39 protein-coding genes are annotated in these 42,796 nt (G+C 37.8%); 24 read left to right on the plus strand and 15 right to left on the minus strand.

Annotation, left to right across the window (positions count from 1 at the left end):
- The coding region (locus tag REI64_RS17620; RefSeq protein WP_308851469.1) for a pyridoxal-phosphate dependent enzyme at positions 1-630 on the plus strand (630 nt) is incomplete at its 5' end.
- A 41-nt stretch (positions 631-671) separates the two neighbouring features.
- Here the strand turns inward: REI64_RS17620 and REI64_RS17625 are convergent.
- The 3 genes from REI64_RS17625 to REI64_RS17635 form a co-directional block, all read right to left on the minus strand.
- On the minus strand, positions 672-2,087 hold the full coding sequence (locus REI64_RS17625) for a Gfo/Idh/MocA family oxidoreductase (RefSeq protein ID WP_308851470.1): 1,416 nt from the start codon (positions 2,085-2,087) through the stop codon (positions 672-674).
- Between the two features lie 23 nt (positions 2,088-2,110).
- A complete protein-coding gene (locus REI64_RS17630) occupies positions 2,111-3,496 on the minus strand; it encodes a DUF1080 domain-containing protein (RefSeq protein ID WP_308851471.1) in 1,386 nt (461 codons plus the stop codon).
- A 153-nt stretch (positions 3,497-3,649) separates the two neighbouring features.
- Complete coding sequence (locus REI64_RS17635; RefSeq protein WP_308851472.1) at positions 3,650-4,936, minus strand: Gfo/Idh/MocA family oxidoreductase; 1,287 nt, start codon at positions 4,934-4,936, stop codon at positions 3,650-3,652.
- Between the two features lie 427 nt (positions 4,937-5,363).
- Between REI64_RS17635 and lat the strand changes: the two genes are divergently transcribed.
- Both lat and REI64_RS17645 read left to right on the plus strand, forming a co-directional pair.
- The gene (gene lat / locus REI64_RS17640; protein WP_308851473.1) at positions 5,364-6,695 is read left to right on the plus strand and encodes an L-lysine 6-transaminase; all 1,332 of its coding nucleotides are present in this window, start codon (positions 5,364-5,366) and stop codon (positions 6,693-6,695) included.
- Between the two features lie 131 nt (positions 6,696-6,826).
- Positions 6,827-7,225 carry a hypothetical protein gene (locus tag REI64_RS17645; protein WP_308851474.1) on the plus strand — a complete coding sequence of 133 codons (399 nt, stop codon included), beginning with the start codon at positions 6,827-6,829 and terminating at the stop codon, positions 7,223-7,225.
- 38 nt (positions 7,226-7,263) lie between these two features.
- On the opposite strand, the gene REI64_RS17650 is transcribed toward REI64_RS17645, so the two are convergent.
- The 4 genes from REI64_RS17650 to REI64_RS17665 form a co-directional block, all read right to left on the minus strand.
- Positions 7,264-8,625 (minus strand): acyl-CoA dehydrogenase family protein, encoded by a 1,362-nt coding sequence (locus REI64_RS17650; protein ID WP_308851475.1) that lies wholly within the window; start codon positions 8,623-8,625, stop codon positions 7,264-7,266.
- Between the two features lie 105 nt (positions 8,626-8,730).
- Positions 8,731-9,447, minus strand: a complete 717-nt coding sequence (gene bshB1, locus REI64_RS17655) for a bacillithiol biosynthesis deacetylase BshB1 (protein WP_308851476.1) — start codon at positions 9,445-9,447, stop codon at positions 8,731-8,733.
- 79 nt (positions 9,448-9,526) lie between these two features.
- Complete coding sequence (locus REI64_RS17660; protein ID WP_308851477.1) at positions 9,527-10,033, minus strand: glutathione peroxidase; 507 nt, start codon at positions 10,031-10,033, stop codon at positions 9,527-9,529.
- A 9-nt stretch (positions 10,034-10,042) separates the two neighbouring features.
- Positions 10,043-10,660: a DUF4294 domain-containing protein gene (locus REI64_RS17665; RefSeq protein WP_308851478.1), complete on the minus strand. Its 618-nt coding sequence runs from the start codon at positions 10,658-10,660 to the stop codon at positions 10,043-10,045.
- Positions 10,661-10,771: 111 nt separating this feature from the next.
- On the opposite strand from REI64_RS17665, the gene REI64_RS17670 reads away from it, so the two are divergent.
- The 5 genes from REI64_RS17670 (at position 10,772) to REI64_RS17690 (ending at position 17,216) form a co-directional block, all read left to right on the plus strand.
- The gene (locus REI64_RS17670) at positions 10,772-12,982 is read left to right on the plus strand and encodes a bifunctional (p)ppGpp synthetase/guanosine-3',5'-bis(diphosphate) 3'-pyrophosphohydrolase (RefSeq protein ID WP_308851479.1); all 2,211 of its coding nucleotides are present in this window, start codon (positions 10,772-10,774) and stop codon (positions 12,980-12,982) included.
- A gap of 17 nt (positions 12,983-12,999) precedes the next feature.
- The gene (locus REI64_RS17675) at positions 13,000-13,833 is read left to right on the plus strand and encodes a Bro-N domain-containing protein (RefSeq protein ID WP_308851480.1); all 834 of its coding nucleotides are present in this window, start codon (positions 13,000-13,002) and stop codon (positions 13,831-13,833) included.
- Positions 13,834-13,967: 134 nt separating this feature from the next.
- Positions 13,968-14,441, plus strand: a complete 474-nt coding sequence (locus REI64_RS17680; protein ID WP_308851481.1) for a transcriptional repressor — start codon at positions 13,968-13,970, stop codon at positions 14,439-14,441.
- 36 nt (positions 14,442-14,477) lie between these two features.
- On the plus strand, positions 14,478-15,755 hold the full coding sequence (locus tag REI64_RS17685) for an adenylosuccinate synthase (RefSeq protein ID WP_308851482.1): 1,278 nt from the start codon (positions 14,478-14,480) through the stop codon (positions 15,753-15,755).
- A 204-nt stretch (positions 15,756-15,959) separates the two neighbouring features.
- Positions 15,960-17,216, plus strand: a complete 1,257-nt coding sequence (locus tag REI64_RS17690) for an anthranilate synthase component I family protein (RefSeq protein WP_308851483.1) — start codon at positions 15,960-15,962, stop codon at positions 17,214-17,216.
- Positions 17,217-17,320: 104 nt separating this feature from the next.
- Here the strand turns inward: REI64_RS17690 and REI64_RS17695 are convergent, their stop codons facing one another.
- The 4 genes from REI64_RS17695 to REI64_RS17710 all read right to left on the minus strand — a co-directional run bounded on the left by REI64_RS17695 (position 17,321) and on the right by REI64_RS17710 (position 20,146).
- Complete coding sequence (locus REI64_RS17695; protein WP_308851506.1) at positions 17,321-18,127, minus strand: M48 family metallopeptidase; 807 nt, start codon at positions 18,125-18,127, stop codon at positions 17,321-17,323.
- A 62-nt stretch (positions 18,128-18,189) separates the two neighbouring features.
- Positions 18,190-18,837 (minus strand): glycerol-3-phosphate 1-O-acyltransferase PlsY, encoded by a 648-nt coding sequence (plsY, locus tag REI64_RS17700; RefSeq protein ID WP_308851484.1) that lies wholly within the window; start codon positions 18,835-18,837, stop codon positions 18,190-18,192.
- Positions 18,838-18,883: 46 nt separating this feature from the next.
- Complete coding sequence (gene nadC / locus REI64_RS17705; RefSeq protein WP_308851507.1) at positions 18,884-19,726, minus strand: carboxylating nicotinate-nucleotide diphosphorylase; 843 nt, start codon at positions 19,724-19,726, stop codon at positions 18,884-18,886.
- 48 nt (positions 19,727-19,774) lie between these two features.
- Positions 19,775-20,146: a DUF4783 domain-containing protein gene (locus REI64_RS17710; RefSeq protein WP_308851485.1), complete on the minus strand. Its 372-nt coding sequence runs from the start codon at positions 20,144-20,146 to the stop codon at positions 19,775-19,777.
- A 163-nt stretch (positions 20,147-20,309) separates the two neighbouring features.
- Between REI64_RS17710 and gpmI the strand changes: the two genes are divergently transcribed.
- Together gpmI and REI64_RS17720 are read left to right on the plus strand one after the other, a co-directional pair.
- Positions 20,310-21,830 (plus strand): 2,3-bisphosphoglycerate-independent phosphoglycerate mutase, encoded by a 1,521-nt coding sequence (gpmI, locus tag REI64_RS17715; protein WP_308851486.1) that lies wholly within the window; start codon positions 20,310-20,312, stop codon positions 21,828-21,830.
- Entirely contained in the window at positions 21,830-22,354 is a 525-nt protein-coding gene (locus REI64_RS17720; protein ID WP_308851487.1) for a hypothetical protein, read from the plus strand. Before gpmI ends, REI64_RS17720 begins: the two co-directional genes overlap by 1 nt.
- A gap of 9 nt (positions 22,355-22,363) precedes the next feature.
- Here REI64_RS17720 and REI64_RS17725 read toward each other — a convergent pair whose 3' ends face one another.
- Positions 22,364-22,990 (minus strand): tetratricopeptide repeat protein, encoded by a 627-nt coding sequence (locus REI64_RS17725; protein ID WP_308851488.1) that lies wholly within the window; start codon positions 22,988-22,990, stop codon positions 22,364-22,366.
- Between the two features lie 379 nt (positions 22,991-23,369).
- On the opposite strand from REI64_RS17725, the gene lon reads away from it, so the two are divergent.
- From lon to REI64_RS17740, 3 genes are read left to right on the plus strand one after another with little or no spacing between them, the layout of a single operon-like run.
- Complete coding sequence (lon, locus tag REI64_RS17730) at positions 23,370-25,838, plus strand: endopeptidase La (protein ID WP_308851489.1); 2,469 nt, start codon at positions 23,370-23,372, stop codon at positions 25,836-25,838.
- Positions 25,839-26,798, plus strand: a complete 960-nt coding sequence (locus REI64_RS17735; RefSeq protein WP_308851490.1) for a lipid A deacylase LpxR family protein — start codon at positions 25,839-25,841, stop codon at positions 26,796-26,798. It begins immediately after the preceding gene.
- 3 nt (positions 26,799-26,801) lie between these two features.
- Positions 26,802-27,329, plus strand: coding sequence for a L,D-transpeptidase family protein (locus tag REI64_RS17740; protein ID WP_308851491.1), 528 nt, complete (start codon positions 26,802-26,804; stop codon positions 27,327-27,329).
- 118 nt (positions 27,330-27,447) lie between these two features.
- On the opposite strand, the gene arfB is transcribed toward REI64_RS17740, so the two are convergent.
- Positions 27,448-27,858: an alternative ribosome rescue aminoacyl-tRNA hydrolase ArfB gene (gene arfB / locus REI64_RS17745; protein ID WP_308851492.1), complete on the minus strand. Its 411-nt coding sequence runs from the start codon at positions 27,856-27,858 to the stop codon at positions 27,448-27,450.
- 58 nt (positions 27,859-27,916) lie between these two features.
- Here arfB and cmk point away from each other — a divergent pair, with 58 nt between their 5' ends.
- The 5 genes from cmk (at position 27,917) to REI64_RS17770 (ending at position 35,677) form a co-directional block, all read left to right on the plus strand.
- Positions 27,917-28,597: a (d)CMP kinase gene (gene cmk / locus REI64_RS17750; protein WP_308851493.1), complete on the plus strand. Its 681-nt coding sequence runs from the start codon at positions 27,917-27,919 to the stop codon at positions 28,595-28,597.
- Between the two features lie 12 nt (positions 28,598-28,609).
- A complete protein-coding gene (locus REI64_RS17755; RefSeq protein WP_308851494.1) occupies positions 28,610-30,085 on the plus strand; it encodes a TPM domain-containing protein in 1,476 nt (491 codons plus the stop codon).
- Positions 30,086-30,128: 43 nt separating this feature from the next.
- Positions 30,129-30,956 (plus strand): DUF1080 domain-containing protein, encoded by an 828-nt coding sequence (locus tag REI64_RS17760; RefSeq protein ID WP_308851495.1) that lies wholly within the window; start codon positions 30,129-30,131, stop codon positions 30,954-30,956.
- Positions 30,957-31,634: 678 nt separating this feature from the next.
- Positions 31,635-33,560: a 30S ribosomal protein S1 gene (gene rpsA, locus REI64_RS17765; protein WP_308851496.1), complete on the plus strand. Its 1,926-nt coding sequence runs from the start codon at positions 31,635-31,637 to the stop codon at positions 33,558-33,560.
- Between the two features lie 446 nt (positions 33,561-34,006).
- Positions 34,007-35,677 carry a beta-N-acetylhexosaminidase gene (locus tag REI64_RS17770; RefSeq protein WP_308851497.1) on the plus strand — a complete coding sequence of 557 codons (1,671 nt, stop codon included), beginning with the start codon at positions 34,007-34,009 and terminating at the stop codon, positions 35,675-35,677.
- Positions 35,678-35,794: 117 nt separating this feature from the next.
- On the opposite strand, the gene REI64_RS17775 is transcribed toward REI64_RS17770, so the two are convergent.
- Positions 35,795-36,718, minus strand: a complete 924-nt coding sequence (locus REI64_RS17775; protein WP_308851498.1) for an AraC family transcriptional regulator — start codon at positions 36,716-36,718, stop codon at positions 35,795-35,797.
- A 171-nt stretch (positions 36,719-36,889) separates the two neighbouring features.
- On the opposite strand from REI64_RS17775, the gene REI64_RS17780 reads away from it, so the two are divergent.
- The 5 genes from REI64_RS17780 (at position 36,890) to REI64_RS17800 (ending at position 41,110) form a co-directional block, all read left to right on the plus strand.
- Complete coding sequence (locus REI64_RS17780; protein WP_308851499.1) at positions 36,890-38,395, plus strand: aldehyde dehydrogenase family protein; 1,506 nt, start codon at positions 36,890-36,892, stop codon at positions 38,393-38,395.
- An 85-nt stretch (positions 38,396-38,480) separates the two neighbouring features.
- Positions 38,481-38,855: a DUF779 domain-containing protein gene (locus REI64_RS17785; RefSeq protein ID WP_308851500.1), complete on the plus strand. Its 375-nt coding sequence runs from the start codon at positions 38,481-38,483 to the stop codon at positions 38,853-38,855.
- A 180-nt stretch (positions 38,856-39,035) separates the two neighbouring features.
- Positions 39,036-40,067, plus strand: a complete 1,032-nt coding sequence (adhP, locus tag REI64_RS17790) for an alcohol dehydrogenase AdhP (RefSeq protein ID WP_308851501.1) — start codon at positions 39,036-39,038, stop codon at positions 40,065-40,067.
- 184 nt (positions 40,068-40,251) lie between these two features.
- Positions 40,252-40,464 carry a hypothetical protein gene (locus tag REI64_RS17795; protein WP_308851502.1) on the plus strand — a complete coding sequence of 71 codons (213 nt, stop codon included), beginning with the start codon at positions 40,252-40,254 and terminating at the stop codon, positions 40,462-40,464.
- Positions 40,448-41,110: a methyltransferase domain-containing protein gene (locus tag REI64_RS17800; RefSeq protein WP_308851503.1), complete on the plus strand. Its 663-nt coding sequence runs from the start codon at positions 40,448-40,450 to the stop codon at positions 41,108-41,110. The genes REI64_RS17795 and REI64_RS17800 overlap by 17 nt, the downstream gene beginning before the upstream one ends.
- On the opposite strand, the gene REI64_RS17805 is transcribed toward REI64_RS17800, so the two are convergent.
- Entirely contained in the window at positions 41,111-41,512 is a 402-nt protein-coding gene (locus REI64_RS17805) for a DCC1-like thiol-disulfide oxidoreductase family protein (protein ID WP_308851504.1), read from the minus strand. It lies immediately after the preceding gene.
- Positions 41,513-41,769: 257 nt separating this feature from the next.
- On the opposite strand from REI64_RS17805, the gene REI64_RS17810 reads away from it, so the two are divergent.
- Entirely contained in the window at positions 41,770-42,594 is an 825-nt protein-coding gene (locus tag REI64_RS17810; protein ID WP_308851505.1) for an aminotransferase class IV, read from the plus strand.
- Positions 42,595-42,796 lie beyond the last annotated feature (202 nt).

Raw genomic sequence — 42,796 nt, forward strand, 5'->3', positions numbered from 1 at the left:
ACTGCTTTTGTAAGAGGTGAAGAAGTTGAAAACCCTATGCTATCGCTTTGCAAACTATTTGGCATGCAATTGAAATTTGTAGACAGGAAAAGCTACAGAAACAAATGGGACTTGTTTGAAAAGTATTATGGAAATGATGATGATGCGTACTTTATAGATGAGGGTGGCGCAAGTGAAGAAGCTACCGTTGGCTGTGCAGAAATTATTTCAGAATTGAACGAGCATTTTGATCACATTTTTTGTGCTGCAGGCACCGGAACCACTGCTGCAGGTTTATTAATAGGCATCAATAAACTCGGCTTAAATACGCAACTTCATGTGGTTCCCGTATTAAAAGATGGTGATTTTATTAAGGATGAAATAGTACACTACGAAAAAGACCTCTCCAAATTGCAGCTACATACCGACTATCATTTCGGAGGTTATGCTAAAACCACTCCGCAACTAATTTCTTTTATTAAAGATTTCGCCTCAACAACTGGCGTGCTGATAGATCCCATCTATACTGGAAAAATGTTTTACGCAATTAATGATTTGTTCGAAAAAAAACAGCTGCCAAAAGACGCAAAAATATTAGCAGTGCATACTGGCGGCTTGTTCGGAATTTTAGGAAAAATCAACGAATTTTAAAAAGATGTCTGAAAGTATCCTTTAGACACCTTTAAAATAATCTACATTTTATAATATTGCTCCCACCCTTTTGCTGGTGGCGGACCTGCTAGTAGTGCATTCGCAAACTTATCGTTAACAATCTCTTTCTTAATCGGATCGAAATCTACTTTAGCATTAAGACGCTGTGTAATTACGCCCAAACAAAACACCTGACTTAACGGCCCAGCAACGCTAAAAGGAGATCTTGTCTTTTCTTCGCCCTTACAAGCTTTTAAAAAGTTGGCAAAATGATTGGAAGGAGATAGAGGCACTTCTGGCAGTTTATTTTTCAAATCATTTGCTTTTGCTTCTGGAATAATTTGAAGGGTACTTGCATGTGAGCCGCCCTTAAAAATTAAATCTTTGCTGTAGATAATTTTTCCAGGATTTAGCTTAGCAGGTTCTATATTGCCAGTACTTGGCGGCGGAATATTCGGATCTAAACCAGAAACACCATATCCTTCTGGGATTTTCGGCAGATTATCTAATCCATCGTACCAAGTAATATCTACAGGAGGCATACCTTTTCTTTTTGGAAAATGGAAGTTAATGGTAGAAGACATTGGAAAAAAGAACGAATTATGATCTTTCAGATATTTTGCTTCCACTTGTGTGGGCAAACCGAGTTCTAAAAATTCATGTGCTGTATCTAAAATGTGTGCACCCCAATCGCCTAGCGCACCCATACCAAAATCGAACCAGCAACGCCATTGGCCATTCACAAAATCTTTATTGTAATCGTGCCCTAGTGTTTGCATTTGCCACAATTCCCAGTCTAGTGTAGTTGGTATTACTTCTGCTGGTGGAAAACTCTTCATTTTAGGGTTCCAACTGTGCCATCTGCGTGGCATATTCATGTGTGCATCTATTTGGGTTACATCCTTAATAATCCCTGCATCTTTCCAAGCCTTAAACTGAAAGTAATTTGCTTCCGAATGCCCTTGATTACCCATTTGAGTAACCAATTTAGGGCTTTTCTTAGCTTTCTGCATCATCAGCTCCACTTCCCAAAATGTTTGGGCCATTGGTTTCTCCACATAAACATGCTTACCCAAATCTAAGGCTAGCATAGTAACAGCAAAATGGGCAAAATCTGGTGTACCTATAGAAACAGCATCTATCTGATTTCCCATTTTATCGAACATTTGCCTAAAGTCCTTAAATCGGGGAACGTTAGGAAACATTTGCAAAATCTTTTGCGTGTGCTCGGCTTCCATGTCTACATCGCAAAGCGCAACGATATTACAAAGACCCGTTTTGTATAAATCTCTAATGATTTCTCCTGCCCTGTTTCCTACACCAACACAGGCCAAATTAACCCGTTCATTTGCAGAAGCAAAAGGTATTTTTCCTAAAAGACTATTTGAAAGCATCACACCTCCACCTGCCATAACTGTTTGGCTAATGAAACTGCGACGAGAAAGGTAATGGTTCATATTTTTTGGTTTAGTGGTAATCGCTATTTCAATTTCTTAATTTTGATATTTCTGAAGGAAACGTTATCTCCATGATCTTGTAAAAGTATGTGGCCTTGAGGAGCTTCTCCAAAACTCTCCCAATCTTTATACTTGCTTTTAGCAACCAAATCGCGAAAATCTTGAGAGCCACGTTTATATTGTACCACCTTAATTCCGTTGAGATAATGAGTTACGGTGTTATCTGCAGCAACCACTATTCTGCCCCTATTCCACTCGCCAATAGGTCGGCGGGCTCTTGTTTCTTTATTTGATGTAATTAAATCGTATAACGATGCTAATGTACGGTTTCCATCACGGCCCATTTTAGCATCCGGATGTAGTTTATCATCCAGTATTTGATATTCTAATCCTATCGCCGAGCCCTGTGTTTTTTCTTTAAGCGTTACAAAATATTTGACACCGCTGTTGGCACCCGGGCTAAGCTTAAACTCAAATGATAAATCGAACACACTATACTGATCTCGGGTAATAATATCGCCACCATTGGTAGATTCGCCACCATCCGATTTTAACACAGTCATTTCTCCCTTACCTACCTTCCACCCTTTTTCGGGAAACGAATTTCCGCGAACACTTCTCCATTGGTCGGCTTTTTCATCATCGAACAGCAACGAAAAACCTGCGGCCTTTTCAGCAGAACTTAGCTGATTAGGCTTTAGATTAACCACAAAAACATCTTTAGAAAACGGTTTAGTCTTTAAGTTTTTTGTCTGGATGCGGATATTTTTGAAATAGACCTTCTTACCATCTAATTTATCTGGGATACTATGTACTTGTAAACCAATAAAGCCTCTTTTATCTAAGGTATCGATAACATAAGATACAGGCACATTATTAACCCAAGTGCGTAATTCATCGCCTATGGCTTCGATACGAATTCTGTTAAATTCATTAGGTTTATAGGCAGATTTAGCTGCCTCATTAAGATCTAAGGGATATAACCATCCACGTCTGGCTTCGTCATAAATACCACCAGTCCAAGCCCTTGCCGTAGGGTCTACTTCTACTTGCCTACCAAATACCCTCTTCTTTTCTGCATCATAATGACTTCTAGTTTGCACGCCCGAATTAGTTCCTTCTCCCTCAAGTTTAATATCTACTTCTAAGATAAAGTCTCCATATTCCTTCTGTGTCACTAAAAAGGAGTTAGGCGTACCTTTGGTCATTGTTCCAACTATTGCACCTTTTTCAATCGTGTATGGTGCGTTGCCACCTAGTTTTTTCCAGCCCTTTAAACTTTTCCCATCAAATAAGTTATGCCAACCTTTATCACTTACTGCTTTTTTTTGAGCGAATATATGCACCGGCTGGTAGGAAATAACACCAACAGCTAGTGCGGTGAAAATTTTTGAAATAGTAGTTTTCATTATATTATATTTTGGTTGTTCGGTTTGTTAGTTATTTAGTATTTGATTATTTATAAATATTTCCCGCAGATTACCATTGATATTCCACGCAGATTTACGGTGATTTCTATTTAATATTTGGTTTGTTTCTTGTTTGGATAATTGGTAATTGCTCTATATGCTTGGCAGTTTATATCCATTATTGTATTTAGCAGCTAGATATTTATTGGCTTCTGCGTCTGTAAATCTACGCTTGCTACGATCCCAGTACAGTTTTTTACCCGTACGGTAGGCTATATTTCCCATCTGAGAAAATGCGGCGATGTTTGCGCCAACTTGAATGGGAGCATTTAGCATTGAGCTATCTTTTCTAGTGATGGCTTCAACAAAATTTTCCATGTGCAGCTCTAGCCCCCTATCTTTTGGCTTTTGTAAAGCAATAGCTTCCATTCTATCTTTCTCTGGAATAACCTCCCAGCCATTTCTATTTAGCACCAACGTGCCATTATTTCCAATGAAAGCTACACCGTGGCTTCTGCCGTACAAACCAAGACCAATACCTATGGCATGCTCCCATTGTATGCTGAAATCTTCAAATTCGTATATCACATTCAAAGTGTCTGGCGTTTCGGCTGCTCCGTTCGGGTCTGCAAACTTACCTCCTGATGCCATTACTGAAATAGGATCGGAAGCTTTCATTCCCAGCAAAGCGTAGTCTAAGAGGTGTACTCCCCAGTCTGTCATTAAGCCTCCTGCATAATCCCAAAACCAACGAAACTCGAAATGGAACCTATTTGGATTAAATGGTCTTTTTTGTGCAGGGCCTAACCACATATCATAATGTACACCTTCTGGCACAGCAGTATCTGGTTTATTCTCGATTGTTTTTTTCCAATCCAGATAAGACCAAGCCTTTACCGTTCTTATCTTACCTAACTTACCAGAATGAATAAAATCCATTGCATCGCGAAAATGGCGCTGGCTACGCTGCCATTGCCCAACCTGCACAATACTCGAACTGCTTTTAACAGCTTTTACCATCACATCGCACTCTAAGATCGAATTTCCTATCGGTTTTTCAACGTACACATGCTTTCCAGTTTTCACGGCATCTACCATTTGTAAACAATGCCAATGATCTGGCGTTGCAACAATAACAGCATCTACCAAATCACCTTTTAACATTTCTTGGTAGGACACAAATGTCTTTACCTTAATTCCTTTATCAGCTAATTCAGTCTTACGCTTATTTAATATATTTTCATCTACGTCACACAACGCAGTGCAAACAACCTGTCCGTTTTTTAATATAGCATTTAGGTTTGACCAGCCCATTCCATTTACTCCAATAAGGCCCACTCTAATTTTCTTATCGCTTTGTATTGCAAAAACATGATTAAGAGGCACGAAAGTAGCTGCCGTAAATATGGATGAAGCCTTTAGAAACTCTTTTCTATTCATTATCTGGGATATATTTGTATATGCCAACTATATATTGCTTTAGAGCAAAAAATAGGCACCAGCCAAAAAGCCTTTGCAATAAAAATAGTTAAAAGAAATTAGCAACTGAAGAATGTGCCTAAACGCAAACGTTTGCGTCTTGCTTTTTTAGAAATGTAATGAATGTTTTACATCAAGGAGTTCTCAAAAATTAGATTTGGCATCAATAATTCGTTCAGGAGGAATTGGTTTTCTCCCAAAAAAAGCAGCATTTTCAAACAGATTGTCTAAAATATTTTTCCACATTTTTTAAAAGCGGTTAAAGTTTTAAGCAAAATCTAACTTTAAACTGTTTAAACCTAGTTTTTGAACTCTGAGTTCAAAAACCCTCTAAATTTGATATTTTGGCACATTTATATAAATTTGATTTCAACCAAAACTCAAATTTATGTATCAATTAAATGTTGCTGCAGACCAAGTTTCACAAGCGCTAAAAAAACATATCCTTGCCGATGGCTACGACCTTACCTACGACATGGAAAAAAGTAATGGCGCCTATATTTACGATTCGAAATACAATCGCAAACTTTTAGATTTTTTCACCTGCTTTGCTTCCGTTCCTTTAGGTTACAATCATCCAAAAATGGTAAATGACGAAGCTTTTAAACATAACCTACTGCTAGCTGCATTGGCTAATCCATCAAACTCCGATGTTTATACACAGCAATATGCAGAGTTTGTAAATACCTTCTCTCGCGTAGGTATTCCTGATTATTTACCGCATGCCTTTTTTATTGCAGGTGGTGCCTTGGCTGTAGAAAATGCACTTAAAGTTGCCATGGATTGGAAGGTTCAAAAAAACTTCGCCAAAGGCTACAAAGAAGAGAAGGGATTTAAGGTAATTCACTTCGAAAAAGCTTTTCACGGCAGAAGCGGCTATACCCTTAGTTTAACCAACACCCTACCAGATAAAACCAAATGGTTTGCCAAATTCGACTGGCCAAGGGTAAGTACACCGCAACTCAAGTTCCCTTTAAACGAAGAAAACTTAAAAGTTGCAGCACAAACAGAGGCTGCTTCTTTAGCTCAAATCAAGCAGGCTTTTGCAGATAATAAGGACGAAATTTGCGCCATCATTATCGAGCCAATTCAATCTGAAGGTGGTGATAATCATATTAGGGAAGAGTTTCTAATTCAGCTACGCCAATTGGCAGATGAAAATGAAGCAATGCTGATTTACGATGAAATTCAAACTGGTGTGGGCTTAACTGGAAAATTTTGGTGCCACCAGCATTTTAGCGAACAAGCCAGACCAGACATTTTAACATTCGGCAAGAAAATGCAGATATGCGGTATTTTGGTAGGCAACAAGGTTAACGAAGTAGATGGTAATGTATTTAAAGTTCCTTCCCGTATTAACTCTACCTGGGGCGGCAATTTGGTAGACATGGTGCGTTCTACACAAATTTTAAGTATCATAGAAGAAGACCAACTTTGCGAAAACGCAGCAAATGTAGGCGAATACCTGAAAAACCAATTGCACGAACTAGCCAACAAATATGATAAAATGAGTAATGTGCGTGGTAGAGGCCTACTTTGTTCTTTCGATTTTCCTAACAAGGAAATGAGAAACAAGTTCGTAGAAAAAGGGATGGAAAACAACGTGATGTTTTTAGGTTGCGGTAACCAAACCATTCGCTTTAGGCCAGCACTTTGCATTGAGAAAAAACATATCGACGAAGGAATTGAAATAATGTACAAAATATTACCTACACTGTAATAAGCTTCGCAGAAATAACATTTTAAAACCATTAAGAAGTTAAGGTTAGTTAAAGCTTAACTTCTTAATGGTTTTCTATTTCTTGACTTCTCTGCTACAAACTGAAAATCAATTTGCATTAACTTCGAAACATGAAAAAAGCTGGACTGGCACTATTGGCTATCGCACTTATTGGCTGGATGCTAAAAGACACTTTCACGCAATCTGGAATTGAGGATTTGAAGGGCGGTTTTACCGAAGTTGCCAATTATAGAAACGAAAACAATACCGGTCCGGTACAGCGCATTTATGCCGTAACCGTTAAAGATACCACTGCCGCACAGCTCAAAGAATATGGAGATTTAATGCCTCACACCAAGTATGGCAACACCAAAGTTTACTACTTTTTTGAAGGCAAAGCCGCTCCTACACAATTAGTACCAGGCGATGTAAATTTTGACACCCAATTCAATGCCCACTGTTTTGCACTTTACGAAAAGAGCGCTATGGGCAATGTAGGCTTACTGAAATGGCCATTTAAATATGATTAGACTTACGAAGTTTTTGAAACTTCGTAAGTATTCAATTCTTAAACGAAGGCAGAATGACCGGTAATTGCTCGCCCAACAATTAAAGTATTGATTTCCTTGGTGCCTTCGTAAGAATAAATTGCCTCGGCGTCAGCCACAAAACGAGCCACATCATATTCTAACAAAATGCCGTTACCCCCCATTACTTCTCTTGCTCTACTCACTACATCGCGGGTACGCATAGAACAAAAAACTTTGGCCAACGAAGCATGTTCATCGGTCAATAAATTTTGGTCTTGCAATTGCGACAACCTGAAACATAAGGTTTGCATAGCGGTAAGATTAGACAACATCTCAACCAAATGATTTTGGATGAGTTGAAACGAAGAAATAGGTCTACCGAACTGCTTACGCTTTTGCGTGTAGGCCAAAGCGGCTTCGTAAGCCCCTCTAGCACAACCAACTGCCTGCCAAGCTACTCCTGCTCTGGTCATCTGCAAAACCTTTGCAGTATCTTTAAACGAATTGGCATTTTGCAATCTGTCTGCTTCGTCTAATTCGCAATTATTGAGTGTAATTAAACCATTTTGCACAATGCGTAAAGCCATTTTATCCTGCATTTTCTCTACCGAAATGCCTGGTGTTCCTTTTCTAACGATAAAACCTTTTACTTGGTTATCATCTAAATCTCTGGCCCAAATAATGGTAATATCAGAAAAAGTGGCATTGCCAATCCACTTTTTTTGCCCGTTAATAATCCACTTATTTCCCTTGCGCTTAACCGTAGTCGTTAATCCACCAGCGGCACCTGAACCAACTTCTGGTTCTGTTAAGCCAAACGCACCAATAGTTTTAAATTGCTGCATAGACGGCAACCATTCTTGCTTTTGCTCTTCGGAACCGCACAAGTAAATACTGCCCATGGCTAAACCGCTTTGTACGCCAAAAAAAGTAGACATCGATGTATCGATACGTGCCAACTCCATCGCTAAAATGCCTTCCATTAAGTTAGATTTACCTGCGCAACCGTAGCCTTTGTAAACCAAGCCACACACGTTCAGCTCAGCAATTTTAGGAATTATTTCATGCGGAAATTCGGCTCGTAGCCAGTAATCGTTAACAATTGGTTTAACTTCTTTTTCTAAGAAAGCTCGTACTTTGAGCTGTAGCGCTCGGTCTTCTTCGTTTAAAGCTTCTTCTCCAAGCTGATAAAAATCTCCTTCAATGGGTGGCAGTTCCTTTTTACGAGAACTTCCGCCCATCATTTTCATCATACCTTGTAATTGCTTTTCGTCGAGACTAGAAATTGTCTCTACCATTTTAGGTAGATCAACTTTTTTAGAAAGTGCATCTAGTTTTTCAAAATCTACACTTTTAAATAATTGATAAGCGTTTTTTAAAGAGGAAAATAGATTAGCCATAGATGGGATATGTTTAATGTAAAAGTTTGAAGTCTCACTATTGTAAAACCTCGTTACCTTTGTTTAAACAAGAAATACCCTAAATTGTTGGCTTTTGGATGATTTCTACCTCAAATCGAACAAACTTTCTACCCCTAAAAGCTTTCTTGAGGTAAAGCCTTCGCCATATTCTGCCCCAATGTTTTTACCCATTTCCCTTGCTCTGGCAACAACCGATTGCAAAAAGGCAGGCGTTGAAATATAGGTTTGCGGTTCGTTTTCATCTGAACTATCGAACTGTGTTTTGAAAGCTCTAATAGCTGCGATTTTCTGCTCCATTTGCTCCGAAATATCAACAATAATATCTGGTTTGATGTACGTGTCTTGGATATATTGTAAAGTTAGACGTGGTCGCCAAGGTTCTTGCTTTACACCGTCAAGCTCGGTTTCAATCCTCCTTAATCCAGAAAGGAAAATAGAATCATTAGCCAAATCAGAAGCTCTACCATGATCAGGGTGTCGGTCATACAAGGCATTAGTTAGAACAATTTCGGGTTGATACTTACGAATCATCTTAATTACTTCCAATTGATGCGCTTCATCATTTTTGAAAAATCCGTCTCTTATGCCAATATTTTCTCTAGCGTGAACGCCCATAATTGCAGAAGCATTTTTAGACTCCTCGGCACGAGTTTCAATTGTGCCACGAGTGCCAAGTTCACCTCTAGTAAAATCTATAATCCCAACTTTCTTACCTAGCGCAATATGTTTGATAATCGTACCCGAGCATCCCAATTCTGCATCATCTGGATGAACGGCTAAAACCAATAAATCTAATTTCATTTATACTTCATTTTACCACAAAGACACCAAGAGCACAGAGTTTGCTTTTTGTGTTCTTGGTGTCTTTGTGGTTTCTATATTAGACATTTTCTTGTAAAAGACGTTGTATTTTTTTCTTCACCTTAGATGAAGTTGGCTTAGTAAACGGAAAGAAATACTCCACTACTTCACCTTTTTTATTAACGAGGTATTTATGGAAATTCCAACGAGGTGTAGAAGTTAAATTTCCGTTTTGTTTCTTATCTGCTAAGAATTTAAATAACGGATGAGCTTCTTTTCCTCTAATCATCACTTTATCGAAAATTGGAAAAGCAACACCGTAATTCACTTCACAAAATTCATTAATTGCTTTTCCATCCAAAGGTTCTTGTTTACCAAAATCGTTTGAAGGAAAACCCAAAATTTCGAAACCTTGCTCAGCAAACTCTTCTCTAATTTGTTGTAATTCTTTTAACTGAGGTGTAAATCCACAACCAGAAGCTGTGTTCACAATCAACAATACTTTGCCCTTGTAGTCGGCCAAGTTTTTTTCTGTTCCATTGATAAGGCGAGCCTTAAATGGATACACTGTTGGAGTTACATTCATATTTCAACCTTACTGATAGTAGCCAGAACCTCTAATGATCGATTCGATATCTCTATCTTCCTGAACACTGTAGGTACTCTTTAAGTTATGACCAACCACCCTAGCGACCAATTGGTAAGAAAATGCAGCAAATTTACCTTTCGTTTCCTTCACAATATCGTAGGTTGTCCGTCCAACTTCCCTATCAATTAATTTAGTTAGTATCTGTCCTTGTGTAATGGTCAACTCCTTGATTTCAGTGTTGAACATTTTTTTAATTTCGTTGTCGCAAGCCTTTACCAAGCGTTTTTGTTCTTTTTTATCAGAAACTAGTGCTAATTCACGTTCCAATTGCTCGTATCTGCGTTTAGCATAAAGGGCATAAGGCATAACTTTAAGCACATTGTATCTCAACCTGTTATAGGCTGCTTGCTCTTGTGGCGACTTCCAAATTCGCTGTCCGTAAATAACTACCTCCCTTAAACCAATCCATGGAATCATGAAACCACCATCTACCGTAGCAGCTACACGAATGGTATCATTTTTGCCTAATTTTGGCCAAATAGCAGTTGATGTGCTGTCTTGCGCTTGGGCACAAAAACCAGCAATCATGACAATTGAAAGAGCAAAAAGACGATAAAATTTCATAAATTTATGCCTATTCAAAGTTAGCGCTATTTTTATATATTCGTTTTAACTACAAACCTAATATAATACTTTATAGTTTAATATCACTATAATTTTACCTAGAAAATACAAATGAAGAATACTTTGGTTATAGATCTGGAAGTCGAGAAAAAGGAAATACTTAAACGGTATCGTGCTTTGCTACGTGCCTGTAAATCAACATTACAAAGGGGAGATAAAAAAGAAATACGCAAGGCTTTTGACATGGCTCTGGAGAGCCATAAAGATATGCGCCGTAAGTCGGGCGAACCTTACATTTACCATCCTATCGCTGTAGCTCAAATTGCTGCCGAAGAAATTGGTTTAGGTACCACATCAATTGTATGTGCCTTATTACATGATGTTGTTGAGGATACCGACATTACTTTGGAAGATATTGAACGTGAGTTTGGTAAAAAAACTGCTAAAATTATTGATGGCTTAACCAAAATATCGGGAGTTTTTGACACCAATAGTTCTTTACAGGCAGAGAATTTTAGGAAAATGCTCCTTACGCTAGCAGATGATGTAAGGGTAATTTTGATAAAGCTGGCAGATAGGCTGCACAATATGCGTACGATGGATTTTATGCCTCGTCACAAACAGCTGAAAATAGCATCGGAAACTATTTACTTGTATGCTCCTTTAGCGCACAGGTTGGGTTTATACGCAATAAAATCTGAGCTGGAAGACTTATCTATGAAGTACTTAGAGCCAGACACTTACAAGTACATTGCCACACAACTTAACGAGAAAAAAGCGGAGAGAAATGCCTTTATCAAAGCTTTTGTTGAGCCAATTAATGATATTTTAGCAGAGCAGGGATTAGTAGCAAATGTTTACGGTCGCCCAAAATCTATCCATTCAATATGGAACAAGATGAAGAAAAAGAACATCCCTTTTGAGGAGGTGTACGATCTTTTTGCCATAAGAATTATCCTAGACAGCAGCCCAGAAAGTGAAAAAGCGGATTGCTGGAAGGCCTACTCTATAGTTACCGACTTGTACCGTCCAAACCCAGATCGTTTGCGTGACTGGGTTTCATCGCCAAAAGGAAATGGCTACGAATCATTACACACTACCGTGATGGGGCCAAAAGGTCAGTGGGTAGAAGTGCAGATACGTACCCAGCGTATGAACGAGATTGCAGAAAAAGGTTTCGCAGCACACTGGAAGTATAAAGAAAGCAGTAACGATAACGGTCTTGACCAATGGATACAGAAAGTTCGTGAAATGCTAAGTAATCCAGAATCTAATGCACTAGATTTCTTGGATGATTTTAAAATGAACCTTTTCTCTGATGAGATTTTCATTTTTACTCCGAAAGGAGCTTTGTTGCAATTGCCTTTAGGTGCTACAGCTCTAGATTTTGCTTTCGAAATTCATACAGATATCGGTGCAAAATGTATTGGTGCAAAGGTTAACCATAAATTGGTACCGCTTTCGTACAAGCTACAAAATGGCGATCAAGTAGAAATCATCACCTCAAGCAAGCAAACCCCTAAGGAAGATTGGTTGAATATTGTGATGACGGCAAAAGCCAAGTCGAAAATCAAATCATCATTAAAAGAAGAAAAACGGAAAATTGCAGAAGAAGGAAAGGAAATTTTAGAGCGCAAGTTAAAGTCGCTTAAAATTACTTACAACACTGACAACCTAAACAAGCTTAGTTATTTCTTTAAACTACAGTCTACGCAAGATTTGTTCATTTCTGTTGCTACAGGAAAAATAGAACTAAAAGATTTAAAAGAATACATTGCTAGTGAAAAAGAAATAGAGAATCGTGGCAATGAAAGAGCTACAGACAACGAACGTATTGATGCATTACTTAAAAAAGTTAAAGGACCAGAATCGGATGTTTTACTAATTGGCGAAGATTTACAAAAGATAGACTATACGCTAGCGGCTTGCTGCAATCCAATTCCAGGAGATGATGTTTTTGGCTTTGTAACGGTAAATGAAGGCATTAAAATACATCGTACTAATTGCCCTAATGCAGCACAGCTGATGGCCAACTATGGTTATCGTGTAGTGAAAGCAAAATGGAACAAGCAACAAGAATTAAGTTTCTTAACCGGGCTAAGAATTGTTGGAATTGATGACGTAGGTTTAATTAACAGCTTAACCAAAGTTATTTCTAACGACTTTAAAGTAAATATCCGTTCCATTACTATTGATACCGATGATGGTATTTTTGATGGCTCTATAAAAGTATTTGTTAATGATAAGGAGCATCTGGATAATTTGATAAAAAACTTATTGGCGGTGAAAGGCATTACCGGGGTAACGAGGTTTGATGCTTAAATATCAATTCCTTATCTATGAAAAAAGAAAATTCTATTCAATTATTTGAAGACAAAAAAGTTAGAACGCTTTGGAGCGAAGAAGAGGAAAAATGGTATGTTTCTATTATAGATGTTATAGAAGTACTAACTGGAACAGATCGTCCAAGAAAATATTGGAATGATTTAAAAACGAAGCTGAAAAAAGAAGGAAGTGAACTGTCCGAAAAAATCGGACAGTTGAAAATGTATGCTCCTGATGGAAAAATGCGCATTACTGACGTTGCTGATACTGAGCATATTTTTAGGCTCATCCAATCTATACCATCGCCGAAAGCTGAACCATTTAAATTGTGGCTGGCACAAGTGGGTTCTGAACGTTTGGATGAATTGCAAGATCCTGAAATTTCTATTGACAGAGCCCTTGAGCAATATCTTAAGTTGGGATATTCTGAGAATTGGATTAATCAACAGTTAAAAAGTATTGAAATCCGTAAGGAATTAACAGACGAGTGGAAAAAAAGAGGATTAAAGGAAGGCTTACAATTTGCGACACTTACAGATATCATTACCAATGCATGGGCGGGTAAAACAACAAAGGAATATAAGGCACTAAAAGGTTTGAAGAAAGAAAACCTTAGAGACAACATGACCAATACCGAGTTAATTTTAAATATGCTTGCAGAGGCTTCCACGAAGGACATTTCTCAAGCCACAAATCCTGAGACATTTGAGGAAAGTAAAAAAGTAGCTCAACAAGGTGGTGATGTTGCCAAAGTAGCACGGTTAGAATTGGAGTCTAAAACTGGCAAAAAAGTTGTGAGCAGTTTAAATGCTAAATCTAATTTGAAAGAACTCCCTTCAAAGAAATAAAAGTAACTGCTTCTCTATTGTTTTTCTTACCATAGTCAAAACAATTCAACAATAAGGCATTTTATCAACATAAATCCGTGTAATCTTTCAATCTGTGAAATCAAATAGTTACCTTTGGAATGGAGTTTAAAACTATGTCTGAACAGAACACAAGTGAGTTGGTTAGAAAGATATTCGAAGCCTATCTCGAAAACAAAAACTTAAGAAAAACCCCTGAGCGTTTTGCTATTTTAGAAGAAATCTACTCAAGAGATGATCACTTTGACGTAGAAACCCTTTACATACACATGAAAAATCAAAAATATCGTGTAAGTAGGGCTACCGTTTATAATACGCTAGAGCTTCTAGTTTCTTGTGACTTGGTAACAAAACACCAATTCGGCAAGAACATGGCACAGTTCGAAAAATCATACGGCTATCACCAACACGACCACGTTATTTGTATAGATTGTGGTAAGGTGGTAGAGTTTTGCGATCCTCGTATTGGTCAAATCCAAAATATGGTGGGCGATTTACTAAAATTCGACATCAAACATCACTCTTTAAACCTTTATGGAGTATGTTTCGATTGTAGCGCCGCAGCAACCATTAAAAACAAAGCACACTAATTATTTACAAAACCAATATTCTCTTAATTTAAAATAATGACGCAAGTAGATGTACTACTAGGCCTACAATGGGGCGATGAAGGTAAAGGAAAAATCGTTGACGTTCTTAGTCCACAATATGATTTAATAGCTCGTTTTCAAGGCGGCCCCAATGCTGGGCACACCCTAGAGTTCGATGGCAAAAAATTTGTACTTAATACTATTCCATCAGGCATTTTCAACGAAAAAACCATGAACCTTATAGGAAATGGTGTTGTAATTGACCCGATTATTTTAAAAAGAGAATTAGATAATTTAAGAGCTGCTGGCCACGATCCTGTTGGAAAAGGAAAATTAGTTTTGGCACGTAAAGCGCACTTAATTTTACCTACTCACCAATTATTAGATGCTGCTAACGAGCAAAAAATGGGTGCTGGTAAAATTGGTTCTACGTTAAAAGGTATTGGCCCAACGTATATGGACAAAACTGGCAGAAACGGTATTCGTGTTGGTGATACAACCTTGCCAGACTTTAAAGAAAGATACGAAAAGCTAGTACAAAAACATAAAGAAATCCTTTCTCATTACGAGTTTGAGTACGATTTAACTGAAAAAGAAGCTGCATTTTTTGAAGCTATCGAATTTATCAAATCTATTCCTCATGTAGATAGCGAGCATTTTGTAAATGGCTACCTAAAAGAAGGTAAAAAGGTTTTGGCAGAAGGTGCTCAAGGCGCATTGTTAGATGTTGATTTTGGTTCTTATCCATTTGTTACTTCATCAAATACTACTACTGCTGGTGCTTGTACTGGTTTAGGTATAGCTCCTAATAAAGTGGGCGATGTTTACGGAATTTTCAAAGCATACTGCACACGTGTTGGTGGTGGTCCATTCCCTACTGAATTATTCGACGAAACTGGCGAAACTTTACGCGCTGTAGGTCACGAGTTTGGTGCAACTACAGGTAGGGCTCGCCGTTGCGGATGGATTGACCTTCCAGCATTAAAATATGCCATCATGTTAAACGGTGTTACCGAATTGATCATGATGAAAGCTGACGTATTAGATGGTTTTGATACTATTTACGCTTGTACTCACTACGAGCACGACGGTCAAACGATCGATTATATGCCTTATGACATCATCACAGTAGAACCGAAACCAGTTTTAAAAGCAATTGAAGGTTGGAAAACTGATTTAACTGGTATCACTTCTACTGATCAAATCCCTGCGCAGTTAAATGCTTATATCGAATTCTTGGAGAAAGAACTAGAAGTGCCAATCAAATTTTTATCGGTTGGCCCAGACAGAACACAAACTTTAACTTTGAAATAAAATTTATTGCAGATTGCGATCGTCATTGCGAGGTACGAAGCAATCCTACAACAGTTTTAACTTTGTCAACTTTCTAGCACACTGTATAGAAAGTTGACAAAGTTTTATTCCCATCACATTAAGATTGCTTGCCCACGAGAATAGCCGGGAAAGCTGTATCTTGCCACACAGTAACCCCTTTGTGGGCAATGACAATTTTGTTAGATGACTCCGCACCAAATCAGCAGTTTTAAACAAAAAGTACTTCAATATGCTTCAAACTTCGAGGTTTGTTGTTATCTAGATTCTCACAATTACGAAGACAAATATGGCAAGCACGATTGCTTAATTGCTTTCGGAAAAGACAAAGAACTCACTGCTTCTACCGGAACAGCCTTTGAATCGCTAAAATCATTTGTTGATGAAAACAAAGAGTGGATGTTTGGACTATTTACTTACGATTTAAAAGGAGAAATAGAAAACATCCCTAATTCAAAAATTGATAAATTAAACTTTCCAGATCTCTATTTTTTTGTTCCTTGCAGTTTAATCGCTATCAAAGGCGATGAAGTTCAGGTTTTAAAAGGTGATAAAGACATCCTTAAAAAGATTGAAGACGTAAATTTAGCACCTCATACAGCTGCTTTAAAAGTAAATATTAATCAGAAGTTTACTCGTGAAGAATACATATCTAGTATAGAAAGGATTAAGCAGCATATTAAACGAGGCGATATTTATGAAATGAATTTTTGTCAAGAGTTTTTTTCAGAAAATGCCCACATCGATCCTTTATCCGTTTATCATAACTTAACCAATATTTCCCCTACTCCATTTGCTGGTTTTTTCAAAATTGGCAGCAAATATATTTTATCGGCCACGCCAGAAAGATTTTTATCTAAAAGAGGAAATGTGTTGACATCGCAACCGATAAAAGGAACCGCTAAAAGAAGCCTTGACCAAACGGAAGATCTGCGCATTAAAGCGGATTTAAAAAACAGCAAAAAAGAGCAGGCAGAAAATGTAATGATCGTAGATTTGGTGCGAAATGACCTCACCAAAAGCGCAGTGAAAGGAACGGTTAAAGTTGATGAATTATTTGGGATTTATACTTTTCCGCAGGTCCATCAAATGATTTCAAGCATTAGTTGCGAATTATCTCCAGATGCGCATTTTGTTGATGCTATCAAAAATACCTTTCCAATGGGATCTATGACCGGCGCACCGAAACTACGTGCTATGCAGCTGATTGACGAGTACGAAAGAAGTAAGCGAGGAGCCTATTCTGGTTCTTTTGGCTATATTAACCCCCACGGCGACTTTGATTTTAACGTAGTTATCAGGAGTATCCTTTACAACACAGAAACAGCATACTTATCATTTCAAGTTGGTGGTGCTATTACTTATGAATCTGATGCAGAGAAGGAATATGAAGAATGTTTGGTTAAGGCATCCGCTATTATGAGCGTGCTCACTGAAGATTAGGTTAAGATTGAGATTGAGGTTGATATTTTCTTAAACAAAAAAGGTTTAAAGCCTGAAAATATAAACTTCCAAACCTTAAACCTTCTCTCCTTCTACCTTACACCTTACTTTCCTTTATAATATTTCATCGCCTCTGGCAATGCCTTTTGTATTTGAGCAATACGAGATTGATCTGATGGGTGGGTACTTAAGAAAGCTGGTGGTTTTTGCGAACCAGAACTAGCTTGCGCCATTCTTTGCCAAAAGCCAATCGCATTGTTTGGATTATATCCCGCCATTGCCATAAATGCCAATCCCATTTTATCGGCTTCTAACTCTTGGTTTCTTCCGTAGCTTAAAATAGCCAATTGCCCACCAATACCGTAAGCAGTATTGATATATTGTGCATATTTAGAATTAGCACTAGCTACACCTACAGCTGTACCAACACCTTGAGCAACTGTCATTTGCGATGCTCTTTCTGCGGAGTGTTGTGCGATAGCGTGAGCCACCTCGTGGCCCATTACGGTAGCCAAGCCAGCTTCATCTTTTGTTACCGGCAAAATACCAGTATAAACTGCGATTTTACCACCTGGCATACACCAAGCATTAATTTCTTTACTATCAATTAAATTATATTCCCATTTATAGTTAGCAATTTGATCTCCGTAGCCATTTTGGTTCATATATTGAGTAACGGCAGTAGCAATTTTTTGCCCCACACGTTTTACCATAGCAGCATTGGCATTGCTTGAAGATACCACTTTAGTTTGCGGATCGCTTAACAATTGCGCATAACCAATTGCTGCTTGTTGCTGCAGTTGGCTATCGTCTACCAAACTTAATCTGCTACGTCCGGTTAATGGAACAGTTGAACACGAGGAAATGGCAAGTAATGCAGTTGCCAGACCAAAAATCATTGTTTTTTTCATCATTGTAAATTTATCACCCAACACATAACTATTTTGCAAGCAAATTTGTTTGCAGTTTTGTGCTAAGCTTGTTTTTTCTTAAATAGATACACTTTAGACTCTTTTCCTTTTAGCAGACGCTCTATATTTTTCTGATGCGTTACCAATATCAGGACGCATACACAGATGCTGTAGAGCACTTCTGCTTTTACCGACGATTGAAAAACAAAAACTGTGCCCAACGGAAAAGTAAACCCGGCACAGATAGAACTTAAGGAAACATATTTAGAAACAAGCAGTACAGTTACAAAAACACTTACGCATAACAGCGCTGCCAAAGGGTTAACCGCCAACACCATACCAAATAAAGTAGCCACGCCCTTGCCGCCCCTAAAGCCTGCAAAAATTGGGAATAAATGCCCCATTACAGCAATTACACCTAGTGCAAGCTCATAATTTACAAATTGTGCAGAATATTTAGGTCCGGTAACAGAAAGCCCAATGAGATAGGCTAGTTTGGTTGCTGTAAATCCCTTCATGATATCGATGGTCATTACAATAATACCTGGCTTTTTACCTAAAACTCTAAACGTGTTGGTAGCTCCAGCGTTTCCACTTCCGTACTCCCTCACATCAATACCGTAGAATGCCTGCCCTAGCCACACTGCTGTAGGAATAGACCCTAGAAGATAAGCTGCAATTAGCGCAGAAATGGAATAAATTGAAATCATTTAGCTACAATGATAATAAAAAAAATGGTTCCGTAAATTATGGTTATTAAAAAGCTTTTAAACTTAAATCTAGGCTTTTTACTGAATGTGTTAATGCCCCCATAGAAATATAATCTACTCCACAAGCAGCATAATCGGCAACATTCTCTTCAACAATACCTCCAGAAGCCTCGGTTACAAACCTGCCATCAATCATATCAACAGCTTGTTTCAAAAGTCGAAGTTCAAAGTTATCTAACATAATTCTATCTACGCCTCCAATTGACAACACCTGTTGCAGTTCTTCTAAATTTCTAACTTCTATCTCAATTTGCAACTGCTTACCAGTATCTTTCAAATAAGCGTTAGCTTGATTAATTGCATTATGGATACCACCTGCATAATCTACATGATTGTCTTTAATTAAGATCATATCATACAAACCTATTCTATGGTTAACGCCACCGCCAATTCTAACTGCCCATTTTTCAAGATATCTTAATCCAGGCGTAGTTTTACGAGTATCAAGCACCTTAGTTTTATACCCTTCTAAACTCTTTACAATACGATTTGTTTTAGTGGCGATACCACTCATGCGCTGCATACAGTTTAACACTAGGCGCTCTGCCAGTAATATCGCATGTGTACTACCATGAACGGTTAGCGCAATATCTCCAGGATTTACTTCTTGCCCGTCATTTAGAAGAACATCCACTTTCAAAAGCGGATCTACTTGACGAAAAATTTCTATCGCAAGTTCAACACCTGCTAAAATGCCTTTTTCTTTAACAATTAGCTTTGCTTTTCCCTGCGTGCCCTGAGGGATGGTAGACAATGAGGTATGATCTCCATCGCCAACATCTTCGGCAATTGCATTCTTAATAAATTGATCTATAATTTGCTTATCCAATGCGATATAATTTGCCACAAAAATAGCAAAATGCGCATCAATATGGAATTATCTCTCTGTTTCTATCCTTAACTCTGTGATTAAAAAAGCATTAGCGGTCTTTTTCATCGTAACAGTAACCCTAAATTTTTCTGTTTTGGTAGTTAAAGAGAGAATAGTAAGCCTGTAATTTGGACTGTTACTGAGTTTGTGAATGATACTTGTTTTACTCGGCGGATTTTTCAGAAAAAAATCTTTAAGAATTTGTTCTGCCTGTGCTCTATTATATACATCTTCTTGATCTACGATGATTAGTTCTATAGACGGAGCAAAACTTTTAGCGATCTCTTTTGAGTTACCTTGTCTAAAATTCGTCGCTAAATCATCGGCAATATCCACCTGTGTAGCCTGTTGAGGCGTAAAATGCAGGAACATAACCATGAGCGCAAGTATAGATTTAAACATCATCCTTAAAAGCTAAAACAAACCTACAGCTAAAACTATGCCACTTAACCATTTTTAAATCTAAAATATTGGGTTTAGGGCTTATTTTAGCGTATATTTGCAAATAACGTTAATACAAAACACAACAAAATTATATCAGATGGAAGCTAAAAAACTGGTACTGTTAATTCTTGATGGTTGGGGTTATGGCAAAAAAGATAATTCTGACGCCGCTTACGCTGCCCACACTCCTTTTTTCGATTCATTATTAGCCAACTACCCTAACTCAAGACTAGAGGCTTCGGGCGAAGCTGTAGGTTTGCCTGCCGGACAAATGGGCAACTCGGAAGTAGGCCACATGAATTTAGGTGCCGGAAGAGTAGTTTACCAAGAGTTGGGGCGCATCAATAATTCTATTACTGAAAAGTACTTAAATACAAATGAAACTTTGCTTAAAGCATTTGCCTACGCAAAGCAAAATAATAAACCTGTACACCTTATTGGATTAGTTTCTGATGGCGGAGTACATGCACACATTAGCCATTTAAAGGCATTGTGCGATATTGCCAAAGAAAATGAACTGAAAGATGTATTTATCCATGCTTTTTTAGATGGTAGAGATACCGACCCTAATGGTGGTTTAGGCTACATTGCGGCATTGGATGAGCACCTTGCAAGTTCAGCAGGTAAAATTGCCAGCGTGGTGGGTAGGTATTATGCAATGGACAGGGATAATCGTTGGGAAAGAGTAAAACTGGCTTACGATGTAATGGTAAATGGTATTGGAGAGAAATTCGGCAGTCCCGAGCTTGCCATACAGCATTCGTATTCGCAAGGCATTACCGATGAATTTGTTAACCCTATTGTAATAACTGATGAGCAAGGCAATCCTACCGCAACCATTAAGGAAGGAGATGTAGTTATTTGCTTCAATTACCGTACGGATAGAGGAAGAGAAATTACCCAAGCGCTTTGTCAAAAAGATTTTCCAGAGCAAGGAATGTGCAAACTTCCATTATACTACGTTACTATGACTAGCTACGATGAAAGTTTTGAGAATGTCAACGTCATTTTCACCAAAGATGATTTGAGCAATACCTTGGGTGAAGTATTGGAAGCGAACAATAAAAATCAGATCAGAATTGCCGAAACAGAAAAGTATCCTCATGTTACTTTCTTCTTTTCTGGCGGAAGAGAAAAAGAATTTATTAACGAGAAACGAATATTGGTGCCTTCGCCAAAAGTTGCTACCTACGATTTGCAACCAGAAATGAGTGCAGCCGGAATTACCGAAGCTATAGTAAAAGAATTGGAAAGCAGGTGGCCAGATTTCGTTTGCTTAAATTTTGCTAATCCAGATATGGTGGGGCACACTGGCGTATTTGAAGCGGTGGTTAAAGCGGTAGAAACCGTGGACAATTGCGCTAGAACGGTAGTAGAAACCGGAATTGCGAATGGTTACTCGTTTATTATCTTGGCAGATCATGGCAACGCCGAGTTTATGCTTAACAGTGATGGTTCGGCAAATACTGCACACACCACCAACCTAGTTCCTTGTATTTTAGTTGATAAAGACTATAAAACTATTGCTGATGGTAAATTAGGCGATATTGGACCAACTGTATTAAAAATCATGGGCTTAGAAGCTCCCGCTATTATGACAGGTAACTGTTTAGTATAATGAAACAACTTATTTTAGGTGTATTTGTCTTATTTCTATTTTCTTGCGCTCAGCAGGAAAGTAAAAAGGCAAATGCGCCTTCTTATTTTGACCTTACAAGATACTTCGCAAGCGAAGCTAATCGTCTACAAAAAATAAATCCAACTATTATTAAAGATATAATTGCAGTAGGCAAAGCCGAACAACGTTCTACTAAAATAAGTGATTGGAAAACCGAACTGGTGAGTTTTAGTAATTCTGATATCAACAAGGCGGCATGGGCAGGAGAATTTACAGTTACGCAAAATGGATCTGTCACCAGCTACAGTACTGAAAATCCTAAAATACCAGTAAAAAAAATCGAAGTGATTAAAGCAGGTGAAAAAATTACTGGAGTAAAAATCTTCAAGGCTACCGAGAATTACCTTTATAATTCTACAGACACGCTACTTTATTATCCCGACAGTTTATACTTTGTTCAAAACCACCAGAAGGTTAAACTACTAAGTGCGAAAAATTACAAGGTTATGGGAAAACTGAAGTAGCTCCTATTCTTACTTCATACTTGCAGATTGCGCTTTCACATAATCAATTAACGACATTACATCTTTTCTTAGAGGCTGCATGGTTAAGATTTTTTGAAAATCAGCAATTGAGTTATTGAACAAAGCAATACAAGCATTTTTATCTACAGATTTCTTTGCTTTATAAGATTTGAAAATTCCGTAATCCTTGTAGGCCACTCCCCTATTTTGTAAGATTTGGATATCTTCTTCACCACTTATCTCCATCGCTTTCGAAAAATCTTTAATCGCTGAGCTATAAAAACTATCACGCATTTGGTTTAAAGATTCTTTTGGCGCATTTGCAATGTTCAATCTAGCTTTTCCACGGTAGTAATAAGCAGAATAATCGCCTGGTTTTTGTGCAATTAAACGAGTGTAAGCAGCAATTGCATTTTCAAAATCTCCATTTTGGAAATAAGAATAGCCTAACATCTTTAACACATTCGCATTGCTTGGATCTTTAGCCTCAGCTTTTTCAAGTTGCACCACTGCAGTTTTAAAGTCGCCTTTCATCCACGCCTGTGTACCCTGTTTCTCAAAATTACTCTGTGCCTGAACCTGTAAACTAACCGAAATAGCTAATAATACTAAATAAGATTTGCTAAGAAATTTCATTAAAAATGTTTTTATATAAACTTACACATTTCTTTAATCAAAATGTAAACGCTAATTTACTTTTTATGTGCAATTATACAAGTTAACGTATAATATTTGCAAATATGATTTTAGCTAACCATTATTTGTATGACGTTTTTACCGAAAACCTATTTTGTCTGAAAGTGTTTAGATAACGAGTCTGATTAATTTGAAATTAAAAAACAGCCAATTTAGGCGATAACCCACGATAATCGGCCGAATTACGCAGATGAGATTTTCAATGCCTCATAAAAAAGAATTTTGGCATAGGAGTTGAAAATACATGCTGCATAATTATTTCGTAAACTTATAGCGGCAATGCTGTCATATTGTCGCCTACCTTATAATACAAAACTGAATGAGCAAACAAGACCCATTTGATTTTAATACCTTACCAATCATAAATGAAGATACCGAGTTCTTTCCGCTGATGTCTCAGCAAGATGAGGATGAAATGAATAGCGAAGAAACTCCAGAAATATTATCTATCCTTCCTTTAAGAAATACAGTACTTTTTCCTGGCGTGGTAATTCCAATTACTGTTGGCAGAGATAAGTCAATTAAATTGATAAAAGATGCCTACAAAGGCGACAGGGTAATTGGTGTTGTTGCACAGAAAGATGTTTCTATTGAAGATCCTACTTTTGAGCAGCTACATAATGTTGGTACCGTTGCGCATATCATTAAAATGCTGCAAATGCCTGATGGTAATACCACCGTGATTATTCAAGGAAAGCAACGTTTCCAATTAGTAGATGAAGTGCAAAATGAGCCATTTATTAAGGCAATTGTGGCTAAGTTTACAGAAACGAAGCATAAAAACGATAAAGAATTTAAGAGTTTGGTGGCGGCTATCAAAGAGATGTCGAGCCAAATTATACAGTTATCTCCAAATATACCTAGTGAAGCCGGAATTGCCTTAAAGAACATCGAAAGCACTTCGTTTTTGATCAATTTCATTTCTTCTAACATGAATGCGGAAATGGCAGAAAAGCAGAAAATGCTTGAAATGGGCAATTTGCGAAAACGTGCCGAAAGGGTGATGGAGTTATTGACGCTAGAACTGCAAATGTTGGAATTGAAAAATCAGATCCAATCTAAAGTAAGAACTGATTTAGATAAGCAACAACGTGATTATTTCTTAAACCAACAGCTAAAAACAATTCAAGAGGAGCTTGGCAACTCTACCGATTTAGAGTTTGAAGCTTTACAAAATAGGGGTAAAAAGAAAAAGTGGAAAGTTGAGGTTAAGGAGCATTTCAATAAGGAATTAGAGAAATTAGGCCGAATGAACCCTGCAGCTCCTGATTATTCAATCCAAATGAATTACCTAGAGTTATTGCTAGAGTTACCTTGGAATGAGTTTACGAAAGATAACTTCGATTTAAAAAGAGCGCAGAGAGTTCTAGATAAAGATCACTTTGGTTTAGAAAAAGTAAAGCAACGTATCATCGAGTATTTAGCGGTTTTAAAGCTGAAACGTGATATGAAAGCTCCTATTTTGTGCTTAGTCGGCCCTCCTGGAGTTGGTAAAACATCCTTAGGAAAATCTATTGCCAAAGCGCTGAATCGCAAATATGTGCGCATGGCTTTGGGCGGCGTAAGAGACGAAGCGGAAATCCGTGGACACCGTAAAACTTACATCGGTGCAATGCCTGGCCGTATCATTCAATCTATCAAAAAAGCAGGTGCAGATAACCCTGTGTTTGTATTGGATGAGATTGATAAAGTAGGTTCTGATTTTAGAGGCGACCCTTCATCAGCTTTGCTTGAAGTGTTAGACCCAGAACAAAACAATGCTTTTAACGACCATTACGTAGAGGCAGAGTACGACCTTTCGAATGTTCTTTTCATTGCCACTGCCAATTCGTTAAGCACCATACAACCTGCTTTGTTAGATCGTATGGAAATCATCGAAGTGAATGGATACACTATCGAAGAGAAAATCGAAATCGCTAAAAAATATCTTTTGCCTAAGCAAAAAGAGGTACACGGATTGGACAACAAACAAATCACGCTTAAAAATTCATTGATTGAGAAGGTGATTGAAGATTACACCCGAGAAAGTGGTGTACGTGGTTTGGAGAAGAAAATCGGTTCTCTAGTGCGTGGTATTGCTACTAAAATTGCGATGGAAGAAGCCTATGAACCAACATTGAGTAACGACGATGTGGAAAGAATTTTAGGAGCTCCTATTTTCGATAAAGATGCCTACGAAGGTAACGAAGTGGCGGGAGTAGTTACAGGTTTAGCTTGGACACAGGTTGGTGGCGATATTTTGTTCATCGAAGCGAGTTTAAGTCCGGGTAAAGGTAAGTTGACCTTAACAGGAAATCTGGGCGATGTAATGAAGGAATCTGCGGTAATTGCGTTGGCTTATATCAGGGCGCACGCAACTCAATTTGGAATTAACCACGAACTGTTCGATAACTTCGATTTACACGTTCACGTTCCGGCTGGTGCAACGCCAAAAGATGGGCCTTCTGCCGGTATCACCATGTTAACGGCTTTGGTTTCGGCATTTACACAACGTAAAGTGAAACAAAACTTAGCAATGACTGGCGAAATCACCCTTCGTGGAAAAGTATTGCCAGTTGGCGGAATTAAAGAGAAAATCTTAGCGGCCAAACGTGCCGACATCAAGGAAATCATTCTATGTAAATCTAACCGTAAGGATATTTTAGAAATTAAGGAAGATTACATTAAGGATTTGAAATTTCACTATGTGACAGAAATGCAAGAAGTAATTAACTTAGCTTTAACAAAGGATAAGGTTAAAAATCCGATTGATTTAACGATAAAAGCAAAAACAAGTACCGATAAATAAATGTACAAGAAACTCGTTCTGGCTACCCTTGCCATTTTAGCTATTGTTTATGGTTCTTATGCGCAAGAGTACAAGAACGAGTTTGGTTTTAAAAATGATAACGACGCCTATCTTTGGTACGGACAGGATCGTTATTATACAAATGGCTTGTTCGTCTATTTTAGGCGGGCCATGAAACTACCCGAAAACGAAGGAATGGATATCGAAAAGGCTACTTACGAAATTTCCGTTGGGCAAAAAATGTACAATCCACTTTCTGGCTACAGACCAGACCCAGCTACCCACGACAGGCCGTTTGCAGGATATTTATACGGCGGGTTTAAGGTTGGATTATTCCACAAAAATGAAAGCGTAGTTAAAATTGGATTAGATGTTGGTACAGTTGGCCCCAATGCTTTAGGAAGAGAAGCACAAGATTTATTGCACAGCATCGTAGGTTTTTACAAAGTGCAGGGTTGGGATTATCAAATTGCGAATGATTTTGCAGTTAATGCAAACGCACAATACGCAAAGCTTTTGCACAGAAGCAACGATAATGTATTGGATTTTACATTAGATAGTTATGCCAATCTAGGCACAACTTACAATGGAGCAGGAGTTGGTGTAGTTTTTAGGGCTGGCGACATCAACCAACTCTTCAATTCTGTTCATTACAATGGCAGCATTAGCAATGGCAGTAAAGCTGAAAAGCTAAAAAAGAGAGAGTTTTACTTTTACGCAAAACCACAGCTTAATTATGTTGCTTACGATGCAACGGTGCAAGGAAGCTTACTTTACGACACTTATAGTCCGGTAACTTTTGGTGTAAAACCCCTAGTTTTTTCTCAGGCATTGGGTTTCAACTACAGTTCGCCACGTTTTACGATAGATTATAGCCTAATTTTCTTATCGAAGGAGATTAAGAGTAACGCCAAGGCACATCAATACGGAAGTATTTCTATGTATTATCGTTTTAATTAATTGATGAAAAAGACTGTAATCATATCCTTCATTATCATACTATTGATTTTCGCTTGTACTGCGATTTACAATCTTTTGCCAGAGAAAAAACTGCTTGAAGGCACCAAAATCGATTATTTATTAGTAGAAAAATCTGAAAGGACGATGAAAGCCTACAGCGGCGATAAACTGATAAAAACTTACAAAATTTCCTTAGGTGGTAATCCAGACGGCCATAAAGTATTTGAGGGTGATCAGAAAACACCCGAAGGTATTTATGTTATAAATGATCGAAATCCAAACAGTGGTTACCATAAAAATTTAGGAGTTTCCTACCCAAACGATACAGATAGAGCAAAAGCAAAGGCTTTAGGTAAATCGCCAGGTGGCAATATCAAAATACACGGTTTGCGCAATGGCGGTTTTGGTATCATCAAAAAACTGCACCGTTTTACTGATTGGACCAATGGCTGCATTGCCGTTACCAATGGTGAAGTTGATGAGCTTTATGAAGCTGTGGTTCCTAATGCGAAGATTGAGATTAGGCCGTAATCGAGTTTGAGTATTAACACGTCATTGCGAGGCACGAAGCAATCTTAAAGCGCATTAATGGTTTACAGGCGTTGTAAGGTTGCTTCGTCGTACCCCCTCGCAATGACGAAAACACGCATTAATCAAAACTAGGTTTCCTTCTTCCCTCTTTCTTTTGTGCATTTGCCGCCTTATTCGCCAAACGTTTTTCCTTAACCGCCTTCGGGACTTTACTCGCCTTTCTTGCTTTTTGCACTTCCAAGCCAGCTTTTAAAATCGCCATCAATTTTAAAACAGTTCGCTGTTTATTCAACAACTGGCTTCTATCTTCCTGTGAAACCACATGAAGTAAACCTTCGCTATCTAGCCTAGAAACTAATTTTTCTTTCAAGCGAGCCTTTTCATCGTCGCTAAAAAACGAAGCATCATCAATGTTAAAAATCAGTTCTACTTTACTAGAAACCTTGTTTACGTTTTGTCCGCCTTTGCCCCCACTTCTGGAGGTTTTAAACTGTACAATTTTTAATATTTCTGATTGATCTGGCAACATCCTACAAATGTAGTTTTAATTTCATTATGTCTGCCCAACTGTATTATCTTTGCCGCATATGAGAAAAAATATTGTGGTAGCGATAGACGGTTACTCATCTTGCGGCAAAAGTACATTAGCAAAGGCATTAGCAAAAAAATTAGGTTTCATCTACATTGATAGCGGCGCCATGTACAGAGCAATTACCTTATATTTCTTACGCAACAACGTTGATTTAGAAAATCACGATGCTATTGCGAACGCATTACAAAACATCGAACTGAATTTCCATTCTAAAGATTACGAATCTCATATTACGTTAAATGGAGAAGAAGTTTCTGATGAAATAAGGCTGATGCCAGTTTCGGAAGCTGTAAGCCCAGTTTCTGCCATTAAAGAAGTGCGCAAAGAAATGGTAAAACAGCAGCAACGTATGGGCAAGTCTAAAAATATTGTGATGGATGGACGTGATATTGGTACAGCTGTATTCCCGGATGCGCAAGTAAAATTCTTCATGACTGCTGATCCGAAAATTAGAGCAGAGCGCAGGTTTAAAGAAATGGTGGCCAAAGGCGATAATACTATTACTTTAGAAGAAGTTTTCGAAAATCTTGCTCATCGCGACTACGCTGATACAACTAGAGAAGAAAGTCCGCTTACACGAGCAGAAGATGCAATCATTTTAGACAACACCGATATTACTGAGGAAGAGCAATTGGCATTTGCTTTAGAGAAAGTTCAACCATTTTTAACCGTATAAATATCGATAATGATGATGCTTAGAATAAAAATCCTTTCGATCATAATTTTAAGCTTCGTCAGCTTTACAACTATTAGTGCTAGGCAGCATAGCATTTCTTCCATTCCAGATCCTAAAAAGCAAGGACAAGACTATTTTGTCAGCAATCCTGATGGCATCTTGTCAAGCTCAGAAGTAGCTGAACTTAACCAAATAGCTAAACAAATCGAGGCTACAGGAAAAGTTGAATTTGCTATCGTTGTAATAAATGATTTCACTCAAGAAGATGATGATTTCACCTTTGCATATGCGCTGTTTAATGCGTGGGGCATTGGCAAAAAAGATGCAGATAATGGTTTATTGTTATTGGTAGCTAAGGATAGGCGACGATATCGTTTCATTACCGGATCCGGCATAGAAGGTTTACTCCCAGATATCAAATTAAAACAAATTGGTGAGCGGGTTTTGGTACCTGCATTTAAAGAAGGTAATTATGGCGAAGGTATTGTTAACGCTGCTTCGGTAATTGAAAAAACCTTGGGATCGCCAGATGGCATTGCTGAATTAAACACGTTAATTCCTAGAGAAAAAACCTTTATCGAAAAGAACAGTGATCATCTCCTTGCTACTTTAGCAACTATTTTAGCTTATTTCGGTCTGTTCAAGCTCTTTAAGCGATTTAAAACAGATGCACAGACTTCACCTAAAAAGAAAAATGATGGTCTGGAAAAAAATGTCATGATTGGTTGTGGCATTATCTTTTTTGGAATTTTCTTTGGTGTTTTTGCGGCGAGTTTATTCCAAATCAATATTATTGAGCCCAAAAATCTGCCTTGGACTATTGCTGCCGTAGCTTCTTTATTTCTGACAATACAAATCAATACAAGGCGAAGAGCCATTAAAAAGGAACATACTGATGTTTCAAGTTATTTAGCAGCAGTAAAAAGTTATTTAGCTAAAACTGCGCTGCTTGTACCTTTTGCTCCTTTAACTATTATTGGCATATTGAAGCAATATTTCAAAAACAGAAGTTTAAGCAAGCAGTTGGTTGCTCCAGAAGGATTTCAACATTACCAACGTATAGATAGAAGCCTTAACAAAGACGGCAAACCTTTTCTTAATAGCGGTCAAATAAAAGAAGAGCGTTTAGAAGTTCGAACCTATCAAATATGGAAGGGCAGCAAAGCCGATGAAGTTCAAATTGTAGCTTGGCCAGGAGAAAAAAGTGCTGATTTCTCTGAATGCGAAAAATGCCATTTCAGCACAATGACCCAGCCTAAATTGAAAACCATTACTCAAGCTACCTATAGCAGTGCAGGCCAGGCCGAACGCTATCAAAGCTGCGAGTTTTGCAATAATCGAGTTTCGTTAGGCTTGGTAGTGTTGGCTAAACTCGTTAGAACTACCAGTAGCGGAAGTAGTTCATCTTCCTCATCCTCATCTTCGTCTTCATCGGGTAGTTGGGGCGGCGGACGTAGCAGTGGTGGCGGTGCCGGCGGAAGTTGGTAATTCCGAAAATTTTCTTAGTTTTATCTATACACTTTTATAGATAATGAACATTCGTAAGACAACACTATTTTTAGCCTTTATCACACTTAACTTAAACAGCTTCGCCCAAAAAGGATGGATAAACCTTTTTAATGGAAAAGACTTAAAAGATTGGAATATCAAAATTGCCAAACATAATTACAATGAAAATTATGGTAATACTTTCTATGTGCAAGATGGTTTGATGAAGGTTAAATACGATGGTTACGAAAATTTTGACCAACAGTACGGACATATTTTCTACAAAAAACCTTTCTCCTATTACCTATTAAAAGTAGAATATCGCTTTGTGGGCGAACAAGCTAACGGTGGCGAAGGCTGGGCATCAAGAAATAGCGGAGCTATGTTGCATTGCCAAGATCCAGCAACCATGCTAATAAATCAAGATTTCCCGATTTCGGTAGAAGCACAACTTTTAGGAGGTAATGGCAAAGATGAACGCCCAACAGGCAATGTTTGCACACCTGGAACTACTATAGAAATTAAGGATAATTTGTTTACACCACATTGCTTAAACAGCACATCAAAAACTTACCACGGCGAGCAATGGGTTACCGCAGAATTTTTAGTTCTTGGCGATTCGGTGATTAAACATATCATTAACGGCGATACTGTTTTAACTTATACCAAACCTAAAATTGGTGGTGGCAATGTGGCTAACTTCGACCCCAAAATTAAAGAAGATGGCAAGCGTTTAACTGGCGGATATATTGCTTTGCAAAGTGAAAGCCATCCTATCGAATTTAGAACGGTGAAGTTATTTGATTTGCAATCTTACGTGAAGGATGAAAAGAAATTAGAAAAGGTTTTGGAGAGGTTAAGGAAGGAGTAAACATTAGTCAAGCAAATTACGAAAAGGCAAGTAATAAGTAAATCATAGAAGGCTTCCCGAAAAATTTCAATAACATCAAAACGGCAGAATTAACCACATTAGAGATTTCATTAGTTATTGGACTAATACTGTTAAAAATTACAGTGGCAGTAATTATAATATTGGTTAAAAAGAGAAAAAGAGAAGATAAACTAAACTTTAACCGCAAAGAAAAATAAAAGTCACGCAAAGATCGCAAAGGGAATGTTTAGCACAGGCTTAGGTTATTTAAACCCGATAATAGCGGCAATACTTTTTGTCATTTGGAAAGAAAACCTCATAGGTTTATTTGGATTGTGCTGAGGAAACCTATGAGGTTTGAGCTAGGGGTGCAAAAAGATTGGAGCGGATAGCGGGGCTACATTTTGCCACTTTGCATAATCGTTCTTTTCCAAAGTATAAAATCACTAACCACTCCAGATATCTAAAAAACACCTACTACGTTTTATAATAGATCTTTCGATATCGATTACATCGGTACAAGCTGCGCTTAGGATGACTATAGGTACAACTAAAAACGTACAAACCAAAATTCAACACGTTAAATATCAGCCATATTTATTTAAAAATAGTTTTGGTTTTTTAAAATTATCCGTACCTTTGCCGTCCCTAAACAGGGAAAAAGGAGATAATTAATTAATGGCAAAAAAACAAGTTGCAGAAAAAGAACTAAAGGCTAAAGAAGCCGAATTGCAAGGTGCAGACGCCCGTTTGAACCAAAAGGAAACTATCGAGTCAGAAGCTGATTCGGTATCGATCGAACAGATCAAATCACAATTAGCAACACCAGATCAAGATTTTGACTGGGATGCAGACGACAAAGTTTTTGGTAACTACAATGACGAAGACCGTAAAAAGTTTGAAGCAATGTATACCGATACTTTCAATCAAATCACTCAAGGTGAGATCATTTCTGGTACCGTAGTATCAATTAACAACAAAGACGTAGTATTAAACGTAGGTTTCAAATCTGACGGTTTAGTTTCTGCTTCTGAGTTCCGTGACCTTCCTGAGTTGAAAATTGGCGATTCAGTTGACGTGTTTGTAGAAGCACCTGAAGATGCAAATGGCCAGTTAATTTTATCTCGTAAGAGAGCAAAAACTCAACGTTCTTGGGAAACTATCAACGCTGCGCTTGACAATGACACAATCATTAACGGTTTCGTTAAGAGCCGTACTAAAGGTGGTCTTATTGTTGACATTATGGGTGTTGAGGCGTTCTTGCCAGGATCTCAAATCGACATTAAACCTATCCGTGATTACGATGTTTATGTTGGTAAAACAATGGAATTCAAAGTGGTTAAAATTAACCATGAGTTCAAAAACGTTGTTGTATCACACAAAGTATTGATCGAGGACGATTTAGAGTCGCAAAAAGTTGAAATCGTTTCTAAATTAGAAAAAGGACAAGTACTTGAAGGTACTGTTAAAAATATCACTGATTTCGGTGTATTCATCGATCTTGGTGGCGTAGACGGTTTATTACACATCACTGATATTTCTTGGGGCCGCATAGAGCATCCAAAAGAAGTATTGGCATTGGATCAAAAAATCAACGTTGTTGTTTTAGATTTTGATGATGAGAAAAAACGTATCGCATTAGGCTTAAAACAATTAACTGCTCACCCTTGGGAGAATTTAGATGCTAACTTAGCTGTTGGTTCTAAAGTAAAAGGTAAAATCGTAACTGTTGCAGATTACGGTGCTTTCTTAGAAATCATCCCTGGTGTTGAAGGTTTGATCCACGTTTCGGAAATGAGCTGGTCACAAAACTTACGTTCTCCACAAGAGTTCTTAAAAGTTGGTGACGAAATCGAAGCTGAAGTTTTAACTTTAGACAGGGACGAGCGCAAAATGAGCTTGGGTATCAAACAATTAACTCAAGATCCTTGGGGCGGCGTTGCTGAGAAATATCCAGTTGGAAGCAAACACCAAGCTGTTGTTAAAAACATGACTAACTTCGGTGTATTTGTTGAAATTGAAGAAGGAATTGATGGATTAATCCACATTTCTGATCTTTCTTGGAGCAAAAAAGTTAATCACCCTAATGAGTTCACCAAAGTTGGCGATACTTTAGATGTTGTTGTGTTAGAACTTGATGTTGATAACCGCAAATTATCTCTAGGTCACAAACAATTGGAAGAAAATCCTTGGGATACTTTCGAAACTGTATTCACTTTAGATTCAATTCACCAAGGTACAGTAATCAAAGTAACTGATAAAGGTGCTGTAATTGCGTTACCATATGGCGTTGAAGGTTTTGTACCAACAAAACACATGGCTAAAGAAGATGGCACTACTTTAAAAGCTGACGAAACTGCTGATTTCAAAATCATCGAGTTTAACAAAGATGCTAAACGTATTGTTGTTTCTCACGCCCGTATCTGGGAAGAGGCTAAAGCTGAAGTAGTTGCTGAAGAAAGAGCAGCTAAGAAAAAAGATGCGAAAGCAGCTAGCTCAGCAGTTAAAAAAGTGAAAGATTCAGTAGAGAAATCAACATTAGGAGATCTTGATGTGTTAGCTCAATTGAAATCACAAATGGAAAGCAACGAGAAAAAAGGTTAATCCTTAATTCTTATTCCAAATAATTTATTCCCGATAGCGCAAGTTATCGGGATTTTTTATTTCGTCGTTTGTCATTCTGAGCCTGCTAAGAATCTCATTGTAAGATTTTCAACCATATAAGAAATATAAGTTCATTGAAGCCCTAACTTATATTTACTTAAATACCTTATATGGTTCAAATAATTTGAAAACGAACGTAAGCACTCATCGGTAACCCCTGCCCTGCTTTCGCTCATAGTCCTCATTTCGTTACACTACATTCCGGGCTAATCCGCTCTATCAGGTTTAATTAACAACGTAACGTGTTTCTTGGCAATTAAGACTTACGAAGTTTTTGAAACTTCGTAAGTCTACTAGCGAAAATAATTAACGCAAAAAACAGCAAAAAAACTCAAAAACATTCAAAATGTAATTGTAAGCTTTATAAATTAATGTTACTTTTGGTTATGAAGAAATTTGTATTAGCCGGTTTAATCTGTAGCATTGCGTTGCTATCAACTGCTCAAATCAATATAATCCCGAAGCCGGTATCAGCAAAGATAAATCAGCAAGGCAAAGGGTTTACCATTAATGCTCAAACTAGAATTTTCTTGGAAAATGATTCTTTGAAAAGTGCAGCAACATTCTTCAATAATTATCTAGAAAAATATCTCCAAATAAAACTGACTATCACAAATGTTAAACCGACGGAAAATTTCATTTCCTTAGGTATCAACGCAGGAACTAGCAGCTTCAAAGATGCTTATACCTTTAATTCACTTCAGAAAAACATTTCAATTGTAGGCACTTCTCCGTCGGCAGTTTTTTATGGCATACAGTCGCTAATACAATTATTGCCTACCCAAAAAAGTACGACGCTAAATATACCAGAAGTTAATATTACCGACCATCCCCGTTTCGATTATCGTGGTATGCACTTAGATGTAAGCCGTCATTTCTTCGATGTTGCCTTCATTAAGCAATACATTGACTACATGGCTTTGCATAAAATGAACTACTTCCATTGGCATTTAACGGACGACCACGGTTGGAGAATTGAGATTAAAAAATATCCCAAACTGACCGAAGTTGGTGCTTGGCGAAATGGCAGTATCGTTGGTTTATGGCCAGGAAAAGGTAATGAAAATATCAAATACCAAGTTCTACCAAACGATGTAAAAATTACACCTGCAAATGCAGTAATTAAAACAGATGGTATTCGTCACGGTGGTTTTTATACACAAGATGAAGTTAGAGAAGTAATCAAATACGCTGCAGATAGATACATCACTGTAATTCCAGAAATTGAAATGCCTGCACATAGTATGGCGGCATTGGCAGCTTATCCAGAATTTGGCACCGACCCAAAAAGTGGTTATAAGGTAGCAGAAACCTGGGGAATGATGAACAAGTACAACAACGTTTTTCAGCCTACAGATAAAACTTTTGGCTTTTTAGAAGATGTACTCACTGAAGTAATGGCTTTATTCCCTTCTCAATACATTCACATTGGTGGCGACGAAGCTTCAAAAATTTGGTGGAAGCAGTCTGCAGAAACGCAGAAAATCATGAAAGAAAAAGGCATTAAAGACGAAGTTGCCTTACAAAGTTATTTCATACATCGTATTGAGAAGTTTGTAAACAACAAAGGCAAAACCATTATTGGCTGGGACGAAATTTTAGATGGTGGTTTAGCGCCAAATGCAATTGTAATGAGCTGGCGTGGAGAAAAAGGTGGTATTGCCGCAGCAAAGGTGAAACAGAGAGTAATCATGTCGCCAGAAGAAAAACTATACCTCAACCATAAGCAATTTATGAAAGATGATAGTTTGGCGGCTAACAAATTCTTACCGCTAGAAACTGTTTACAATTACGAGCCTGTACCTGCCGAGTTGAATTCAGAACAAGCAAAATACATTTGGGGAGCACAGGGCAACTTATGGTCAGAATATATTGCCAATCCGGCAAAAGTAGAATATATGCTCTTCCCCCGTATGGATGCGCTGAGTGAAATTCAGTGGTCACAAAAGGGACAAAAAAACTATTCAGATTTTCTAAACAGATTAAAAACACAGTTTAAACGCTACGATTTAATGGGGATAACTTACAGTAAAAGGTATTTAACTGCAAATCCTTAAAGGAAGTTTCATTTGATTAAACACCTTGTAATTCTGAGCGCAGCGAAGAATCTGTTTTGAATGTAGAATAATAAAGATGTCTCGTAACTGCGACATGACCGGGTCGCTTTAGAAGAACTACAAAACCAACCTTGGCATCATACCCTGAGATTGAAATGCTCCTGGTGTCATGCCTACTATCTTTTTAAAGGCCCTGATGAAATAATTTGCATCGCTAAAACCTAGCTCATAACTAATTGCTGTAATTTTAATTCCGGGTTTAAGCAGCATTTCTTTGGCTTTTTTCATCTTTTCTGCCAAGATAAAATCATTTGGACTTACGCCTAACTCACGTTTAAACAAGCGATAGAAAGTAGCCTTGCTCATACAAGCTTTATCGCTCAAACTTTCTATGCTTATCTTCTCATTTAAATTAGATTTAATGTATCCAATCACATAAGCAAGTGGGTTGTTATTCAGGGAATCGCCTTGTAAAATGTTTAAGTTTTGCGTTTGCATAATCCTTACCAACAGCTCTTTCAAAGTCAAATCTGCCAGTACATCTTTCTCTCTCGAAGTATCAGAACAAACCTTAATTACTTTATTAATGAGATAAGCTATTTCTTCATTATTGTAGAAATGATATTCATCATAATTCAATTTCCACTCTTCATCGTTACTCTCTTTCGGGAAGTATTCGTTCAAATATTTAATGGTCTGCTTAATCTGTCCGTTATCAATTGCCAAGGCGATACATTGCGTGGGGTTTAAATCAGTAGCCTCCGGAAAATCAATACGCATCGTTTCTGAAGGTGGTACAATTACAGTTTCGCCAGGCAAATATTCAAACTCTTTCTTCTCGTTCAAGTGCATTACCTTTTTGCCACGCAGCATGCTTGTAATTACAAAATCATCGAAAGTTAAAGGCACTTTGTAAGATTGAGTATAGGTTTCAAACACGTTTAATTCACATCTTTCCAATGTGTACGATGTCCTGTTCTCTACAAGCGTTTGCAATTTTGCTTCGTTGCTTAGCTTTACCAAATCAAGTTTGTGTCCCATCATTTCATGCTTTGGTTAAATAACGTGATATTCTGTTAGGTTGTTAAAGTAAAGATAGAATTATTTCAAATCTATTACATTCCGTGAAACGATAATGCTATTGATTGCAACGATTATACTATTCGCTAAAGTAGATGATTGATAGGTTTGTAACAACCAAATTTTAAAATCATGGAACAAATTGTAAAAAAACCAGAGTTTAAAGCTCATTACGACAATTATATCAACGGTCAGTTTGTAGCACCAGTTAATGGAAAATATTTCGATAATATCTCTCCTATCGACGGAAAAGTATTCACCAAAGCAGCACATTCTTCAAAAGAAGATTTGGAATTAGCTGTTAATGCAGCGGCAGAAGCGTTCAAAACTTGGAGCAAAACATCAGCTACAGAAAGAAGCATTATCCTGAATAAGATTGCCCAGCGCATGGAAGACAACCTGGAATATTTAGCGGCTGTAGAAACCATTGACAATGGTAAAGCCGTAAGAGAAACACTTAATGCAGATTTACCATTAGGAGTTGACCATTTTAGGTACTTTGCAGGTGTAATTCGTGCAGAAGAAGGTTCGCATACTGAACTAGACGAACATACAGTCTCCTTAATTGTGCATGAACCAATTGGTGTAGTAGCACAAATTATCCCTTGGAATTTCCCTTTACTAATGGGTATTTGGAAACTTGCCCCAGCCCTAGCAGCTGGAAATACAGTAGTGCTAAAACCTGCCGAAAGCACCCCTACTTCTATCATGGTATTAATGGAACTAATTGGCGACCTATTGCCTCCAGGAGTAGTAAATGTGGTAAACGGATTTGGAGCAGAATTGGGTCGTCATTTGGTGACCAATCCAAAAGTGAATAAGGCAGCGTTTACGGGTTCTACGCCGACTGGTCGTTTGGTAATGCAATACGCTACAGAGAATATCATCCCAGTTACTTTAGAACTAGGCGGTAAATCGCCCAATATCTTCTTTAAATCTGTAATGGATGAAGACGATGCTTTCTTAGACAAAGCTATTGAAGGTGCTGTGCTATTTGCCCTTAACCAAGGCGAAATCTGTACTTGTCCATCGAGGTTATTGGTGCAAGAAGATATTTACGAGAAATTCATCGCTAAAGTAATTGAAAGAACCAATGCTATTAAAGTGGGTAGCCCGTTAGACAAAACGGTAATGATGGGTGCGCAGGCATCGAAAATCCAATTCGAGAAAATTAAATCCTACATCGAATTAGGTAAGCAAGAAGGTGCAGAAGTTTTAACAGGAGGCGATGTAAACCAATTACCTGATGAACTTGGTGGTGGTTACTATATTAAACCAACCATCTTTAAGGGCCATAACAAAATGCGTATTTTCCAAGAAGAAATTTTTGGTCCAGTGTTGGCCGTAACTACTTTTAAAACCGTAGAAGAAGCCATCGAGATTGCTAACGATACCTTATATGGTTTAGGTGCTGGTGTTTGGACACGTGATGCTCACGAACTTTATCAAGTACCAAGAGCTATCCAAGCCGGTAGAATTTGGGTAAACCAATACCATGCTTATCCAGCAGGTGCGCCATTTGGTGGTTACAAACAATCTGGTGTAGGTAGGGAAAACCATAAAATGATGTTAGGTCACTATCGCCAATCTAAAAACATGTTGATTTCTTACAACAAGAATAAATTAGGCTTCTTTTAGTCGATAACCTTCAAAACAAGAAAGATTGCTTCGCAAAGCTCGCAATGACGAAGCAATCTTTCCATAGAAAACGAAAGGAGGAAAAATGGTTAAGCGATTAGACAGTACCGAAACAGCCAAAGAACTAATTAAAGAACTGAAGGCCCAACACGGCGAACTGATGTTCTATCAAGCGGGCGGCTGCTGCGAAGGCACCCAACCCCAATGTTTCGAAAAAGGAGGATTTTATGTTCGTATGAATGACATCCTATTAGGAACCATAGAGGATTGTGAATTTTGGGTAGACAAAGACCTATTCGAATACTGGAAATTCTCCCATTTTACGCTCGATGTACTAGATGGATTTGGTGTTGGTGGATTTTCTTTAGAAACTCCACTCGGCAAAACCTTCAAAATACATTACAGGCTATTCACCGAAGAGGAACTGAATAACCTAGAGCCAATAACCACCGCAAAATAATTCTTAGTTTATATTTTGGTTTGATTTGCCAGTGAGCCAATTGGCTTGCTGGCTTTTTTCATCTACTCCTTTTCGTTTTGTAACCTAGCTCTTTTTTTAAAGTGACCTCCATCAATCAATAAAAAACCATCATTCCCTACTTTTAAATAACTCAATAATCATTCACTAAATTAATTAATTATGCTTCCAAACACCATGAAAGCAGCCGTTGTCCGCGAGTTCGGAAAGCCGTTGCAAATCGAAGAAGTTGAGGTAAAGAGACCCGGCAGAAACCAAATTCTGGTAAAAGTAATTGCAAGTGGCGTGTGCCATACAGACTTACACGCTGTAGAAGGCGATTGGCCAGTTAAACCAAAAATGCCATTAATCCCTGGGCACGAAGGTGTAGGTTATGTGGTTGCGGTTGGTCCTGATGTAAATAATGTAAAAGAAGGTGACGCTGTTGGCGTGCCTTGGTTATATAGTGCTTGCGGTTGCTGCGACCATTGTATCACAGGTTGGGAAACACTTTGCGAAACCCAACAAAACGGTGGTTACAGTGTAGATGGTGGTTTTGCTGAATATGTAATTGCTGATGCAAGATATGTTGGTCGCTTACCTGTAAATACTAATTTCCTACAAATGGCACCAATACTTTGTGCCGGAGTTACCGTATATAAAGGTTTAAAACAAACAGAAGTTAAACCAGGCGAATGGGTAGCCATTTCTGGAATTGGTGGCTTAGGTCATGTTGCTGTTCAATATGCTAAAGCTATGGGAATGAACGTGGCAGCCATAGACATAGCAGATGACAAATTAGCATTAGCAAAAAGATTGGGAGCTGATATTGTTGTTAACGCCAAAAATGAAGATCCTGCTGCAGTTATCAAAAAAGAAACTGGCGGGGTACATGGCTCGCTAATTACTGCAGTTTCTCCTATTGCATTTAAACAGGGCCTACAAACCATGCGTAGAAAAGGAACGATGGTGCTAAATGGTTTGCCTCCAGGAACTTTCGATCTCTCTATTTTCGACACCGTACTTAATGGAACTACTATTAAAGGTTCTATTGTTGGCACACGTAAAGACATGATTGAGGCTATCGAATTTGCGGTAGAAGGAAAAGTGAAAGCCAATGTTACTGCAGCCAAGCTTGAAGATGTAAATGACGTTTTCGAGCAAATGAAAAAAGGCGAAATAGACGGCAGAATTGTACTACAAATAGCAGATTAAATATAAATTTAGCCGCAGATACACAGATTTTATTTGATTATTCTTTTCCATATTTCATTTATCATCTTTGCATCTGCGGTTCATACTTCTCATCATCAGCTTTCTCACCCAAACATCCTCTTTTTAATTTTATTAGCAAAATCCACACAAAAATTCAATATTTGACTTCAAATTATTTTCAAATATGTTGCGTAAAATCATAGCTGCAATAGTTACAATGATTACGTTGTGGTTAATCAAAGAAACTATCTTTATTTTCACAACGCCGCAAGCCGATATTGCAAAAAACAGAGACTTTCTGAAATTAGCTAGTTTAAGCATTGTAATCCCACTTCTAATTGTTAATTTCTGGTTATGGCGCCCTAAACCTAAAGTAGAAGATGATGAAACAAGATAAAGAACTTCTAAAAAAACTAGCTACTCAGCTTAGCTGTCCGCAAAATGAAGAAGGAATTGAAGTAGCCAACATGATGCACGATAGCAATATCGGTATGACTAGAAAAACAATTGCTGCTTTAGAAATTACAGCAGGTGATTTAATTTTAGAACTGGGCCATGGCAATTGCAAACATTTATCGGAAATCTTAAGCCAAGCCGAAAATACTTCCTATTACGGTTTAGAAATCTCAGAACTGATGAAAAAGCAAGCTGCAGAAAATAACGTTGCAGCGACCCAAGGCAATAGGGCATCATTTCATTTGTACAATGGCAATAAGATTCCGTTTTCAGACAATACTTTTGATAAAATCTTAACCGTTAACACCATTTATTTTTGGGAAAACCCAGAAGCATTTATTCAGGAAATTTATCGTGTATTAAAGCCGAAAGGCCATTTTGCTATTGGCTTTGCCGATAAAGATTTTATGGAAAGTTTGCCTTTTACAGCATACGGTTTCGATCTATATAGTAAGGAAAAAGCTTACAGTCTAGCAGAAGTAGCGGGATTTAAAGTTATTGATATTAGCTCGTTCACAGAAAAAATTAGAAGCAAAACTGGCGACGAAGTTGAAAGATTATTCTATGTAGCCTTGGCAGAAAAATAGTTAAGTCAAAAATTTACTCTTCAATTCTGGTGTAGGTACCCAACAACTTTCTTGTTTGCCAAACCATTTGTATCTGTTACGGGCAATAAACTTATAAATTGCATTTCTTATAAATGGCGGAACAACAATAAAACCGTATAACAATGGCCATAAACCACTGAGTTTTCTCGCCACTTTTAAAGCTGCAGTAGATTGTTCGTACACTTTACCATTTTCTAACAGTACAAAGCTATCACCATGTTTTACTTTTAACTCTGCATTGGACAAAGCATTTTTCGCAAACTCACTCTGTAATGCCGCAAACTTAAAATAATTTTGCCTATCTCTTTCAATCACAAACTGTACGGCCCCATTGCAGAGATTGCAAATTCCATCAAAAAATATGACACTGTTTTCTGGCATAGCGTAAGTTCAATATTGTTAAGTTAAGAGCGTTTAACCCATTGGCGGGACGCCAACGTATCGCAAAATCAAGTGTTGGCGTCCTCGCCAACGCTTAACTTAACGAACTTGACGCAAGTTAGCCATTGATTAGCGAAAAACTGTTATTAAAAAATTATCAATCTAGTTTCATTCTTTTATTTTTTATTTCAAACTTTGGTTCTAATACGGTCCTCATCTTAATTTTTACACTCTAAAGTTTTAAATAATTCAACAAAATGAGCAATAGATACACCTATATTAACGGTCAAATCGTATCAGAGAACGATGCCAAGCTTCTAGTAACAGATTTAGCGGTACAACGTGGTTATGGTATTTTCGATTTTTTAAAGACTGTAAATGGCAAGCCCATTTTTATTGAAGATTATTTTAATCGTTTCTATAACTCGGCCAACGAAATGCACTTAGATATTGGCTTGGATAGAACGGAACTTTATAAAGCTATCAACTCGCTTTTAGAGAAAAACAACATTGCCAACGCCAGCTTAAAAATTATACTAACTGGCGGATATTCTGAAGATGGCTACCAAATAGCCAAACCAAATTTAGTAATTGTGCAAGCTCCTTTTGAATACGACAAATCTAGTTTCAACAAAGGTTTAAATCTATTATCGCACAACTACCAAAGGCAGCTACCAACCGTAAAAACCATAGACTATTTACAGGCTATTCGCTTACAGCCCTTATTGAAACTAAAACAAGCCGACGATTTATTGTACCACAACAATGGCGAGGTTAGAGAGTGTCCAAGAGCAAACATTTTTATAGTTAAAGACAATGAGGTGCTCACTCCAAACACCGATATTTTAAGGGGAATTACCCGCAGCAAAATCTTAAATATTAATTTAGATGATGTAACCATAAAGGAACAAGATTTTACTTTAGATGATTTTGCCAATGCAGACGAAGCTTTTATCAGCAGTTCTACCAAAAATATTTTGCCTGTATTCAGTTTAGATGGCAAAGCTATTGGAACCGGCACACCAGGCAAAATTACAACTGCACTAAGCGAAAAATTGTTGGCAATGATTAATAATTATTAGAAAATCAGGGCTTAACTTACTATTAATGCAAGCCCCGCCAAACGCTTTACTACATGGTAAACACATAGGTTTACCCCTACGTGTTCGCTCAATGTCATTAAGTTAAGTGTGTAGCAGACCCCAACGGGGGTCTAATATTTATAGAAAAGCATTATTTAGCCGTTCGACCCCGATGGGGTCGCATCATAAAACACATTAACCC

Source organism: Pedobacter sp., from assembly GCF_031119335.1.
In the GTDB taxonomy this organism is placed as follows: domain Bacteria; phylum Bacteroidota; class Bacteroidia; order Sphingobacteriales; family Sphingobacteriaceae; genus Pedobacter.

Coding starts and splice junctions, on each gene's coding strand:
- REI64_RS17625 (WP_308851470.1), bottom strand. CDS start 2,087: ATGAACCATTACCTTTCTCGTCGCAGTTTCATTAGCCAAACAGTTATG.
- REI64_RS17630 (WP_308851471.1), bottom strand. CDS start 3,496: ATGAAAACTACTATTTCAAAAATTTTCACCGCACTAGCTGTTGGTGTT.
- REI64_RS17635 (WP_308851472.1), bottom strand. CDS start 4,936: ATGAATAGAAAAGAGTTTCTAAAGGCTTCATCCATATTTACGGCAGCT.
- lat (WP_308851473.1), top strand. CDS start 5,364: ATGTATCAATTAAATGTTGCTGCAGACCAAGTTTCACAAGCGCTAAAA.
- REI64_RS17645 (WP_308851474.1), top strand. CDS start 6,827: ATGAAAAAAGCTGGACTGGCACTATTGGCTATCGCACTTATTGGCTGG.
- REI64_RS17650 (WP_308851475.1), bottom strand. CDS start 8,625: ATGGCTAATCTATTTTCCTCTTTAAAAAACGCTTATCAATTATTTAAA.
- bshB1 (WP_308851476.1), bottom strand. CDS start 9,447: ATGAAATTAGATTTATTGGTTTTAGCCGTTCATCCAGATGATGCAGAA.
- REI64_RS17660 (WP_308851477.1), bottom strand. CDS start 10,033: ATGAATGTAACTCCAACAGTGTATCCATTTAAGGCTCGCCTTATCAAT.
- REI64_RS17665 (WP_308851478.1), bottom strand. CDS start 10,660: ATGAAATTTTATCGTCTTTTTGCTCTTTCAATTGTCATGATTGCTGGT.
- REI64_RS17670 (WP_308851479.1), top strand. CDS start 10,772: ATGAAGAATACTTTGGTTATAGATCTGGAAGTCGAGAAAAAGGAAATA.
- REI64_RS17675 (WP_308851480.1), top strand. CDS start 13,000: ATGAAAAAAGAAAATTCTATTCAATTATTTGAAGACAAAAAAGTTAGA.
- REI64_RS17680 (WP_308851481.1), top strand. CDS start 13,968: ATGTCTGAACAGAACACAAGTGAGTTGGTTAGAAAGATATTCGAAGCC.
- REI64_RS17685 (WP_308851482.1), top strand. CDS start 14,478: ATGACGCAAGTAGATGTACTACTAGGCCTACAATGGGGCGATGAAGGT.
- REI64_RS17690 (WP_308851483.1), top strand. CDS start 15,960: ATGACTCCGCACCAAATCAGCAGTTTTAAACAAAAAGTACTTCAATAT.
- REI64_RS17695 (WP_308851506.1), bottom strand. CDS start 18,127: ATGAAAAAAACAATGATTTTTGGTCTGGCAACTGCATTACTTGCCATT.
- plsY (WP_308851484.1), bottom strand. CDS start 18,837: ATGATTTCAATTTATTCCATTTCTGCGCTAATTGCAGCTTATCTTCTA.
- REI64_RS17710 (WP_308851485.1), bottom strand. CDS start 20,146: ATGGTTATGTTCCTGCATTTTACGCCTCAACAGGCTACACAGGTGGAT.
- gpmI (WP_308851486.1), top strand. CDS start 20,310: ATGGAAGCTAAAAAACTGGTACTGTTAATTCTTGATGGTTGGGGTTAT.
- REI64_RS17720 (WP_308851487.1), top strand. CDS start 21,830: ATGAAACAACTTATTTTAGGTGTATTTGTCTTATTTCTATTTTCTTGC.
- REI64_RS17725 (WP_308851488.1), bottom strand. CDS start 22,990: ATGAAATTTCTTAGCAAATCTTATTTAGTATTATTAGCTATTTCGGTT.
- lon (WP_308851489.1), top strand. CDS start 23,370: ATGAGCAAACAAGACCCATTTGATTTTAATACCTTACCAATCATAAAT.
- REI64_RS17735 (WP_308851490.1), top strand. CDS start 25,839: ATGTACAAGAAACTCGTTCTGGCTACCCTTGCCATTTTAGCTATTGTT.
- REI64_RS17740 (WP_308851491.1), top strand. CDS start 26,802: ATGAAAAAGACTGTAATCATATCCTTCATTATCATACTATTGATTTTC.
- arfB (WP_308851492.1), bottom strand. CDS start 27,858: ATGTTGCCAGATCAATCAGAAATATTAAAAATTGTACAGTTTAAAACC.
- cmk (WP_308851493.1), top strand. CDS start 27,917: ATGAGAAAAAATATTGTGGTAGCGATAGACGGTTACTCATCTTGCGGC.
- REI64_RS17755 (WP_308851494.1), top strand. CDS start 28,610: ATGATGCTTAGAATAAAAATCCTTTCGATCATAATTTTAAGCTTCGTC.
- REI64_RS17760 (WP_308851495.1), top strand. CDS start 30,129: ATGAACATTCGTAAGACAACACTATTTTTAGCCTTTATCACACTTAAC.
- rpsA (WP_308851496.1), top strand. CDS start 31,635: ATGGCAAAAAAACAAGTTGCAGAAAAAGAACTAAAGGCTAAAGAAGCC.
- REI64_RS17770 (WP_308851497.1), top strand. CDS start 34,007: ATGAAGAAATTTGTATTAGCCGGTTTAATCTGTAGCATTGCGTTGCTA.
- REI64_RS17775 (WP_308851498.1), bottom strand. CDS start 36,718: ATGGGACACAAACTTGATTTGGTAAAGCTAAGCAACGAAGCAAAATTG.
- REI64_RS17780 (WP_308851499.1), top strand. CDS start 36,890: ATGGAACAAATTGTAAAAAAACCAGAGTTTAAAGCTCATTACGACAAT.
- REI64_RS17785 (WP_308851500.1), top strand. CDS start 38,481: ATGGTTAAGCGATTAGACAGTACCGAAACAGCCAAAGAACTAATTAAA.
- adhP (WP_308851501.1), top strand. CDS start 39,036: ATGCTTCCAAACACCATGAAAGCAGCCGTTGTCCGCGAGTTCGGAAAG.
- REI64_RS17795 (WP_308851502.1), top strand. CDS start 40,252: ATGTTGCGTAAAATCATAGCTGCAATAGTTACAATGATTACGTTGTGG.
- REI64_RS17800 (WP_308851503.1), top strand. CDS start 40,448: ATGATGAAACAAGATAAAGAACTTCTAAAAAAACTAGCTACTCAGCTT.
- REI64_RS17805 (WP_308851504.1), bottom strand. CDS start 41,512: ATGCCAGAAAACAGTGTCATATTTTTTGATGGAATTTGCAATCTCTGC.
- REI64_RS17810 (WP_308851505.1), top strand. CDS start 41,770: ATGAGCAATAGATACACCTATATTAACGGTCAAATCGTATCAGAGAAC.